Origin of the sequence: Streptomyces sp. CBMA156 (genome assembly GCF_014596515.1) — a bacterium.
Taxonomy (GTDB): Bacteria; Actinomycetota; Actinomycetes; order Streptomycetales; family Streptomycetaceae; genus Kitasatospora.
Map to the genome: position 1 here is coordinate 1 of NZ_MSJQ01000194.1, position 43,155 is coordinate 43,155.

Annotated in this window: 37 protein-coding genes, 1 tRNA gene, 1 pseudogene and 1 riboswitch; of the genes and pseudogenes, 20 read left to right on the plus strand and 19 right to left on the minus strand. The window is 72.9% G+C overall.

Annotated features, from left to right (window positions below):
* The 3 genes and pseudogenes from BU198_RS42185 to BU198_RS15880 all read left to right on the plus strand — a co-directional run.
* Positions 1-540 (plus strand): annotated as a pseudogene (locus BU198_RS42185) (hypothetical protein); the annotation flags it as partial.
* The gene (locus BU198_RS15875; protein WP_188297502.1) at positions 537-1,163 is read left to right on the plus strand and encodes a precorrin-8X methylmutase; all 627 of its coding nucleotides are present in this window, start codon (positions 537-539) and stop codon (positions 1,161-1,163) included. The pseudogene BU198_RS42185 and the gene BU198_RS15875, both read left to right, overlap by 4 nt.
* The gene (locus BU198_RS15880) at positions 1,160-2,677 is read left to right on the plus strand and encodes a precorrin-2 C(20)-methyltransferase (protein WP_188297503.1); all 1,518 of its coding nucleotides are present in this window, start codon (positions 1,160-1,162) and stop codon (positions 2,675-2,677) included. Before BU198_RS15875 ends, BU198_RS15880 begins: the two co-directional genes overlap by 4 nt.
* Positions 2,678-2,812: 135 nt before the next feature.
* Here BU198_RS15880 and BU198_RS43805 read toward each other — a convergent pair whose 3' ends face one another.
* Complete coding sequence (locus BU198_RS43805) at positions 2,813-3,607, minus strand: TIGR03767 family metallophosphoesterase (RefSeq protein WP_317620147.1); 795 nt, start codon at positions 3,605-3,607, stop codon at positions 2,813-2,815.
* Positions 3,547-4,554 carry a hypothetical protein gene (locus BU198_RS43810; protein ID WP_317620144.1) on the minus strand — a complete coding sequence of 336 codons (1,008 nt, stop codon included), beginning with the start codon at positions 4,552-4,554 and terminating at the stop codon, positions 3,547-3,549. Before BU198_RS43810 ends, BU198_RS43805 begins: the two co-directional genes overlap by 61 nt.
* A 385-nt stretch (positions 4,555-4,939) precedes the next feature.
* On the opposite strand from BU198_RS43810, the gene BU198_RS15890 reads away from it, so the two are divergent.
* A complete protein-coding gene (locus BU198_RS15890) occupies positions 4,940-6,130 on the plus strand; it encodes a cobalt-precorrin-5B (C(1))-methyltransferase (RefSeq protein WP_188297504.1) in 1,191 nt (396 codons plus the stop codon).
* Positions 6,131-6,276: 146 nt separating this feature from the next.
* Positions 6,277-7,806, plus strand: a complete 1,530-nt coding sequence (locus BU198_RS15895) for a UDP-N-acetylglucosamine 1-carboxyvinyltransferase (protein ID WP_188297505.1) — start codon at positions 6,277-6,279, stop codon at positions 7,804-7,806.
* A 25-nt stretch (positions 7,807-7,831) separates the two neighbouring features.
* Here BU198_RS15895 and BU198_RS15900 read toward each other — a convergent pair whose 3' ends face one another.
* From BU198_RS15900 to BU198_RS15925, 6 genes are all read right to left on the minus strand, one after another.
* The gene (locus tag BU198_RS15900; RefSeq protein WP_188297506.1) at positions 7,832-8,338 is read right to left on the minus strand and encodes a dual specificity protein phosphatase family protein; all 507 of its coding nucleotides are present in this window, start codon (positions 8,336-8,338) and stop codon (positions 7,832-7,834) included.
* 117 nt (positions 8,339-8,455) lie between these two features.
* Positions 8,456-8,959 (minus strand): DinB family protein, encoded by a 504-nt coding sequence (locus tag BU198_RS15905; RefSeq protein WP_188297507.1) that lies wholly within the window; start codon positions 8,957-8,959, stop codon positions 8,456-8,458.
* Positions 8,960-9,039: 80 nt separating this feature from the next.
* Positions 9,040-9,777, minus strand: coding sequence for a cobalt-precorrin-6A reductase (locus BU198_RS15910; protein WP_188297523.1), 738 nt, complete (start codon positions 9,775-9,777; stop codon positions 9,040-9,042).
* The gene (gene cobM / locus BU198_RS15915; RefSeq protein WP_188297508.1) at positions 9,777-10,538 is read right to left on the minus strand and encodes a precorrin-4 C(11)-methyltransferase; all 762 of its coding nucleotides are present in this window, start codon (positions 10,536-10,538) and stop codon (positions 9,777-9,779) included. Before cobM ends, BU198_RS15910 begins: the two co-directional genes overlap by 1 nt.
* A complete protein-coding gene (gene cbiE, locus BU198_RS15920) occupies positions 10,535-11,818 on the minus strand; it encodes a precorrin-6y C5,15-methyltransferase (decarboxylating) subunit CbiE (RefSeq protein WP_188297509.1) in 1,284 nt (427 codons plus the stop codon). The genes cobM and cbiE overlap by 4 nt, the downstream gene beginning before the upstream one ends.
* A 207-nt stretch (positions 11,819-12,025) precedes the next feature.
* Positions 12,026-12,451, minus strand: coding sequence for a gamma-glutamylcyclotransferase family protein (locus BU198_RS15925; RefSeq protein WP_317620145.1), 426 nt, complete (start codon positions 12,449-12,451; stop codon positions 12,026-12,028).
* A gap of 132 nt (positions 12,452-12,583) precedes the next feature.
* On the opposite strand from BU198_RS15925, the gene BU198_RS15930 reads away from it, so the two are divergent.
* A complete protein-coding gene (locus BU198_RS15930) occupies positions 12,584-13,711 on the plus strand; it encodes an EamA family transporter (RefSeq protein ID WP_188297511.1) in 1,128 nt (375 codons plus the stop codon).
* Here the strand turns inward: BU198_RS15930 and BU198_RS15935 are convergent.
* Entirely contained in the window at positions 13,665-14,270 is a 606-nt protein-coding gene (locus tag BU198_RS15935; RefSeq protein ID WP_188297512.1) for a dihydrofolate reductase family protein, read from the minus strand. The two genes, BU198_RS15930 and BU198_RS15935, sit on opposite strands and share 47 nt — an antisense overlap.
* Positions 14,271-14,416: 146 nt before the next feature.
* On the opposite strand from BU198_RS15935, the gene BU198_RS15940 reads away from it, so the two are divergent.
* Complete coding sequence (locus BU198_RS15940; protein ID WP_188297513.1) at positions 14,417-14,992, plus strand: TetR/AcrR family transcriptional regulator; 576 nt, start codon at positions 14,417-14,419, stop codon at positions 14,990-14,992.
* A 320-nt stretch (positions 14,993-15,312) separates the two neighbouring features.
* Here the strand turns inward: BU198_RS15940 and BU198_RS15945 are convergent, their stop codons facing one another.
* The 5 genes from BU198_RS15945 to BU198_RS15965 all read right to left on the minus strand — a co-directional run bounded on the left by BU198_RS15945 (position 15,313) and on the right by BU198_RS15965 (position 21,785).
* Entirely contained in the window at positions 15,313-15,876 is a 564-nt protein-coding gene (locus BU198_RS15945; protein WP_188297514.1) for an EF-hand domain-containing protein, read from the minus strand.
* A 160-nt stretch (positions 15,877-16,036) separates the two neighbouring features.
* Entirely contained in the window at positions 16,037-17,755 is a 1,719-nt protein-coding gene (locus BU198_RS15950) for a dipeptide ABC transporter ATP-binding protein (RefSeq protein ID WP_188297515.1), read from the minus strand.
* 14 nt (positions 17,756-17,769) lie between these two features.
* Entirely contained in the window at positions 17,770-18,762 is a 993-nt protein-coding gene (locus BU198_RS15955; protein ID WP_188297516.1) for an ABC transporter permease, read from the minus strand.
* 135 nt (positions 18,763-18,897) lie between these two features.
* The gene (locus BU198_RS15960) at positions 18,898-20,655 is read right to left on the minus strand and encodes an ABC transporter substrate-binding protein (protein WP_188297517.1); all 1,758 of its coding nucleotides are present in this window, start codon (positions 20,653-20,655) and stop codon (positions 18,898-18,900) included.
* Positions 20,656-20,810: 155 nt separating this feature from the next.
* Complete coding sequence (locus tag BU198_RS15965) at positions 20,811-21,785, minus strand: ABC transporter permease (protein WP_188297518.1); 975 nt, start codon at positions 21,783-21,785, stop codon at positions 20,811-20,813.
* Positions 21,786-22,089: 304 nt separating this feature from the next.
* Positions 22,090-22,187: riboswitch (ZMP/ZTP riboswitch) on the plus strand.
* 19 nt (positions 22,188-22,206) lie between these two features.
* Here BU198_RS15965 and BU198_RS15970 point away from each other — a divergent pair.
* Positions 22,207-23,667 carry a glycine hydroxymethyltransferase gene (locus tag BU198_RS15970; protein WP_223244445.1) on the plus strand — a complete coding sequence of 487 codons (1,461 nt, stop codon included), beginning with the start codon at positions 22,207-22,209 and terminating at the stop codon, positions 23,665-23,667.
* 183 nt (positions 23,668-23,850) lie between these two features.
* Here the strand turns inward: BU198_RS15970 and BU198_RS15975 are convergent, their stop codons facing one another.
* The 4 genes from BU198_RS15975 to BU198_RS15990 form a co-directional block, all read right to left on the minus strand.
* On the minus strand, positions 23,851-25,278 hold the full coding sequence (locus tag BU198_RS15975; RefSeq protein WP_317620146.1) for an aldehyde dehydrogenase family protein: 1,428 nt from the start codon (positions 25,276-25,278) through the stop codon (positions 23,851-23,853).
* 114 nt (positions 25,279-25,392) lie between these two features.
* Positions 25,393-25,923, minus strand: a complete 531-nt coding sequence (locus tag BU198_RS15980; protein ID WP_411293197.1) for a DUF6624 domain-containing protein — start codon at positions 25,921-25,923, stop codon at positions 25,393-25,395.
* Positions 25,924-26,151: 228 nt separating this feature from the next.
* Positions 26,152-27,795, minus strand: a complete 1,644-nt coding sequence (locus BU198_RS15985) for an APC family permease (RefSeq protein ID WP_188297435.1) — start codon at positions 27,793-27,795, stop codon at positions 26,152-26,154.
* Positions 27,796-28,132: 337 nt separating this feature from the next.
* Positions 28,133-28,217: transfer RNA gene (locus tag BU198_RS15990), tRNA-Leu, on the minus strand.
* Between the two features lie 413 nt (positions 28,218-28,630).
* Here BU198_RS15990 and BU198_RS15995 point away from each other — a divergent pair.
* On the plus strand, positions 28,631-29,149 hold the full coding sequence (locus BU198_RS15995) for an ATP-binding protein (RefSeq protein ID WP_411293195.1): 519 nt from the start codon (positions 28,631-28,633) through the stop codon (positions 29,147-29,149).
* A gap of 88 nt (positions 29,150-29,237) precedes the next feature.
* On the opposite strand, the gene idi is transcribed toward BU198_RS15995, so the two are convergent.
* On the minus strand, positions 29,238-29,891 hold the full coding sequence (idi, locus tag BU198_RS16000; RefSeq protein ID WP_188297436.1) for an isopentenyl-diphosphate Delta-isomerase: 654 nt from the start codon (positions 29,889-29,891) through the stop codon (positions 29,238-29,240).
* A 576-nt stretch (positions 29,892-30,467) separates the two neighbouring features.
* Between idi and BU198_RS16005 the strand changes: the two genes are divergently transcribed.
* The 11 genes from BU198_RS16005 (at position 30,468) to shc (ending at position 43,003) form a co-directional block, all read left to right on the plus strand.
* The gene (locus BU198_RS16005; protein WP_188297437.1) at positions 30,468-31,223 is read left to right on the plus strand and encodes a sugar phosphate nucleotidyltransferase; all 756 of its coding nucleotides are present in this window, start codon (positions 30,468-30,470) and stop codon (positions 31,221-31,223) included.
* Positions 31,211-32,272 carry an iron-containing alcohol dehydrogenase family protein gene (locus tag BU198_RS16010; protein ID WP_188297438.1) on the plus strand — a complete coding sequence of 354 codons (1,062 nt, stop codon included), beginning with the start codon at positions 31,211-31,213 and terminating at the stop codon, positions 32,270-32,272. The genes BU198_RS16005 and BU198_RS16010 overlap by 13 nt, the downstream gene beginning before the upstream one ends.
* 91 nt (positions 32,273-32,363) lie before the next feature.
* Entirely contained in the window at positions 32,364-33,101 is a 738-nt protein-coding gene (locus BU198_RS16015; RefSeq protein ID WP_188297444.1) for a CDP-alcohol phosphatidyltransferase family protein, read from the plus strand.
* A gap of 73 nt (positions 33,102-33,174) precedes the next feature.
* Positions 33,175-34,074 carry a glycosyltransferase family 2 protein gene (locus tag BU198_RS16020; protein WP_188297439.1) on the plus strand — a complete coding sequence of 300 codons (900 nt, stop codon included), beginning with the start codon at positions 33,175-33,177 and terminating at the stop codon, positions 34,072-34,074.
* Positions 34,075-34,219: 145 nt separating this feature from the next.
* Positions 34,220-35,161 (plus strand): ABC transporter permease, encoded by a 942-nt coding sequence (locus BU198_RS16025; RefSeq protein ID WP_188297440.1) that lies wholly within the window; start codon positions 34,220-34,222, stop codon positions 35,159-35,161.
* A complete protein-coding gene (locus tag BU198_RS16030) occupies positions 35,154-35,963 on the plus strand; it encodes an ABC transporter ATP-binding protein (protein ID WP_188297441.1) in 810 nt (269 codons plus the stop codon). The genes BU198_RS16025 and BU198_RS16030 overlap by 8 nt, the downstream gene beginning before the upstream one ends.
* Before the next feature lie 203 nt (positions 35,964-36,166).
* Positions 36,167-37,171: a squalene synthase HpnC gene (hpnC, locus tag BU198_RS16035; protein WP_411293196.1), complete on the plus strand. Its 1,005-nt coding sequence runs from the start codon at positions 36,167-36,169 to the stop codon at positions 37,169-37,171.
* Positions 37,172-37,212: 41 nt separating this feature from the next.
* Positions 37,213-38,070: a presqualene diphosphate synthase HpnD gene (gene hpnD, locus BU198_RS16040; RefSeq protein WP_188297446.1), complete on the plus strand. Its 858-nt coding sequence runs from the start codon at positions 37,213-37,215 to the stop codon at positions 38,068-38,070.
* Between the two features lie 127 nt (positions 38,071-38,197).
* Positions 38,198-39,631: a hydroxysqualene dehydroxylase HpnE gene (gene hpnE / locus BU198_RS16045; protein WP_188297521.1), complete on the plus strand. Its 1,434-nt coding sequence runs from the start codon at positions 38,198-38,200 to the stop codon at positions 39,629-39,631.
* Between the two features lie 194 nt (positions 39,632-39,825).
* Positions 39,826-40,914 (plus strand): polyprenyl synthetase family protein, encoded by a 1,089-nt coding sequence (locus tag BU198_RS16050; protein ID WP_188297522.1) that lies wholly within the window; start codon positions 39,826-39,828, stop codon positions 40,912-40,914.
* Positions 40,915-40,921: 7 nt separating this feature from the next.
* Positions 40,922-43,003, plus strand: a complete 2,082-nt coding sequence (shc, locus tag BU198_RS16055; RefSeq protein WP_411293198.1) for a squalene--hopene cyclase — start codon at positions 40,922-40,924, stop codon at positions 43,001-43,003.
* Positions 43,004-43,155: the final 152 nt, after the last annotated feature.

Below are 43,155 nucleotides of genomic sequence, written 5' to 3' on the forward strand. Positions count from 1 at the left end.
CTGCCCGGCGCGCCGGCCGACCGGCTGCCCGCGCTCGCCGCGGCCGGGTTCCGTACCGAGCCGGGTTCGGCCTGGGAACGGGCCACCGCGTGCACCGGGCTGCCTGGCTGCGCCAAGTCGCTGGCCGACGTCCGCACGGACGCGGCCCGGGCGCTGGACGCCGGTACTGCCGTGAGGGCCGGTGCGGGGCTGCCCGTCCACTGGTCGGGCTGTGAACGGCGCTGCGGCCACCCGGCCGGGCGGTGGGTCGACGTGCTCGCGACCGGGGGCGGTTACCGGGTGACGGTGAACGGGACGCGCACCGGCGCGACCGCGACCGCGACCGCGACCGCGACGGCGACGGCGACCGCGACCGCCGCCGATCCGACGAGCACCGATCCGTCGAACGCTGATCAGATGAGCGTCGATTCGACGAGTGCTGATCCGATGAGCATTGATGTGACGAGCACCGATGCGACGAACGTCCACGCGACGGGCGTCGATGTGACGAACGAGGAGATGGCCGAGGCTGTTGCCGAGGCCAGGAGGACCACGAAGTGATCGAGTACGAGAAGGACGGCGCGTCCATCTACCGCCAGTCCTTTGCCACCATCCGCGCGGAGGCCGATCTGGCCGCCCTCCCGGCGGACGTCTCCCAGGTCGCGGTGCGGATGATCCACGCCTGCGGGATGGTCGACCTGGTCGAGGACCTGGTGTACTCGCCCGGCGTGGTCGCCTCCGCGCGCGCCGCGCTGCGCGCCGGTGCGCCGATCCTCTGCGACGTCAACATGGTCGCGAGCGGTGTCACCCGCAAGCGGCTGCCCGCCGACAACGAGGTGATCTGCACCCTCACCGACCCGTCGGTGCCCGACCTCGCCCGGGCGATGGGCAACACCCGCAGCGCCGCGGCCATGGAGCTGTGGCTGCCCCGGCTGGAGGGTGCGGTGGTCGCCGTCGGCAACGCGCCGACCTCGCTGTTCCGGCTGCTGGAGATGATCGAGGCGGGCGCGCCGCGACCGGCCGCGGTGATCGGCGTCCCGGTCGGCTTCATCGGTGCCGCCGAGTCCAAGCAGGCCCTGGCCGAGCACCCCTCCGGCCTGGAGCACCTGGTGGTGCGCGGCCGGCGCGGCGGCAGCGCGATGGCCGCCGCCGCCGTCAACGCGATTGCGAGCGAAGAAGAGTGACGGAACGTCAGAACACCACGGGCCGGCTGTACGGCGTCGGTCTCGGTCCGGGCGACCCGTCGCTGGTGACCGTCCGCGCCGCCGAACTCATCGGCAAGGCCGACGTGGTGGCCTATCACAGCGCCCGGCACGGCCGGTCCATTGCGCGCTCGATCGCCGAACGGTACCTGGCGGGCGGCCAGATCGAGGAGAAGCTGGTCTACCCGCTCACCGTCGAGACCACCGACCACCCGGGCGGCTACCGGGGCGCGCTGGACGACTTCTACGAGGAGGCCGCCGCCCGGCTGGCCGCCCACCTGGACGCCGGGCGCGACGTGGTGGTCCTCGCCGAGGGCGATCCGCTCTTCTACGGCTCCTACCAGCACATGCACAAGCGGCTCGCGCACCGCTACCCGACCGAGGTGGTGCCCGGCGTGACCTCGCTCAGCGCTGCCGCCGCCCGGCTCGGGCAGCCGCTGACCGAGGCCGAGGAGACGCTCACCGTCATCCCGGGCACGCTGCCCGAGGAGGAGCTGACGGCGCGGATCGCGGCCGCCGACTCGGCCGTGATCATGAAGCTGGGGCGCACCTTCCCGACCGTCCGCCGGGCCCTGGAGCGGGCCGGGCGACTGGCCGACGCGCAGTACGTGGAGCGGGCCTTCATGGCGGGGGAGCGCGTCCTGCCGCTCGCGGAGGTCGACGACGAGACGGTGCCGTACTTCTCGGTCGCGGTGCTGCCGAGCAGGGTCGCGCCGCTGGAGCCGGAGGTCAGGCTGTCGGACGGCGTCGGCAGTGTGACGGTGGTCGGCACCGGGCCGGCCGGTCCGCTCTGGCTGACCGCCGAGGCGCGCGGGGCGCTGGCCCAGGCGACCGACCTGGTCGGCTACACCACCTATCTGGACCGGGTGCCGGAGCGGCCGGGGCAGCAGCGGCACGGCTCGGACAACAAGGTGGAGTCGGAGCGCGCCGAGTTCGCCCTCGACCTGGCCCGGCGCGGGCACCGCGTCGCGGTGGTCTCCTCGGGGGACCCCGGGGTGTTCGCGATGGCCACCGCGGTACTGGAGGTCGCCTGTGAGGAGGCGTACCGGGACATCCCGGTACGGGTGCTCCCCGGCATGACCGCCGCCCACGCGGCCGCCTCCCGGGCGGGCGCCCCGCTCGGGCACGACTACGCGACGGTGTCGCTCTCGGACCGGCTCAAGCCGTGGGACGTGGTGGCGAAGCGGCTGCGCGCCGCCGCCGAGGCGGACCTGGTGCTCGCGCTGTACAACCCGGGGTCGAAGTCCAGGACCACCCAGGTCGGGCTCGCCAGGGACCTCCTGCTGGAGTACCGGGCGCCGGAGACGCCGGTGGTGATGGCCCGCGACGTCGGCGGCCCGACCGAGCGGGTGCGGATCGTCCGGCTGGGCGAGCTGGACCCGGCGCTGGTCGACATGCGGACCATCCTGCTGATCGGCTCCTCGCAGACCCGGGCGGTCGAGCGGGGCGGCGGCGTGGAGGTCGTCTGGACCCCTCGGCGCTACCCGGAGGAGTGACGGGCGACAGATGACAGCGAACAGATGATGAAATCTGTTCGCTGTCATCTGTCATCCGTTTTCTGTCAGCTGTCAGCTGTCAGCTGTCCTCGGCCGGTCGGCCCCGCCCGCGCCCCGAACCCCGCCCCCGACCCGCTACCGGGTCGGCTTGGTGATCAGCAGCTCGGTGTTGTGGTCCTGGCCCGCGCCGAGCAGCGCCGTCGGGCGGCCGTTCGGGTCGTTGTACGACAGCTCACGGTAGAGCGCGGCGAGGTTGGCGTCCGAGGTGCCGCCGAAGTCCGTCCCGTACGGCGCGGAGGACTCGATCAGCGTGGTGAACAGCGAGAGCGTGCCGTCCCCGTTGTCCGCGATCTCGATGATCCGTCCGTGCTGCGGGTAGTCGATGTGCGAGGCGGTGTTGACCTCCCAGAACGCCCGCTCCGGCACCGCGTGGCCGTGCGGCGTGATCTTGTTCATGTGGGTGTGCCCGTTCACCCACGCGACCACGTTCGGGTAGCGCTGGAGCAGCGCCACCAGTTCGTTGCCGTCGTGCCGCTTCTCGAAGACGTTGCGCGGGTCCGGCAGCAGGTTGCCCATCGTGCCGCTGGTGTGGTGGCTGAAGACGAGGACCAGCTCGTCCGTGCTCCCGCCGGTCACCTTGCGCCCGTCGGCGTCGTACCAGTGCCCGCTGTGCGCCTGCAACTGCTGTTCCAGCCAGCGCAGTTGCGCGGTGCCCAGCGAACCGTCGGCGAAGCCGGCCTGGTTGGTGGTGTCCAGGCTGATGCCGACCACCTTCTCCGAGATGCGGAAGGTGTAGTAGAGCTTGCCGCTGTTCGCCATGTCCGAGGTGAAGCCGTGCCCGTACGGACCGGCGCCGGTGACCGCCGGGTTCAGGTGGGCCTTGGCGAACTCCTTGAGCGTGAACGGCTTCCGGCGCTCGTCCGGGGTGATCCGGCGCGCACCGCCTCGCCGTTGGCGATCAGCTTCGCCAGCAGCAGCACGGCGCCCGCCGGGTCGCGGCGCAGCGAGTCCATCAGCTGGGCGGCCGTGGCGTCGTCGCAGCCCTCCAGCTTGTACTGGCCGGTGTAGAGGTCGTTCAGCAGCCCGAGGTCGGGCAGCGAGCCCTCGATGCTGTCGTCGTGGTTGCCGACCGTGGTGTACCAGGGCGTGCGCAGTCCCGGCGCGTCGAAGGGCCGGCCGGCGGCGGACAGGAAGCCGGGTATCTGCGGGAAGCCCTTCGCCTTGTAGCCGTCGCTGTAGGCGAGTTCGGGGTTCCAGTAGGCGGCGTTGCCGGAGTTCTGGACGCCCTCGTAGCGGCCGGGGTCGCCGGTGCTCTGGGCCAGCCGGCCGCCGCCCATGACCTTGAGGTACCAGTCGAGTTCGGCGACTTCGTGGTTGTCGGTGTTGTCGCCGGTGGCCATCACCATGCTGAACGGCATCCCGGTGTACGGGCCGCCGGCGAGCGAGTTGACGCGCTCGACGAGCGCCGAGACACCGCGGGCGTTCAGGGCCTCCTGCGGCCGGTACGCGCTGCCGTTGAGCTTGGCCAGGTACTCGAAGCGCACCGGGGACTCGGTGTCCACCAGGTGCAGGTCGCTGAACTGGACGAAGCTGGCCAGGCCGGTTCTGCGGTCGTCCCGTCCGGCGGCCGCCGCCGTGAGGTCTCCGCGCACCACCAGCGGCCAGCCCGGTCCCGCCGTCAGCCGCTTGTAGCCGCCGGTGCCGACCGGCGTGGCCACCTGTTCCAGCGTCGTCCCGGTGACCTTGACCGCCCGTGCGGCCGTCGTCGCCAGCGCCTGGTCGCGCGCCGCGGCCGAGGCGAACTGCGCGCCGCCCAGCGACAAGGCCGACCAGGCGGCGGCCACCGACGTACCGGTGAGGAACGTGCGCCGACTCATCCCTGCCACAAAAACCCCCACATGCTGATGGCCGGCGAGGAGGTGAGCCCTCGTCCGGGCCCACGTCTGTCATGAACCCGCTTCTGGCGGACCGCCAGATTACTCACTGGTAGGCGTGGCGGCGAGAGTCGTGCAGCGAACTCTTGGGGAACGCGGAGCGGTGCCTCCTCCGCGTCTCGCGCACGGGTGCGGCCCCGGCTCGCCCGGCTGCTCGGGGCTCGCCCGCCGGGGTGCGGAGCGACATTCCCGCAGCTCGCGCCCGACCCGGCGACCGCCACCCCGGTCGGGTCCGGCCCGGCCGGGTGGGGGAAAATCGGCGACGGCGGCCGGTGCGGACGCCGGGACGGAGCAGGACGGCGCGGGCGCCGTCGGAAACGGGGCGCAGGTGGCCGCAGCGGGAGCCGGGGCGGAACCCGGAGCGGGCGGCCGGGCGGGCCAGCTGAAGAGCAGCGGCCTGCGGCCCGGCTGGACGACGGGCGCCTGCGCCACCGCCGCCACCAAGGCCGCCTACATCGCGCTGCTCACCGGCGAGTTCCCGGACCCGGTGGTCATCACCCTGCCCAAGGGGCAGCAGCCCGCCTTCGCCCTCGCCGCTGAGGAGCTGACCGTCCGCGAGCCGTCGGCCGTCGACGATGAGCGGCCCGTCGACAATGAGCCGACCGCCGCCATGGCCGGAGTGGTCAAGGACGCGGGCGACGACCCGGACGTCACCCACGGCGCACTGGTCCGCTCGACCGTACGGTCCGGCGAGCCCGGCACCGGGGTGGTGTTCCGGGCCGGTCCCGGGGTGGGGACGGTCACCAAGGCCGGTCTTCCGCTGTCCGTCGGCGAGCCCGCGATCAACCCGGTGCCCCGGCAGATGATCCGGGACGCCGTCGCCCAGGTGGCAGCCGTGCACGGCGGCAGCGGGGACGTGGTGGTCGAGATCTCCGTCGACCACGGTGCGGAGATCGCCCGCTCCACCTGGAACCCCCGGCTCGGCATCCTCGGCGGCCTGTCCATCCTCGGGACGACCGGGGTGGTCGTCCCCTACTCCTGCTCGGCCTGGATCGACTCCATCCGCCGCGGCGTGGACGTGGCCCGGGCGGCCGGGCGCACCCATGTGGCGGGTTGCACCGGTTCGACCTCGGAGAAGGTCGCGGTCGCGGAGCACGGGCTGCCCGAGGACGCGCTGCTGGACATGGGCGACTTCGCGGGTGCCGTGCTCAAGTACCTCAAGCGCCACCCGGTGCCCCGGCTGACCATCGCGGGCGGCTTCGCCAAGCTGTCCAAGCTCGCGGCCGGCCACCTCGACCTGCACTCGGCGCGCTCCCAGGTGGACAAGGGGTACCTGGCCGGACTGGCCCGTCGGGGCGGGGCGGACGAGGCGCTGGCCACAGCGGTCGCCGGCGCCAACACCGCACTGGAGGCCGTGCAGTTGTGCGGTGCGGCGGGGGTGCCGCTCGGGGACCTGGTCGCCGAGGCGGCCCGGGCGACGGCGCTCGGCGTGCTGCTGGGCTCGCCGGTCGCGGTGGACGTCATCTGCATCGACCGCGCGGGCACCGTCGTCGGCCGGGCTGAGCCGCTCGGAGCGTGACAATGTCACGAGTGTCACGACGGTGCGACAACATCACCTGGTGATGTGAAGAACTGACGTCCATACGGGGCGAGAATCGGGCAAATGGAGCAGCGCGCCGAGCCCCGGTTCTGTCGTCATCTCAACCATGAGATATCGTCTGGCGAGTGACAGGCGACTACCTCACCCGTATCGGCACCCTCATCCGCACCGCGCGCCAGCACCGTGGCTGGTCCCAGGCGCAGCTCGGCGAGGCACTCGGAACCAGCCAGAGCGCGGTCAACCGCATCGAACAGGGCAAGCAGAACGTCAGCCTTGAGATGATCGCCCGCATCGGCGAAGCCCTCGACAGCGAGATCGTCTCCCTCGGCTACTCCGGCCCGATGCACCTGCGCGTCGCCGGCGGCACCCGGCTCTCCGGCGCGATCGACGTCCGCAGCAGCAAGAACGCCTGCGTGGCGATCCTCTGCGCCTCGCTGCTGACCACCGGCCGCACCACGATCCGCAGCGTCGCGAGGATCGAGGAGGTCTACCGCATCCTCGAGGTGCTCACCAGCATCGGCGTCAGGAGCCGCTGGATCAACGACGGCCGCGACCTCGAACTCACCCCGCCCGCCGAGCTGGACCTCGCGGCGATGGACGTCGAGGCGGCCCGCCGCACCCGCAGCGTGCTGATGTTCCTCGGCCCGCTGATGCACCGCGCCCAGTCCTTCGCCATCCCGTACGCGGGCGGCTGCGACCTCGGCACCCGCACCGTGCAGCCGCACCTGACGGCGCTGCGCCGCTTCGGCCTGGAGGTCGCCACCACCGGCGGCGCCTACCACGCCTCGGTCGAGCCGGGTGCCCCGATGGACCGCCCGATCGTGCTGACCGAGCGCGGGGACACCGTCACCGAGAACGCCCTGCTGGCCGCCGCGCGGCACGACGGCGTCAGCGTCATCCGCAACGCCTCGCCCAACTACATGGTCCAGGACCTCTGCTTCTTCCTGGAGAAGCTGGGCGTGAAGATCGAGGGCATCGGCACCACCACCCTCACCGTGCACGGCGTCCCCGAGATCACCTGTGACGTCGACTACACCCCGGCCGAGGACCCGGTGGAGGCGATGAGCCTGCTCGCCGCCGCCGTCGTCACCTCCTCCGAGCTGACCATCCGACGGGTGCCGATCGAGTTCCTGGAGATCGAGCTCGCGGTGCTGGAGGGCATGGGTCTCGACTACGACCGCACCCCCGAGTACCGGGCCCACAACGGTCACACCCGCCTGGTCGACCTCACCGTGCGCCCCTCCAAGCTGACCGCGCCGATCGACACCATCCACCCGATGCCGTTCCCCGGCATCAACATCGACAACGTGCCGTTCTTCGCCGCCATCGCCGCGGCCGCGCACGGCACCACGATGATCCACGACTGGGTGTACGACAACCGCGCGATCTACCTGACCGAGCTGACCCGCCTGGGTGCGGACGTCAAGCTCCTCGACCCGCACCGCGTGCTGGTCCAGGGCCCGACCCGCTGGCGCGCCGCCGAGATGATGTGCCCGCCGGCCCTGCGCCCCGCCGTGGTCATCCTGCTCGCGATGCTCGCCGCCCAGGGCACCTCCGTCCTGCGCAACGTCTACGTCATCAACCGCGGCTACGAGGACCTCGCCGAGCGCCTCAACTCCATCGGCGCCCAGATCGAGACCTTCCGCGACATCTGACAGTGCGTCATGTCGCTGACCGGCCTCACCCTTCGAGACCGGTCAGCAGCACGGCAACCTCCAGCCCGGTGTTCAGGTACTCCACGAACACCGGGTTGTTCAACGCCCATGCCGAGCGCCGCTCCCGGACCAGCCCGACCGCCTGGTCGGCCTCGTACCCGAGACCGACCAGCGCCTGTGCCACCACCAGGCCCGACCGGTTGTACCCGGAGTGGCAGCGCACCAGCGTCCGCCGGTTCCGGCGGACGGCCGCCGCGGTGAGTGCGGCCGCCTCCTGGACGGCGAGCAGCTGACCGGAGGAGAGCGGATCGTCGGGCACTTCCCGGACGACGTGTTCCACGCCCGGCGCCGGGCCGTGCCCGGGGAGCGTGAAGAGGCTGACCACCAGATCGAACTCGTCCCGTGCGATCGCGAGTTCCAGCTCACCGCCGTCCGGTGTGAAGTAGTGCCCGCCCATCCAGAGCCCTGGGACGATCTCGTTCCAGGGCTCGGACGGCCCCGGGGCGTCGCGTTCCTTCCGGCGGGTCCGCACGTTCTGCTGGCTCCCTGCTCGCGATGTCGGGTTCAGGCATTGCTCGCCGTCCATGCGCGACGGCACTGCTCGTCAGCACTGCTCGTCAGCACTGTTCGTCAGCACTGTTCGTCGGCGCTACTCGCCGGTGGTGCCGTCGAGGTGCTCGCGGAGGAGGTCGGCGTGGCCGTTGTGGCGGGCGTACTCCTCGATCATGTGGGTGAGGATCCAGCGGAGCGAGAAGACCTCCTCGCCGTAGTGGCCCAGGACGTCCAACGACTCCGCGGTGGCGACGAGTTCCCTGGCGTGGTCGCACTCGCGGCGCCAGACGGCGAAGGCCTCGTCCGGGTCGGCGGTGTCGGCGTCGAACTCGGCGAAGGACCCGTCCGGATGCTTCCAGAAGCCGGGCAGGCCTTCGTCGTTGAGGACGTTGCGGAACCAGCTGCGCTCCACCTCGGCGAGGTGGCGGACCAGGCCGAGCAGGGAGAGCCCGGAGGGTTCCAGTACGCGGGCGCGGAGCTGTTCCGTGGTGAGGCCCGCGCACTTCATCGCGAGGGTGTCGCGCTGGTAGTCCAGGAAGCCTGCCAGCGTGGCGCGTTCGTCGGCGGTGCGGGGAGTCCGGGTGCGCTGATCATCGGTCATCGGGCCATCCTGCCCCGCGCGCGACGAGCCCGCCCGGAATTTCACGGCGACCACGGCGGCGGCCGTGGTCGCCGGGCCGTCTACCGCAGTTGCTCCAGCCAGCGGACCGCGCCCGGGACGTCCGAGACGACCGGTACGCCGTCGGGGACCGGCGGGCGCTCCACGATGACGACGGGCAACCGGAGTCGGCGGGCGGCGGTGAGCTTGGGGGCGGTCGCGGCGCCGCCGCTGTCCTTGGTGACCAGCATGTCGATCCGGTGTTCGCGCAGCAGCGACATCTCGCCCTCCAGCGTGAACGGCCCGCGGTCCAGCAGGACTTCGAACGAGGGCGGCACCGGGGGCTCGGGCGGGTCCACCGAGCGGGCGAGGAAGTGGACCCCGTCGAGGTGGGCGAAGGCGGCGACGCCCTGTCGGCCGATGGTCAGGAAGACCCGCTCCCCGCGACGGGGCAGCAGGTCGGCCGCCGCGGCGAGCGAGGGGGCGGGGAGCCAGCGGTCCCCGTCGACCCTGGTGAAGCCGGGACGGCGCAGCACCAGCAGGGGGACGCCGGTGGCGGCGGCCGCGAGGGCGGCGTTCCGCGAGATGCCGGCGGCGAACGGGTGGGTGGCGTCGACCACCGCGTCCACCTGCTCCGTGCGCAGCCAGTCGGCCAGGCCCTCGGGCCCGCCGAAGCCGCCGATCCGCACCTCCCCGGCGGGCAGCCGGGGTTGGGCGACCCGGCCGGCCAGCGAGCTGGTGACCCGGTGTGCGGTCGGGGCGAGTTCGGCGGCCAGCGCCCGCCCTTCGGTGGTCCCGCCGAGGATGAGCAGGTGGCGCATCACGCCCCGCAGGGCTCGTGCGGGCGCTCGCGGTCCGCCGAGTAGAGGTGGCTGTCGCGGAACTGCCCGGCGGCCAGGGTGCGGCCGACGATGATGACGGCGGTGCGGACCACGCCCGCCGCCTTGACCTGCTCGGCGATGTCGCCGACGGTGCCGCGCAGCACCAGTTCGTCGGGGCGGCTGGCCATCGCGACCACGGCGGCCGGGCAGTCGGCGCCGTAGTGCGGGAGCAACTGCTCGACCACGTCGTCCACGTAGCCGGCGGCCAGGTGCAGCACCAGTAGGGCGCCGCTGCGGCCGAGGGTGGCGAGGTCCTCGCCCTCGGGCATCGGGGTGGCGCGCTTGGCGATCCGGGTGAGGATGACGGTCTGGCCGACGGTCGGGACGGTCAACTCCCGTTTCAGCGCGGCCGCGGCGGCGGCGAAGGCGGGCACGCCTGGGACCACCTCGTACGGCACGCCGGCCGCGTCCAGGCGGCGCATCTGCTCGGCGACGGCGGAGAAGACGGACGGGTCCCCGGAGTGCAGCCGGGCCACGTCCTGGCCGGCCTCGTGGGCGGCGACCAGCTCGGCGGTGATCTGGTCCAGGTTGAGCTGCGCGGTGTCGATCAGCCGGGCGCCGGCCGGGCACTCGTCCAGCAGCTCGCGTGGGACGAGGCTGCCGGCGTACAGGCAGACCTCGGCGCGGGCCAGGATGCGCTGGCCGCGCAGGGTGATCAGGTCGGCGGCGCCCGGGCCTGCTCCGATGAAGTGGACGGTCACGAGGCGTTCTCCTGAGGGGTGTCGGGCCTGACGGGGTCGGGCTTGTGGGCGTCCGGCTCGCGGGCGTCTGGCTTGACGGCGGACCACTGGGTGACCGGCATGGCCTGGCGCCACCCGGTGAAGCCGCCCACCGGAACGGCGTGGGCGACGGAGAGTTTGACGAGCTCCCCGCCGTGGCGCCGGTACCACTCGGTGAGCAGCGCCTCGGACTCCAGCGTCACGGTGTTGGCGACGATCCGGCCGCCCGGGCGCAGCGCGGCCCAGCAACCGTCCAGCAGGCCGGGCGCGGTGAGGCCGCCGCCGATGAACACGGCGTCGGGGGCGGGGAGTTCGGCGAGCGCAGCGGGGGCAGGCCCGGTCACCACCCGGAGCCGGGGCACGCCGAGGGCGGCGGCGTTGCGGGCGATCCGCTCGGCCCGCACCGGGTCGCGCTCGATGCTGACGGCACGGCAGTCGCGGTGGGCGCGCAGCCACTCGATGGCGATCGAGCCGGAGCCGCCGCCGACGTCCCAGAGCAGTTCGCCGGGGGAGGGGGCCAGGGTGGCGAGGGTCGCGGCGCGGACGTGGCGCTTGGTGAGCTGGCCGTCGCTCTCGTACGCGGCGTCGGGCAGGCCGGGGACGAGCGAGGTGCGGGGGCCGTCGCCGAGGTCGACGGCGATGACGTTCAGCGGGTCGCCGGGCGGGTGCGGCCAGCCGTCGGCGGGGCCGTCCAGGTGGCGTTCGGCGGGGGCGCCGAGCTGTTCGAGCACCCGCAGGCGGGCGGTGCCGTAGCCGCGGGCGGTGAGCAGCTCGGCGACGGCGGCCGGGGTGGCGGCGTCGGCGCTGAGCACCAGCACGCGGCGGCCGGGGTGGAGGACGAGCGCGAGGGTGTCCAGCGGGCGGCCGACCAGGCTGACCACCTCGGTGGCCTCCAGCGGCCAGCCGAGCCGGGAGCAGGCGTAGGAGACGGAGGAGGGGTGCGGCAGGACGCGCAGGCGCTCGGCGCCGACGGTCTCGGCGAGGGTGCGGCCGATGCCGTAGAACATCGGATCGCCGCTGGCCAGGACGGCGACGCGGCGGTCGGCGTGGGCGGCGAGCAGCCCGGGGACGGCCGGGCGCAGCGGGGACGGCCACGGGACGCGCTCGGCGGTGACCTCGTCGCGGGGGAGCAGGTCCAGCTGGCGGGGGCCGCCGATGACGGCTTCGGCCTCCCGCAGCGCGGCCCGGGAACCCGCGGCGAGGCCGGGCCAGCCGTCGGCCCCGATCCCGACGACGGTGATCGGGGGTGGCAGCTCGGGCACCGGATGGCTCCTCGTCGTTCGGTCCTGCGATGGTGCGGGCCGGCGATCCTGCCGGCCGGGGCAGCCTACCTGGCGGTATGCGGGCGCTTCGGCGCCGGGATCACGTGGGGCGACGGAGAACGGCCGACAGATTTCGGCCGACAGATGACAGCTGACAGATGACAGATGACAGATTTCAAACTCTGTTCCGTGTTCGCCGCCACCCGCTCACCGCTCCGCCCAGTCCCCCGACTCGATCAGCGCCGGACGCGCCCGCAGCCGAGCCGCCGCGGCCGGCCCGGCGAGGTAGACCCAGGCCTCCCGAAGCTCACCTGCCGCGGTCCGCACCGCCATCCGCCGTCGCACGTACAGCCCGGTCCCGTCCGCCCGGCACTCCTCCAGCCGGTCCAGGGTCTCCAGGGCTCCGGCGTACGCGCCCGGGCGCACGGTGACCAGCTCGCCCGTGATCCGGCGCCCGGGCGCCGGATCCGGCACCGCGTACGGGAAGCCGGGGCCGTCGTGCAGCGCGGCGCCCTCCAGCACCGCCGGCCGGACGTCGGCGCAGCGCCCGGCGAGATGGACGGCGTGGTTGCGGCCGTCGCTGCGCAGGGTGCCGTACACGAAGAACGGCAGGGCCTCCTCGGATGCGGACACGGGTTCGGCCTCCTCTCCGGGGAGCGCCCACGGTACGTCCTGTGGTCCGATTCCTGATACCGGCTGGCGCTCCGGGCCCTCCATGCGCTGTCATGGCGACTGTTCAGCCAGCACCGTCCAAGGGGGACACACATGACACCCTCCGCTTCCTCCCAACCGGCCGCGACCCCCGGCCCCGCCTCGGCCACCCCCGGCCCGGCCGCCGTCGACCCCGGCCCGGCCTCGGCGGACCCCGCCGACCCCGCCGACCCCGGCATCCCCGCCCCGCTCCCGTCCGCCGACACCCACCCCACCCCCCGGCTCGGCGGCGCGGTCTGGCTGGCCCTCCTGGTGGTCTACATCGTCTGGGGCTCGACCTACCTGGCGATCCGGATCACCGTGGAGACGATGCCCTCCTTCCTCTCCGCCGCCGCCCGGTTCATCACCGCCGGCCTGCTGCTGGCCGGCTACCTCCTGGTGCGGCAGGGCCCGGCCGGCCTGAAGGTGGGTCCGCGTCAGCTCGCCTCCTCCGCGCTGGTCGGCGTGCTCCTGCTGACCGGCGGCAACGGGCTGGTGGTCCTCGGCGAGACCTCCGTCCCGTCCGGCCTGGCCGCCCTGCTGGTGGCCGCCGTCCCGCTCTGGATGGTCGTGCTGACGGCGCTCGGCGGTGACCGTCCGAGGCCCGCCGAACTCGCCGGAGTGCTGCTCGGACTGGTCGGCCTCGGCGTCCTGTCGGCCCCCGCGATCGGCGGGTCGGTCAAGCCGGTCGGCGTGGTCCTGATCCTCTGCGCCGCGATGCTCTGGGCGACCGGTTCCTTCGCGAGCAAGAAGATCCCGATGCCGGGCAACGTGCTCGCCGCGAGCGTCTACCAGATGCTGGCCGGCGGCTTCTGCGACCTGCTGATCGGCCTGGTCCGCGGCGAGCAGCGCGGGCTCGATCCCGGGGCGATCTCCGGCCGGTCCTGGCTGGCCCTCGCCTACCTGGTGCTGTTCGGCTCGCTGCTCGCCTTCACCGCGTACTCCCGGCTGCTGCGCGACGCCCCGCTGACCCTGGTGGGCACCTACGCGTACGTGAACCCGGTGGTGGCGGTGCTGCTGGGCTGGTTGATCCTGTCCGAGCCGCTGACCGGTCCGACCCTCGCTGGCGGCGCGATCGTGGTGGTGGGCGTCTGCCTGGTGGTGAGCGGCAGCCGGAGCCGGGGTCGCCCGTCCCGGACCACGAAGCCGCCCCGGACTACGAAGCCGATCCGGCCGACGAAGGAGCAGTCCGCTCGTAGGTGAGCACGACGTTCCCGCGCTCGAAGATCCGGCTGTCGGTGAGGGTGAAGGCGTGGGGCGCGAAGTCCGCGGAGAACAGCGGAACGCCCGACCCGGCCACCACCGGGTACTGCTTGACGATCAGCTCGTCGATCTCGGGCAGCAGCCGGCCGGCCAGGTCGGCGCCGCCACAGAGCCAGAGGCCGAGCCCGTCCTCCTGCTTCAGGCGCCGGACGACGCCGAGCGGGTCCTCGGCGGTGACCTCGACCGCGGGGTCCGGGCTGGTGCCGAGCGTGCGGGAGAAGACGATCTGCCGCAGGTGCGCGTAGGGGCTGGTGAGACCGATCGCCAGCCCCGGTTCGTAGGTGCCGCGGCCCATCAGCACGGTGTCGAACCGCTTGTTCGGGGCCTCCGCGATGCCGACCGCCGCGCGGCCGGGGGTGGGGATGGTCTCGGGGTACTCGGTGAAGAGCGTCGGGGCGTAGTCCTCGGTGACGAACGGCATCAGGAAGTCGGGGTCGCCGTCCGGCGCCGCGATGAAGCCGTCGATGCTGGCGCCGACGAAGTAGCTGAGCTTGCGCATGCAGGTCCTCGGGGTCGGGGAACGGGGGCCGGACGGCAGGTCCGGGTGACGGGGAGGGCCGGTTCGGCACGCCCCGCGAACAACTCCAATCATAGTACTTCAGTCGTAGTGGTTCGCTGGGTGGCAGCGAAGGAGAGAATCGATCCATGGTCCAGAACCCCGCTCGCCGCACCGCGCTCGCCGACGCCGTCATCGAGGTCCTCGCCCGCGAGGGCGCCCGCGGCCTCACCTTCCGCGCGGTCGACGTCCAGGCCGGCGTCCCCAACGGCACGGCCTCCAACTACTTCGCCAACCGGGACCACCTGCTGCACCAGACCGCCCGGCACATCCACCACCGGCTCACCCCGGACCCGGCGATCCTCGCCGAGCTGCTGCGCGCCCCCCGTGACCGCGCGCTGGTCACCGCCCTGATGCACGACCTGCTCCGCCGCATCACCGCCGACCGGGCCGGTTACCTCGCGCTGCTCGAACTGCGCCTGGAGGCCACCCGCCGCCCCGAACTGCGGGCCCAGCTCACCGCCACCGTCCGGGAGCAGCTGGAGGCCAACATCGCCTACCACCTGGACGAGGGCTTCCCCGGCGGCCGGGAGACCGTCGTCGTGCTCTACCTCGCCATGACCGGCCTGATCCTCGAACACCTCACCCTGCCCGAGGTGTTGGGCGTCGACGGCCTCGCGGCGCTGGTCGACACCGTCGTCGAGCGGATCGTCCCGGCCGCCTGACCGGGGCGATCCGCGGGGAAGTGCCGCTCCGGCGGTCGGTCGGTCGGGCTGGCGGGCGGCCGGGCGGAAGCGGAGGCGAACGCGAAGGCCTCCGTCGGTCCGAACCGGTCGCCGACGTCGCCCACCGGATCGCTCAGCCCGTCAGGTCCCTCCCCGCCGCGTCCCGGGCGGGCCGTCCCCACGCTTCCGGCTCGCGGGGACGGCACCGGGCCGGCCGGGCTCACTCGGCCCGTCAGGCTCACTCGGCCTGTCAGGCTCACTCGAACCACGAAACCCGCTCGGCCCGCCGGGCTCACCCGGCCCGTCGGGCACCCACGGGCTCAGAGCGAGTACGGCGGCTTCCCCGTCCACCAGTTGCCGGGTGCCTCCGGGTCGCGGCTGGTCCAGTACTCGATGATCGCGCTGGTGAACTCGGCCGCCGAGAGCACACCGTCGCCGTCGGTGTCGAGGTGACGGAAGGCCTCGTCGGCGTCGTCGCGGGAGAGGCCGGCGAAGTGGCCGCGCTGGAAGACGAAGAACTCCCCGGCGTCCACCGTTCCGCTGCGGTCGGCGTCGGCGACGGCGAGGAAGGCTCCGGCGAGCGCGCCGTAGATCTCCCGCGCCTCCTCCGGGGCGTCGGCGAGCGGTCCGGTCGAGGCGCGGAACTGCTCGCGGGTGATCGCCTCGGTGCCGGCGGGCAGCCGGGCGAGATGCAGGTCGTGCCAGACCGTCAGGTAGGCGCGGACTATCAGGGCCTCGGCCTCCGAGCCCTCCTGGTGGCCGAGCGAGCGGGCCACCGACAGGCCCATCAGGACGTGGTCCCGTTCGGTGAGCAGGCCGTCGCCGTCGGCGTCGAGGTGATCGAATCCGTGGTTGATCTTTGCGATGAGCAGGTCGTCCGACACATGCGCCCCCTCGGCTGGTGTTCCTTGCCCGGTCTCCTACGTCACTTCGCCAGCACGCTAGCGCCTTGAGCCGGACCGGCGCAGCCGAACGAACGGCGAACGACCTGCTTGTTCACTGCCACCGTCATCCGTCCGGCGGGCCCGACCCACCGCCCGTGTCTCAGTGCACCGCCGCCAGCAGTTCCCTGGTGTACTCGGTGTGCGGAGCCTCGAACAGCCGGTCCCGGTCGGTTGACTCGACCAGCCGGCCCCGGTGCATCACCGCCACCCGGTCGCAGAAGTGGCGCACCACCGCCAGGTCGTGCGAGACGAACAGGAAGGCGACGCCGAGCCGTTCGCGCAGCTCCATCAGCAGGTTGAGCACCTGGGCCTGCACCGACACGTCGAGCGCGGAGACGGGCTCGTCCGCGATGATCAGGCGCGGCTGCGGGGCCAGCGCCCTGGCGATGCCGATCCGCTGGCGCTGCCCGCCGGAGAACTCGTGCGGGTAGCGGTCCAGGTGCCCGGCCTCCAGCCCGACCTGCTCCAGCAACTCCGCGGAGCGCTCCCGCCGTTCGGCCGGGTCCAGCCCGGTGTGCAGGCGCAGCGGGGTGTCCAGGGTCCTGGCGATGGTGCGGCGCGGGTTGAGCGAGGCGTACGGGTCCTGGAAGACCAGCTGGATCTCCCGGCTGAGCCGCTTCCGCAGTTCCCGGTCCGGCCGGGTGACGTCCTGCCCGTCGTACAGCACCCGGCCGCCGGTGGGCCGTTGCAGTCCGGCCAGGACCCGCGCGGTGGTGGACTTGCCGGAGCCGGACTCGCCGACCAGCCCGAGCGTCTCGCCGGGGCCGATCCGCAGGCCGAGGCCCTCGACCGCCCGGAGCGGCTCGGCGCGCGGGCCGGGGAAGCGCCGGCGCCCGGGGAAGTGCACGGAGAGGTCGTCCACCTCGACCAGCCACCGCTCGGGACGGTCGACGGCCCGGGGCCGGAACGTCCGCGACGGCGACGGGTCGTCCACCGTCGGCAGGGCGGTGCCGGGTGCCGAGTCCAGCCGGAGCGCCGCTCCGACCAGGGCCCGGGTGTACGGCTCGCGCGGCGCGGACAGCAGTTCGGCCGTCGGCGCGGACTCGATCTCGACTCCGCCGCGCAGCACCAGCGTGCGGTCCGTCGTCCCGGCGACCACGCCCAGGTCGTGGCTGACCAGCAGCACCGCCGTCCCGTGCTCGCGCTGCAACTCGCCGAGCAGGTCGAGGACCTGCCGCTGGACCCGGGCGTCCAGGGCGGTGGTCGGCTCGTCCGCGATCAGCACCTGAGGGTCGTTCATCAGGGCCATCGCGATCATCACCCGCTGGCGCATGCCGCCGGAGAACTGGTGCGGGTAGTCGCGCGTCCTGGCCGCCGGGATGCCGACCCGGTCGAGCATCCCGGCCGCCCGCCGGCCCGCCTCGGCGCGGCCCGCCTCCGGGTGGTGCAGCCGGTACATCTCGGCGAGTTGGGAGCCCACGCCGTGGAAGGGGCTGAGCGAGGTGAGCGCGTCCTGGAAGACCAGCGCGGCCCTTCCGCCCCGCACCCCGCGCAGTGCGGACTCCTCGGCGCCGGCCAACTCCTGTCCGTCCAGCCGGATCGAGCCGGTCACGGTGGTGGTGCGCGGGTCGTGCAGGCCGAGGACGGCGAGTCCGACGGTGGACTTTCCTGAGCCCGACTCGCCGACCAGGCCCAGGACTTCACCGGGGGCGAGGTCGAAGGAGAGGTCGCGGACGGCGGTCACCGGAGCGCCGCCGCGCGGGTCGGCGAAGGTGACGGTGAGGTCGCGGACGCTCAGCACCGGCTCGGTGCCCCGCCGGACGGCGCCGGTGTCGACGGCGTCGGTGGCCTTGAGGGTCCCCGGAACAGTGGAATTCATCGAAGGGCTCCCCATCAGCTCAGCCGGACACGCGGGTCGAGCCAGGCCACCGCGAGGTCGGCCAGCGCGACGAACAGCACCATGAAGCAGGCGGCCAGCAGCACCGCGCCGACCACCGCGGGCAGGTCCTGCCCGGCGACGGCCTCCACGGCGAAGCGCCCGACCCCGTTCAGCCCGAACACCGACTCGGTGATCACGGCCCCGCCGAGCAGCACCCCGGCCTCCAGGCCGATCAGCTGCACCAGCGGCCCGGCGGCGCCGCGCGAGGTGTACTTGAGGTGGGCGCGCAGCCGCCCGAGGCCCTTGCCGCGAGCTGTGCGGACGTACTCCTCGTTCATCGTCTCCAGCAGCTGCGAGCGTGAAAGCCGGGCGAACACGGCCGAGTTGACGAAGCCGAGGACGATCCAGGGGAGCAGCATCCCGCCGGCCCAGGCGAGCGGGTCATCGGCCGGCGGGGTGTAGGAGGGCAGCGGCAGCAGCCCGGTGGAGTACACCAGCAGCCACTGCGCGACGTACCCGAGGAAGTAGATCTGCACGCTGGCGCCGACCAGGGTGAAGCCGGACAGCAGCCGGTCGGTCCGCCGTCCGTGCCGCAGCGCGGAGACGAAGCCGGTGCCGAGGCCGAACACCAGGAGGACGGCGAGCGCCCCCGCGGTCAGCGAGAGGGTGACCGGCAGGTGGTCGGCCAGCGCCTCGCTGACCGGCTGGTGCAGCCGGTAGGAGTAGCCGAGGCAGGGGGCGTCGCAGTGGATGGTCGAGCCGTCCACGTCTCCGATGTCCCGCCCGGCGACCACCCCGGCCAGGTAGTCGGTGTACTGGGTGAGCAGCGGCTGGTCCAGGCCCATGCTCTGGCGCACCGCCGCGACCTGCCCGCTGTCGCAGCGCGGGCCGCAGGCGGCGCGGGCCGGGTCGGCGGGCGCGGCGTAGAAGAGGGCGAAGGCGGCGGCGGAGACCGCGACCAGGACCGCGAGGGCCTGGGCGGTCCGCCGCAGGACGAAGGAGAGCATGGCCGATCCGGGGTCGACGTGACGGGGGGAGGGAAGGGACGGGGAGGGAGAGGACGGGAGGCGGGGACGGCCCGCCCCGCCGGCGCGGCGGCGGGGCGGCGGTGCGGTGGGGCCGGGGGGGCGGGCCACCCGGCCTCAGGACTTCAGGTACAGCCAGGCCAGCGAGACGGTCCCGTAGATCGGGTGGATGAACGCCCCGCCGACGTTGCCGCCGCGCAGCTGGTTGACCGTCGGGTAGGCGTACGGCAGCACCGGCAGGTCCTTCATCACGGTCTGCTCCAGCGCGTACAGCTCCTTGGCCTTGGCGCGCGGCTCGCCGATCTGGTTGATCCGGTCGATCTCCTTGTCGACCGCGGGGTTGCGGTAACGGGCGGAGTTGATGTCGCTGCCGGCCCGGCCGTCGAAGGAGAACGGGATCAGCGTGGACGGGGTCGGCCAGTCGACCGAGCTGGTCTCCTCGAACAGGTCGTACGGGGAGTCGGGGCGGTGCACCTCGTCCAGGAAGGCCTTGGGGTCGACCGGCTTGGGCACGACGGTGATGCCCGCCTTGCCGAAGCCCTCGACCAGCACCTGGGCGACGCGCTGCCCGGTCGGGGTGTTCCGGTACGCGTAGGTCAGGCTCCCGGGTGCCTGCTTGGCCTTGCCGAGCGCGGCCTTGGCGGCCTCCGGGTCGCCCTCGGGCCTGACCGGGTCGAGGTCGTACTTCTGCCAGTCGATCAGCGCGGGCGAGCTGAGCGTGGTCGCCAGCTCGCCGGTCCTGGCGCCGCCCTGGACCTGGCGGGCCTGCTGGCGCGGGTAGGCCAGGTGGAGCGCCCTGCGGACCTCGACGTCCGGCACCCGCTCGTTGTTGATCATCAGCTGCGTGACGAAGGCGCCCTGCCGGCCGGAGACCACCAGCTCCTTGGCCTTCGGGTCGGTGTCGGCGGTCTGGTACAGCTCGGCGGAGAGGGTGTCGGAGGCGGTGGTGGCGTCGGCGCCGCCGTCCCGGCCGGAGAGGATCTCCTGGTTGAGGTTGAGCGCCTCCTTGCCGTACGTGAAGACGAACTTCTCCGGGTACTGGCTGCGGATCGGGTCGGTCTCGGGCTTCCAGGCCGGGTTGCGCTCCAGCACCATCCGGGTGTTCTGGACGTGCTCGGCGATCCGGTACGGGCCGGTCGCGAACGGCAGTCGGTCGTAGTCCGTCCCGGTGTCCTTGTCCCGGCGCACCGGCGAGGAGGAGGACTGCGCGGCCATGTACGGGACGTCGGCCTGCGGCTGCGGGAAGTGGAAGACGACGGTGCGCTCGTCCGGCGTCTCGATCGCGTCCAGGTCGCCGGCCTGCGGGCCCGCGTACTTGGCGCGCGCCGCCTCGTAGCCGGCCTCGCCGGTGAGCCACTGCGGCCAGTACGGCGGGCCGACCTCGTAGCCCTTGCCGAAGGTGCGCTCGATGCCGTACTTGACGTCCTGGGAGGTGATCGGCTGCCCGTCCTCCCAGGCGACGCCCTGCTTGAGCCGGTACGTCCAGGTGCGTCCGCCGTCGGCGGGGGTGCCGGTGTCGGTGGCCAGGTCGCCGACCAGCCTGGCCTTGCCGTCCACGACCTGGTACTGGGTCAGCTGGCGGCCCCAGAGCAGCGAGGCGTTGTAGGTGGCGCCCGCGTAGACCTTCTGCGGGTCCAGGTGGCGGAACTCGACGCTGTTGTACACGTTCACGGTGCCGCCCGCCCGGGCGCCGGGCACGGCCGGGGCCGGTCCCGCGCTCTCCTGCTCGCTGCCGAGCACGGCGGTCAGCGGGGAGGTCTCCTTGGCGGAGGCCCCGGCGGCGCCGGAGCCGGCGGTGCTGCCCGCGCCGGCCGAGCAGGAGGTCGCCAGCAGGGCGGTGGCGATGACGGCGAGGGACGGTCTGGTCCAGCGCATGGCGAATCTCTCCTTGCCCCGGCGGATCGTGCCGGGGCGGGTTCGGGTTGACGGATGTCTCGGGTGGACGGATGTGAGGGGGTGGTCGATGGGGCCCGGCAGGCACCGGTGCTCCGGTCCGCGGGCCGCGTCGGCTCGGCGAGCGCCACGTGGGCTCAGCGCGCTCCGGTGCGCGGGTCGAGCGCGTCCCGGACGGCGTCGCCGAGCAGGTTGAAGGCGACGACGAACAGCAGCAGTGCCACCCCGGGGAACACCATGTAGGTGGGGTCGGCCTGGAAGACCTCGGAGCCGCGCGCGATCATCCGCCCCCAGTCGGGGACGGGTTCGGTGATGCCGACGCCGAGGAAGGACAGCGCGGCCTCGGAGGCGACGAAGGTCGGCACCGCCATGGTGGCGTGCACCAGCAGCTGCGAGCGCACATTCGGCAGAAGTTCGTGGACGACGACATGGAACCGGCTCGCACCCTGGGCCCGGGCGGACTGCACGAAATCTCTTTCCCGGAGCGATCGGACAGTGGCCCGCAGGGAAAGTGCGAGCGGAATCCAGCCGAACGCCGAGAAAACCAGGATCAGCACCAGGAACTGCATCCACTCCGGTTCCGCGGTGCCCGGGTCGACCAGCCGGGACTGGATCACCGGGCTGATTGCGAGCAGCAGGAGCAGGGTCGGAAAGGCCAGCAGCACATTGGCGAGGAATCCGAACAGCCGGTCCGTGATCCCGCCGAGGTAGCCGACCGCCACGCCGGCCAGCACGCCCAGCGTGGTGGTCACTGCGGCGGACGCGAAGGCGATCAGCAGTGAGGTGCGGATGCCGTACAGCAGCTGGGTGAACACGTCCCGGCCGAGGCCGGGCTCCAGGCCGAACCAGAAGTCGCCGGAGATCCCGCCGTTCGGCAGCATCGGCAGGCCGCCGTCGCTGAGCAGGCCGGGGACGTCCTGGCCGTAGTGGTCGACCGGGTTCTTCCCGTACAGCGCGGCGACCAGCGGCGCGCCGAGGGCGAGCAGCAGGAACAGCACCACCACGGCCAGGGCGGTGGCGCCGACCCGGTCCCGCAGGATCCGGCGGAGCAGGCCGGGGGCGGCGGGCGCGGGCCCGGCCGCGGGTGCTGGGACCGTGTCGACCACTGCCATGAGGCGTAACCCCCGAATTCTCCGCCGCCCCATGGGTGAGGGTGCGCTGGTGTGCATTTCCGGTACGGCCTCTGGGGGTTTCCCGGCGACCGTTCGAGCGACATTGGATCGGATGCGTCCGAGGTTCCGCAAATCACCCGCGGAGGACGTTCGGGTATTTCCCGCCGAATCGTTTCGGGAAATGTGGCGGCTTCATTTCGCTGAAACACTGGCGTTGCAAAACAACGGGCATACCGGAGCAAACCGGACGGGGTGTTCCGCATTCTGAGACCTCCGCCACAGTCCGTCCCGGGTTGGTACGATCCGGGTGGGCCGCAACTGGCGCGCAGGGATGGAATCAACCATCGGGAAGCGGCCCCGTGAATCCTCACGTGCACGTTGCCGAGCGCCTGGGCCCCCGTATCCCCACCAGGAGACCGCCTTGGCCCAGCAGCAGCCCCACACCGCCGCCTCCGTCGCCGCCGACACCGCCTTCCGCAGCGCCCTCGACGTGGTCGCCGGCGTCGAACCGCGGATCGCCGCCGCCATCGGCCGCGAACTGACCGACCAGCGCGCCTCGCTCAAGCTGATCGCCAGCGAGAACTACGCCTCCCCGGCCGTCCTGCTCACCATGGGCAACTGGCTCAGCGACAAGTACGCCGAGGGCACCATCGGACGCCGCTTCTACGCGGGCTGCCGCAACGTCGACACCGTCGAGGACATCGCCGCCGAGCACGCCCGCGAACTGTTCGGCGCCGACCACGCCTACGTCCAGCCGCACTCCGGCATCGACGCCAACCTCACCGCCTTCTGGGCCGTCCTCTCCCAGCGGGTAGAGAGCCCGGCCCTGGAACGCGCCGCGGTGCGCAACGTCAACGACCTCACCGAGCAGGACTGGGCGCGGCTGCGCCAGGAGCTCGGCAACCAGCGCATGCTCGGCATGTCCCTGGACACCGGCGGCCACCTCACCCACGGTTTCCGGCCCAACATCTCCGGCAAGATGTTCGAGCAGCGCAGCTACGGCACCGACCCGGCCACCGGCCTGATCGACTACGACGCGCTGCGCGAGACCGCCCGCGAGTTCCGCCCGCTGATCATCGTGGCCGGCTACTCCGCCTACCCGCGGCTGGTCGACTTCCGCCGGATGCGCGAGATCGCGGACGAGGTCGGCGCCACCCTCATGGTCGACATGGCGCACTTCGCCGGCCTGGTCGCGGGCAAGGTGCTCACCGGTGACCACGACCCGGTCCCGTACGCCCACATCGTCACCACCACCACCCACAAGTCCCTGCGCGGCCCGCGCGGCGGCATGGTGCTGTGCCGCTCCGAGCTGGCCGAGCACGTCGACCGTGGCTGCCCGCTGGTGCTCGGCGGCCCGCTCTCGCACGTCATGGCCGCCAAGGCGGTCGCCCTCGCGGAGGCCCGCCGCCCCGAGTTCCAGGTCTACGCCCGCGCCGTCGTCGACAACGCCAGGGCGCTCGCCGAGGGTCTGCTGCGCCGCGGCGGCAAGCTGGTCACCGGCGGCACCGACAACCACCTGGTCCTCGCCGACGTCTCCGGCTACGGCCTGACCGGCCGCCAGGCCGAGGCGGCGCTGCTCGACTCGGGCATCGTCACCAACCGCAACTCCGTCCCGCAGGACCCGAACGGCGCCTGGTACACCTCGGGTGTCCGTCTCGGCACCCCGGCCCTCACCACCCGCGGCCTCGGCACCGCCGAGATGGACGAGATCGCCGACCTGATCCACACCGTCCTGCGCGCCACCACCCCCGCCACCACCGCGAAGGGCGCCCCCTCCAAGGCGGCCTACGCCCTGGACGCCGCCCTCCGCGACGCCACCGCCAAGCGGGCCGCCGACCTGCTCGCCCCGTACCCGCTCTACCCGGGCGTCGACCTGGTCTGACGGCCCGCCGGAAGCCGCCGGGGCCCGTACGCAGGCGGCACGCAGACCGCCGGGGCCCGGCCACCGCCGCCCGCGGCCGGCACAGCGGCGGACAGGCCGCCCGGGGCCGTCGAACCTCCGCTCGACGGCCCCGGGTGCCGGGCCGCGGTCCTTCCCGCCGCCCCCTCACGCGGCCCGATTCCGCTAGTACTGCAGGGACTTGTACTGGAGGAACTCCTCCAGCCCGTGGCGGCCCAGCTCCCGGCCGAGCCCCGAGCTCTTGTAGCCGCCGAAGGGCGCGAGCGGATTGAAGCGGCCGCCGTTGAGGTCGACCTGGCCGGTGTCGAGGCGGCGCGCGAAGGCGGCGGCGGTGTCGGTGTCGCGGGCCCAGACGCCACCGGACAGGCCGTACGGGGTGCCGTTGGCCAGCTCGGCGGCGTGCTCCTCGTCCCGGTAGCGGAGGATCGCCAGGACCGGGCCGAACACCTCCTCCTGGGCGACCGTCATCTCCGGGGTCACGTCGGCGAGCACGGTCGGGCGGACGTAGTAGCCGGTGGGCAGCTCGGCGACCGGTTCCGAGCCGCCGACGATCAGCCGGGCGCCCTCGGCCAGCGCGCCGTCGATGTAGCCGCGCACCCGGGCCAGCTGCCTGGCGTTGACCAGCGGGCCGATCCGGGTCTGCGGGTCGGCCGGGTCGCCGGGCTGGTACCGGGCGGCCACCTCCTCGGCCCTGGCGACCGCCTCCTCGTACTGGTCCTCGTGCACCAGCAGCCGGGTCAGCGCGCTACAGGTCTGGCCCGAGTTGGCGAAGACGTTGGCGACGTTCACCTTGACCGCGCGGGCCAGGTCGGCGCCCGGCAGCACCACGTTGGCCGACTTGCCGCCCAGTTCCAGGGAGACCCGCTTCAGCCCCCGGCCCGCCGTCTCGGCGACCTGCTGCCCGACGGCGGTGGAGCCGGTGAACGAGACCACGTCCACCTCCGGGTGCCCGACGAGCGCCGCGCCCGCCACCGCCCCGGTGCCGGTCACCAGGTTGAACACGCCCGCGGGGAACCCGGACTCGTGCACCAGCCGGGCGAACAGCCGGGCCACCAGCGGGGTGTCCTCGGCCGGCTTGAGGACCACCGGGCAGCCGGCCGCCAGCGCGGGGACGGCCTTGGCCACGATCTGGTGCAGCGGGTAGTTCCACGGCGTGACCGCCGCGACCACGCCGGCCGGCTCGGCGTGCACCACCGAGTTGCCGATCCGCTCCTCGAACGGGTGGTCGGCGAGCAGGGCCAGGCAGGAGGTCGCCACGGCGAGCGGCAGCCCGGCGTGCACGGCCCCGGCGAAGCCGACCGGAGCGCCCAGCTCGGCGACGACCGTCTCGGTGATCTCGCCCTGGGCGGCGGCGATCCCGTCCCGGAGCCGGGTCAGCAGCGCGAGCCGCTCCTCGCGGGTGGTCGCGCCCCAGCCGCGGGCCGCCCGGCGGGCCGCCGTCACCGCGGCGTCGACGTCGGCCGGGCCGCCGGCCGGCACCGTGGCCAGCACCTGCTCGGTCGCCGGGTTCAGCACGGGTACCGACCCGGTGTCCCCGGACGGCCGCCATTCGCCGTCGATGTACTGGTCGCTGTACTCCGCGTACTGCCGCACCGATCGTCCTCTCATCCGCTCAGCCGCCTTTAACTAGCAGCGCTAGTCGAAGGTCAGTCAATGCGGCGCGGGCGGCCGCGCGCAAGAGTCAATCCCGACCGGCGGACCTGACGGTTACTTCGGAGCGAACCGCGCGGTGTACTCGTCGAACGGCTCGATGCCCACCTCCGCGCGCCGCTCGTCCAGCCGCTCCGGGTCCTCGCACGGCCACGGCACCGGGCGGCCGTCCGCCACCGCGCCGATCTGCGTCCCGTAGCGCTGCTCCCGGCCCTCGTTGACCGCCAGCCGGTCCCGGAGGAACGCCAGGTCACGGGCGCTCGCCTCACCCCGGGCGACCGCCTCGCCCAGCAGTGCCGCCGCTCGCCGCTGGACGTCGAGCTGCCGGTCGGCGTGCTGCGCGACCAGCCACGCCGCCCGGGCGGCCTCGGCGCCGAGCGTGCGCTCGGTCGGCCAGCCGTGCTCCGCCATGATCTCCGCGAGCCGGTCCCCGTGCCGGGCGGTGAGCCGCCGCCAGGCCGCCTGTTCGGCCAGGTCGGGGCTGTTCGCCAGCAGGGCGGCCGCGCCGTCCTCGGCCATCATCCCGACCAGCTCCTCGGCCGGCGCCGACCCGGGCCCGCCGTCCGGCCGATCCGCTCCTCGTGCCATGCCGAGCCACTCCTCGCCTTCGGGCCCTCCCTGCCGAGGACCGCCCGCGACCACGGTAGGCGCGGAGCCCACGACGAAGATCATCCCCGAGGACGGTGACCAGGGGGCCACCTCCACGGCAGAATGGACGCACGGCGGGAACGGAGCGCGGCTCGTGCCCGCCGCGGACGCCGAAGGGCCGGTCGGAGGATTCCGACCGGCCCTTCACCGTGCGATTCGGCGCGACGCTCAGACCCGCGAGGGCTCCGTGGCGGCGGCCGTCGCCGCGGCCTCGGCCTCCAGCTCCTCGCGGACCGCGGCCAGCGAGGGGTTGGCCCAGGCGCTGGCGACGCCCCAGCGGTAGAACGCGAGCCCGATCGCGGCGACGATCAGCAGGTCCCAGCCCCCCGGCAGGTACCCGTGCCCGCCGAAGTCGGAACTGCCCGCCCAGGAGACCCCGGCCATCACGAACAGGTAGGCGACCATCCAGGCGCCCGCCTTCAGGTGCGGCTTGAGCTCGGCGAACGACTTGCGCAGCTCGTACCAGGCCCAGATCGGCAGACCGGCGGCCATCAGCAGGATGACCTTGCCGGTGAGCGGCCAGCGGGCCCAGTAGAGCACCAGCGAGCCGAAGACCATCGCGACCGGAGCGATCACCGGCATGGCGCGCAGCCGGACCGGCCGGGGCAGGTCCGGGGCCAGGCGGCGCAGCGCCATCACGGCGACCGGTCCTGTGACGTACGAGATCACGGTGGCCACCGAGACGATCTCGGCCAGCGAGCCCCAGCCGCGGAAGACCGCGAGGAACAGGAAGGCGACGACCAGGTTGAGCACCAGCGCCGGGCGGGGGATGCCGGTCTTGGCGTCGACCCTGCCGAAGATCTTCGGCAGGTGGCCGTTCTCCTGGACGCCGTGGATCATGCGCGAGGTGGTGGCGGCGTAGATCATGCCGGTGCCGGACGGCGAGATGAAGGCGTCCGCGTACAGCGTGATCGCCAGCCAGTTGAGGCCCCAGGCGATGGCCAGGTCGGCCAGCGGCGAGGTGTAGGAGAGGTTGCTCCAGCCGTTCGCCAGGTCGCCGGCGGGGATGGCGCCGAGGAAGGCGATCTGCAGCGCGACGTAGATCACCAGGGCGATCAGGATCGAGCCGATGACGGCCTTCGGCAGCGACTTGCCGGGGTTCCTGGCCTCGCCGGCCAGGTTGAGCGGGGACTGGAAGCCGTTGAAGGCCCAGACGATCCCGGAGACCGCGACGGCGGTGAACACCGCGCTCCAGCCGTTCGGCGCGAAGCCGCCGTGGTCGGTGAAGTGGGCGGTGTCGAAGTGCGCGAAGAGCAGCGCACCGGCGGTCAGCGTCGGGACGACGACCTTGAAGACGGTGATCGCCGTGTTGGTCTTGGCGAACAGCGTGATCGCGAACCAGTTCAGGGCGAAGTAGACGAGCAGCAGCACGCTGGCGAGCGCCACGCCGCTGAGGGTCAGCTCCTTGCCGTCGTACAGCCCCTGTGCCCAGCCGAAGTGCCAGGAGCTCATGTACTGGACGGAGGCGGTGGCCTCACCCGGGATGACCGAGACGATGGCGATCCAGTTGGCCCAGGCGGCCAGGTAGCCGGCCAGCGAGCCGTGCGAGTACTGGCCGTACCGGACCATGCCGCCGGCCTTGGGGAACATCGAGCCCAGCTCGCTGTAGGTGAGGGCGATGGTCAGCGCCACCGCGGCACCGATCACCCAGGCGAGGATCGAGGCGGGGCCGGCGAGCCTGGCGGCCCGCTCGGCACCGAACAACCAGCCGGAACCGATGATCGACCCCAGCCCGACCGCGGTCAGGCTGATGGTGCCGAGCGATCGCCGGTAGTTCTGGTGTGATGCCGTCGACGATTCGGGCTCACTCAACGTATCGGTCCTCTCGCTCGTGGTTCATCGGGTGGTGTCGGTGTTTTTGCGATTTTGAGTCGGTATTTCGGACAAACGGAGAGCAGCCTATGGTCCGAAAACGGGCGAAAACCTCAGGGGAAGCTCAAACCATCCGATTGTTGCCATCTCGTGTCCGCCATTCGGGTGGATTCGGCCCGATGTTGAGACGGACGGCACAGTGTCCGGACGGGGCAGTGCCCGCACGGGGCGGTGGCCGGGGATGGTGGCCGGCCGGGTTCGGCCCGGGAAAAAGGGGCGGCCCGGAAAAAGCAAATTCCCCGTGGTCGCCTTTCGGCTTCCACGGGGAATTCGGCTGTGTCCGAGGGGGGACTTGAACCCCCACGCCCGATAAAGGGCACTAGCACCTCAAGCTAGCGCGTCTGCCATTCCGCCACCCGGACCGGGTGTGTGCTTCGGGGATTTTTGCTCGCCCCCTCGGCGACAGAGAGAACATTACCAGGGTTCTGGAGTGCTTCTCACCTGCGCTTCCACGGGGCCGCGCGACCGGACATCCTGTTTCCGGGGCCGACGGGACCACCGTGCCCGCAGGCGCCGCAGGACCCCACCGCGCCCCGTCCGTACAGGTTGGTACGGCCTGGGAACGCGCTCGAATCCCGCCCCAAGCGGTGGTGTCCGCGAAGGAACCGGTCGACTCCGGCGCCGCCCGTGGTCGGTTCCGGCCGGAACCGGTCCGACACGGGCAACTTGTCGACGGTGCCACGGCCGTCGCGACGGCTCTCCTAGCCTCTGTGGACCGAGGGCGCCATGAAGCGGATCGCCTGATTCCCGGGTCGCGGACGAAGGGCGGCTGGACGTGGAGCAGATCAGCGGTGCGGCGAAGGCCGAACCGAGACGCGGCAGGCGGGGCGGGGGGCCGGGCGACGCCGCGGCCCCCGGAGGCCCGGCCGAGGGCGCGTGGCGCTTCCCGGTGCCCGCCACCGAGGCTTCGGTGCCGCTCACCCGGCACGCGGTGCGCGACCGCCTGCTGGAGCAGGGCATGACCGGGGAGCGCTTCCAGGAGCTGGTGGACGACCTGCTGCTGATCGTCTCGGAGCTGGTGAGCAACGCGGTGACGCACGCCGCCGAGCTGTCGCCCCAGGTGGTCACCGAGCTGTCGGTGGGCCGGTCCTGGGTGCGGGTGTCGGTCGAGGACGGGGACCCGTACCGGCCGAAGGCGCTGGAGAACGACACCGGGAGCACCGGCGGGCGGGGGCTGCTGCTGGTGAAGAGCGTCACCCTCCAGGCCGGCGGGGTGTGCGACGTCGAACGCACGGGGGAGGGCGGCAAGGTCATCTGGGCCTCGCTGCCCGTCCCCCCGGAGCCCGGCCGCTGACCGGCCGGGCCGGGCCCGGGAGCGGTCAGGGCGGCCGGAGCGGTCAGGGATGGCCAGGAGCGGCCGGCCGGCAGCCGGAGCGGCCGGACTACCAGTCCCGCCCGGCGATCTCCCGGATGCCCGGCAGTGCGGCCTCGAAGACCGTCTCGAACCAGACCGAGAACGGCCGCTCCGCCCGCAGCTCCCCCAGCTCCTGCGAGGTCACGAAGGCGAAGTCGTCGACCTCCTCGGGGTCGGGCTCGACCGGTGCGGTGACCAGGCCCACGAACAGGTGGTTCCACTCCCGCTCGATCAGCCCGGAGGCCTCGTCCGGCAGGTCGTAGCGGACGGTGCCCGCCTCGCACAGCAGTGCCGGTGCGACGCCCAGCTCCTCGGCGGTGCGCCGGGCGGCGGCGACGAACGGCGGCTCGTCCGGGTACGGGTGGCCGCAGCAGGTGTTCGACCAGACGCCGGGGGAGTGGTACTTCCCGAGGGCCCGGCGCTGGAGCAGCAGCCGGCCCTGGCGGTCGAACAGGAAGACCGAGAACGCCCGGTGCAGCCGGCCCGGCTGCTGGTGGGCCCAGAGCTTCTCGGCGGTGCCGATGGTGACGCCCTCGTCGTCGACCAGTTCCAGCAGGATCTCGGCCCCGGCCTGGGCGGACCCGGTGGCCCGGGGGTCGACCGACACATCGGTCTCCACGTCGAGACCGGTGTCGATCTCGGCGGCGAAGTGCGTCGGGTCGGTCGGCAGACTCTGGGGCATGGGGCCTCTTTCGGGAGCGGGAGCAACGGGAGCATCGGGTGTCTCCGACACACCGGGTGGAGTGCGGCGGACACAGCTGGGGCACCGGCGCCGGCGTCGGGCTCCAGTCTGCCGTATGGGTGGCACTCGGCAGGGGTCCCACGCACAACCGGGCGGATCATGACCTGGAGAAGTCGGAAACCGGGCAGGGAAAGGTCCGGAAAGCCTCCGTAAGGGTCACCGGATTCGCAGAATCGTTCGGCGTGCGTTCGAATTCTGTTCGACCGGCTCGGCGTCCCCTCCCCGCGGAGTCCGGGTCCGCGCACGGCCCGCCCCGAGCCTGCCCCGGGTCCGTCCTCCGGACGGCTCCCCGGCGGGCCGTGGGCGGGCTCCGGGCCCGCCCGTCGTCGGCCCGGGTGCTCCGGGTGCGTTCTGGCCGGTCGCCCCGGTCGCCTACCATCACATACGACACGGTGCCCGGATCCGTGCCGGCACCGGCGCGTCGCCGCCCGGCCCGGTCGAACACCGTTCCGGACTAACCGCGGCGCCGCCATCGGCACGGTCGCCGCGCACAGCACGACGGATCAGGAGACCCGCATGATCGGCCTCGTTCTGGCAGCCGGCGCCGGCCGCCGGCTGCGCCCGTACACCGACACCCTGCCCAAGGCGCTGGTGCCGGTCGACGGGGAGCGGACCGTCCTGGACCTCACCCTCGGCAACTTCGCCGAGGTCGGACTGCGCGACGCCGCGATAGTCGTCGGCTACCGCAAGGAGGCGGTGTACGACCGCAAGGACGCCCTGGAGAGCAAGTACGGCGTCAAGCTCCACCTGGTCGAGAACGACAAGGCCGAGGAGTGGAACAACGCCTACTCGCTCTGGTGCGCCCGTGAGCTGTTCGCCGAGGGCCTGCTGCTCGCCAACGGCGACACCGTCCACCCGGCCTCCGTGCAGCGCACCATGCTGGAGGGCAACCGGCGCCTGACCGAGAACGGCACCGCCCCCGGCATCCTGCTCGCCCTCGACACGGTGAAGAAGCTCGCCGACGAGGAGATGAAGGTCGTCGTCGACCCGGCCGCCGGCATGCGCCGCATCACCAAGCTGATGGACCCGGCCGAGGCGAGCGGCGAGTACATCGGACTCACCGTGATCAACCCGTCCGCGGCCGCCGATCTGACGGACGCGCTGCGCGCCACCTACGAGCGCGACCCGCAGCTGTACTACGAGGACGGCTACCAGGAGATGGTGAACCGGGGTCTGCGGATCGACGTGCAGCCGATCGGCGAGGTCTCCTGGGTCGAGGTCGACAACCACGACGACCTGGAGAAGGCGCGGGAGATCGCGTGCCGGTACTGACCCGACTGGTCCCGTCGCCGCTGTTCGTCGAGATCCGCCCGGGCGCGCTGGACGCGCTCGGCGGCATCCTCGCGGACCAGCGGCTGTCGGCCTCGGGCCGGATCGCGGTGGCGATCAGCAACGGCTCCGGCGCGGCCATGCGGCGCCGCCTGGAGCCGGCCCTGCCCGGCGCCGACTGGTACAACGTGGACGACGGCAGCCTGGACAGCGCGGTGCGGCTGGCCGAGGCGATGCGCGGCGGGCACTACGACGCGATCGTCGGCCTCGGCGGCGGCAAGATCATCGACGCCGCCAAGTACGCCGCGGCCCGGGTCGGCCTGCCGTTGGTCGCGGTCGCCACCAACCTGGCCCACGACGGCATCTGCTCCCCGGTCTCCACCCTGGACAACGACGCCGGCCGCGGCTCGTACGGGGTGCCCAGCCCGATCGGCATCGTGGTCGACCTGGACGTGATCCGGCAGGCCCCGCAGCGCTTCGTGGCGGCCGGCGTGGGCGACGTCGTCTCCAACATCTCCGCCTGCGCGGACTGGGAGTTGTCGCACGCGGTGACCGGTGAGCCGGTGGACGGGCTGGCCGTCGCGATGGCCCGCTCGGCGGGCGAGAACCTGCTGCGGCACCCGGGAAGCACGCAGGACCAGGACCTCCTGACGGCGCTGGCGGAGGCCCTGGTACTGTCCGGCATCGCGATGAACATCGCTGGCAGCACCCGGCCCTCGTCGGGCGCCTGCCACGAGATCTCGCATGCCCTGGACGTGCTGTACCCCAAGCGGTCCGCCCAGCACGGCGAACAGGTCGGCCTCGGCGCCGCCTTCGCCAGCTTCCTGCGGGGCGAGCGTGAGCTGACCGGTCTGATCGTGGAGCGCCTGGCGAGCCACGGACTGCCGGTGACCGCAGCTCAGATCGGCTTCACGGAGGCGGAGTTCACCGAAGCGGTGCACTACGCTCCGAACACCCGACCGGGGCGCTTCACCATCCTCGAACACCTCGACCTCTCCCCTTCCGCAATCAGGGACGCGTACGCCGACTATGTCCAAGCCGTCAACAGCTGACCCCTCCACCGCGGGCGCCCAACGGCCCCCGGTGGACCTGACCCGCCGGCCCTCGACAGAGGAGCTGCGCGCGGTGATCCACCCGGAGGGGATGCTCCAGCGCCGCAGCGCCGAGCACTGGGCCGGACGCCTGTACATGCGGAAGATCTCGCTGCGGATCACCCGCGTGCTCTCCACCATGACGGCGATCACGCCCAACGGCCTGACGTACCTGATGATGTTCACCGGCATCCTGGCCGGTGCCGCGCTGGTCGTGCCGGGCATCGCGGGCGCGGTCCTGGGCGCCGTGCTGATCCAGGTCTACCTGCTGCTGGACTGCGTGGACGGCGAGGTGGCCCGCTGGCGCCGGCAGACCTCGCTCACCGGCGTCTACCTGGACCGGGTCGGCCACTACATGTCCGAGGCGGCCCTGCTGACCGGTCTCGGCCTGCGCGCCACCGACCTGCTGCACCGCGAGGGCAGCGGCTCGCACTGGGAGTGGGCCTTCCTCGGCACGCTGGCCGCGCTCGGCGCGATCCTGATCAAGTCCGAGACCGACCTGGTGGACGTGGCCAGGGCCCGCAGCGGCCTGACGGCCGTCGAGGACAGCGCCTCGGTGCCCCGGTCCTCCTCCGTCGCCAAGGCCCGCAAGGCGGCCTCCCTCCTGAAGTTCCACCGCCTGGTCGGCGCGGTCGAGGCCTCGCTGTTCATCCTGGCCGCCGGGGTCGCCGACGCCGTGCACGGCGGGCTGCTCTTCACCCGGCTCGCGGTGGTCGTCCTGGCGGCGATCGCGATGCTCCAGACCGTGCTGCACCTGCTGAGCATCGTCCTCTCCAGCAGGCTGCGATGAGCGGGCGGAGCGAGCGAATGACCGACAGGCGCGCGTGGGTGAACGCCCCCGCCGGGCGGAGCGAGGTGGGCGCATGAACGCGGCGGGCACTGCGGAGGACTTCCGCCTCGGCGCCGTGATCATCACCATGGGCAACCGGCCCGCCGAGCTCAACGCCCTGATCGAAGCCGTCCGCGCCCAGGAGGGCCCCGCGGTCGAGCTGGCCGTGGTCGGCAACGGAGCGCCGCTGCCGCCGCTGCCGGAGGGCGTGCGCGCCGTCGAGCTGCCGGAGAACCTCGGCATCCCGGGCGGCCGCAACGTCGGCATCGAGCTGTTCGGCCCGGACGGCCGGGAGGTCGACGCCGTCCTCTTCCTGGACGACGACGGCAACCTGCCGCGCACCGACTCGGCCAGGCTGCTGCGCGAGGCCTTCACCGCCGACCCGGAACTGGGCATCGTCTCCTTCCGGATCGCCGACCCGGACACCGGGGTCACCCAGCGCCGGCACGTCCCCCGGCTGCGCGCCAGCGACCCGCTGCACTCCTCCCGGGTGACCACCTTCCTGGGCGGCGCGAGCGCGGTGCGCTGCAAGGTGTTCGAGCAGGCCGGGCAGCTGCCCGCCGAGTTCTTCTACGCCCACGAGGAGACCGACCTCGCGTGGCGCGCGCTGGACGCCGGCTGGGCCATCGACTACCGGGCGGACGTGGTGCTGCACCACCCCACGACCTCGCCCGCCCGCCACGCCAGCTACTTCCACAACGTGGCCCGGAACCGGGTCTGGCTCGCGAGGCGGAACCTTCCGGCCCTGTTGGTGCCTCTCTATCTGGGAACCTGGTTCCTGCTGACCCTGGCCCGACGCCCCTCCCCCGAGGCGCTGAAGGCCTGGTGGGGCGGATTCCGGGCGGGCTGGCGCGAACCCTGCGGTCCGCGGCGGCCCATGCGGTGGCGTACCGTCTGGCGACTGACCAGGCTGGGCCGACCACCGATCATCTGATCGCATCAGGTCGAATGATCGATCGCCTCGGCCGGTGACCACACACCGGCCGGCTTCCCCGAGACCCCAGTGGATCCCCATCGGCGCACGGCCGGCGGACCCCCGCCGACCGGCCGCCCCGACCGATCCCGCGTGAAGGACGAATGTGTCGACAGTGAGTGAACCCGTCAGCCTCTCGACCCCCAGGGGGGTGGACGCGGGCCTGACCCCCAAGCAGCTTGCGGAGAAGTACGGTCTGGCGGTGAGCGGTGCCCGTCCCGGCCTGGTCGCCTACACCAAGCAGCTCTGGGCCCGACGCCACTTCATCTGGGCCTTCGCCACCGCCCGCCTGGTGGCCCAGTACACCGACGCCAAGCTCGGCCAGCTCTGGCAGGTCGTGACCCCGCTGCTCAACTGCGCCGTGTTCTACCTGGTCTTCGGCGTGATCCTGGCGAGCAAGCAGGGCTTCCCGGACAACACGTACATCGCGTGGCTGTGCATCGGCGTCTTCGTCTTCCAGTTCACGCAGAACGCCGTGCAGTCCGGCACCCGGGCGATCTCCGACAACCTCGGGCTGATCCGGGCGCTGCACTTCCCCCGGGCCAGCCTCCCGATCGCCTTCACCGTGATCCAGCTCCAGCAGCTGATGATCTCGATGGTCGTGCTGGTCGTCACCGTGCTCGCCGCCGGCGTCACCCCGGGCCGGACCTGGCTGCTGATCATTCCGGCGCTGCTCCTCCAGACGCTCTTCAACACCGGCGTCTCCCTGGTGATGGCCCGGATCGGCGCCAAGACCAGCGACATCTCCCAGCTGATCCCGTTCGTGATGCGCGCCTGGATGTTCCTCTCCGGTGTGATGTTCAGCATCCAGGACAAGATCCAGACGTGGCCGCACTACATCCAGACGCTGATGTCGCTCAACCCGGCCACGATCTACATGGACCTGCTGCGGCACGCCTTCGCGCCGGTCATCTACAACCCGCACCAGCCGGTGCACCAGAACTTCCCGCCGCACCAGTGGGCGTACGCCCTCGTCTGGGGCGTCGGCATGTTCGTCGTCGGATACGTCTTCTTCTGGAAGGCCGAGGAGGAGTACGGCCGTGGCTGACCTCGATCTGAGCAAGAGCGACACCCTGCGGGACGCGGACGTGGCCCGTGAGCCCACCGTCGTCGTCGACGACGTGCACATCGTCTACCGGGTGCACGGCGCCGGCTCCGGCAAGGGCAGCGCCACCTCGGCGCTGAGCCGCATCATCAAGCGCAAGCGCTCGGCCGGTGTGCGCGAGGTGCACGCGGTCAAGGGCATCAGCTTCACCGCGTACAAGGGTGAGGCGATCGGTCTGATCGGCTCCAACGGCTCCGGCAAGTCGACCATGCTGGCGGCCATCGCGGGCCTGCTGCCGACCGAGAAGGGCGGCATCTACACCAACGGCCAGCCCTCGCTGCTGGGTGTCAACGCCGCACTGATGAACGAGCTCACCGGTGAGCGCAACGTCATCCTCGGCTGCCTGGCGATGGGCATGAGCCCGGCCCAGGTCCGGGCGCGCTACCAGGAGATCGTCGACTTCTCCGGCATCAACGACAAGGGCGACTTCATCTCCCTGCCGATGCGCACCTACTCCTCCGGGATGGGCGCCCGGCTGCGCTTCTCGATCGCCGCCGCGAAGACCCACGACGTGCTGCTGATCGACGAGGCCCTCGCCACCGGCGACCAGGCCTTCCAGCAGCGCAGCAAGCGGCGGATCGAGGAACTGCGCGGGTCCGCCGGTACGGTCTTCCTGGTCAGCCACGACAACAACTCGGTCCGCGAGGTCTGCGAGCGGACGATCTGGATCGAGGCCGGCGAGCTGATCATGGACGGCCCGACCGACGAGGTCGTCGGCCGTTACGAGCGCGGCGAGCGCCCGTAGCCTCCGTGCCGCACAGGGGCCGGTCCCGGATCTCCGGGGGCCGGCCCCTGGTGCTGCCCGCGGCCCCCTGGCGGGGCGCTCTTCTCCGGCGCGCCCGGTGGTGCCAGGCTGGTAGGTGCGGGGGCGCTGTGCCGTGCGCCGCGCCCGCGCTCGGACGCGTGTCCGAGTCGGGCCGGTCGTGCCAAGCGGTGTAGAACGGGGGAGTGACAGCAGTGTCGGCTTCGGCCCAGCCCAGTGAAACGCCGGTGAACCCTTCCGCGGGACAGACCCTGGAGAAGGCGGGTGCGGAGAACTTCCCGGTCGCCCCCTTCTTCCTGCCCGCGGCCTGGCGCGGCGACCTGATGGCGGTGTACGGCTTCGCCCGTCTGGTCGACGACGCCGGCGACGGCGACCTGGCCGACCCGGCCGCCACCGCCCGCCTGCTCGGGGTCGAGCGGACGCCCCCCGCCACCCCTTCGGACCAGTCGGGGCCGCCCACCGCGCAGGAGACCGCCTTCCGGCTCGCGCTGCTCGACGGGCTGGAGCGGGACCTCGACCGGGTGTTCGAGACCGCACTGCGCAACGCCGGCGGTTCCGGAGCCGGCGCCGACCGCCCCCGCCACCCGCTGCTGAGCGCCCTCGTCCCGCTGGTCGACCGCCACGGCCTCACCCCCGAGCCGTTCCGCCGACTGATCGAGGCCAACCGGGTGGACCAGACCACCGCCCGCTACGCCACCTACGACGACCTGATCGGTTACTGCACGCTCTCCGCCGACCCGGTCGGCCGCCTGGTGCTGGCCATCGCCGGCGTCTCCACCCCCGAGCGGATCGAACTCTCCGACGCCGTGTGCAGCGGCCTCCAGGTGGTCGAACACCTCCAGGACGTGGCCGAGGACCTCTCCCACGGCCGGATCTACCTGCCCGCCGAGGACCTCGCCCGCTTCGGCGTCACCGAGGCCGACCTCGCCGCGCCCTCCGCGAACGGCGCCGTACGCGAGCTGATCGCCTTCGAGGTCGAGCGGGCCCGCACCCTGCTCGATCGCGGCGCACCATTGGTAGGTACGGTTCGGGGGAGGCTCCGACTGCTCCTGGCGGGATTCACCGCAGGCGGCTACGCGGCCCTGGCGGCCGTCGAGGACGCCGGGTACGACGTACTCGCACAGCAGGCGAAGCCGGACAGACGCCGCCTCGCAGCGAGGGCGGCGGCCATCTTCGCGAAGGGAAGGTGAACGCCCGAGTGGCGGCATCACCACTGGCGTCGGCCCAGGTCATGGCGGCGTACCGGTACTGCGAGGCAGTCACCGGGCTGCAGGCGCGCAACTTCAGCTACGGCATCAGGCTGCTGCCCGAACCCAAGCGGCTGGCCATGTCGGCCCTGTACGCCCTGGCCCGCCGGGTGGACGACATCGGCGACGGCGACCTCCCGGACGACCGCAAGGCCGAGGCGCTGCTGCGCACCCGGGAACTGGTGGACGAGGTCCGCTCCGGGGTGGTCGCCGAGGACGACACCGACCCGATCAAGGTCGCCCTGGCCGACGCGGCCCGGCGCTTCCCGATCCCGCTCGGCGGCTTCGACGAACTGATCGACGGCGTCGAGATGGACCTCAAGGGCGCCGAGTACCAGACCTACGAGGAGCTGAAGGTCTACTGCCGCTGCGTGGCCGGCGCGATCGGCCGGCTCTCGCTGGGCGTCTACGGCTGCGACGACCCCGAGCGCGGGGCGGAGTACGCGGACACCCTGGGCCTCGCCCTGCAGCTCACCAACATCCTGCGCGACCTGCGCGAGGACGCCCTGAACGGCCGCACCTACCTGCCCACCGAGGACCTGGCCCGGTTCGGCTGCGAGCAGGGCTTCGCCCTCCCCAGACCGCCGCTCGGCGCGGACTTCACCGGCCTGGTGGCCTTCGAGGCCGCCCGCGCCCAGGCCGCCTTCGAGGAGGGCCTGCGGCTGCTGCCGATGCTCGACCGCCGCAGCCGCGCCTGCACGGCCGCGATGGCCGGGATCTACCACCGGCTGCTCGGCCGGATCGCCGCAGACCCGGAGTCGGTGCTGCGCGGCCGGGTCTCGCTGCCGGGCTGGGAGAAGGCGTACGTGGCGCTTTCCGGGCTCGCCGGGGGGCGTTCTTGATTCTCACCGCACTTCTGTCACGCTGTGTCAGCGGGGAATCACGTGTGGGTAGTTCCGTGTTGACCGAACGAGTACCGGCTTCAGCGACCGCCTGCGGGCGGTCCACCGACTGCGAGGGGGAGGGCCGATGACCGGGCGAGCCGATGCCGCGCGCCCGGCCGCCGTCGTGGTCGGCGGCGGTCTCGCCGGGATCACCACCGCGCTGCGCCTCGCCGAGGCGGGCCACCGGGTCACCCTCGCCGAGGGCCGGCCCCGGCTCGGCGGCCTGGCCTTCTCCTTCCAGCGCGGCGAGCTGACCGTCGACAACGGCCAGCACGTCTACCTGCGCTGCTGCACCGCCTACCGCGGCCTGCTGGAGCGCCTCGGCGCCACCCGGCTGGTCCACCTCCAGGACCGCCTCGACGTCCCGGTACTCTCCGTCACCGGGCCCGAGGCCGCGCCGGTGCGCACCCTCGGGCGGCTGCGCCGGGCCGGCCTGCCCGTCCCGCTGCACCTGGCCGGCAGCCTGGCCCGCTACCCGCACCTGGCCCCGGCCGACCGCGCCCGGGTCGTCCGCGGCGCGCTCGCCCTGAAGGGCCTGGACCTCGCCGACCCGGCGCTGGACGGGATCTCCTTCGGAGAGTGGCTGCGCCGCAACGGGCAGAACGCCGCCACCCTGGCCGCGCTGTGGGACCTGGTCGGCGTCGCCACCCTGAACGCCAGGGCCGACCAGGTGTCGATGGCGCTCGCCGGGATGGTGTTCAAGACCGGCCTGCTCTCCGACCCCGGCGCCTCCGACATCGGCGTCGCCGCCGTCCCGCTCGGCACCATCCACCACGACCGGGCGCTCGCCGAGCTGGAGCGGGCCGGCGTCCGGGTGCTGCTGCGGGCCCGGGTGGCCGAGCTCAAGCCGGCCGCGCCGCAGCACGCCGTCCGGCTGGAGAGCGGGGAACTGCTCACCGCCGACACCGTCGTCCTGGCGGGCGCCCAGGACAGCGCGGCCGCGCTGCTGCCGCCGAACGCGATCCCGGGACAGGACCGGCTGGCCGGCTTCGGCACCGCGCCGATCCTCAACGTGCACGTGATCTACGACCGCAAGGTGCTGCACCGGCCGTTCTTCGCCGCGCTCGGCTCCCCGGTCCAGTGGGTCTTCGACCGGACCGCGCACTCCGGGCTGGCCGCCACCCCGTTGGGCCGGGCCCATCCGGGTGCCCAGTACCTGGCGCTGTCGCAGTCCGACGCGCAGGACGAGATCGACCTGCCGGTCGCCGAGCTGCGCCGCCGCTACCTGCCCGAGCTGGGCCGGCTGCTGCCGGCCGCGGCCGGGGCCGAGGTGCTGGACTTCTTCGTCACCCGGGAGCGCACCGCGACCTTCGACCCGGCCCCGGGTAACGGGGCGCTGCGCCCGTCCGCCCGCACCGGGGTCCCCGGCCTGCTGCTGGCCGGCTCGTGGACGGCCACCGGCTGGCCCGCGACCATGGAGGGGGCCGTGCGCAGCGGCCACGCCGCGGCCGACGCCGCGCTCGCCGCGGGCGGCACCCGGATGCCGGTGGACCGCGGCGACGGGAGGTGGCCCAGGTGACGGCGGGCCCCGCCGCCGGAGAGCCCGCCAGAGCCGACGGGCGTACCGTCGTGCGCACCGGGGCAACCACCGGGAGCGGCCCGAGCGGCCGCACCGGCACCACGCGCACCGGCACCACAGGATTCGACACCAGCCGCACCGACGGCACCCGGCCGCCACGTGCGGTCCGGCACCACGAGGGAGAGGGAACGCACGTGGAGTCACGCACCGGCTTCGCCGTCGGAGGCACGGCGCACGCCGAACCGGTCTCGGTGCCGGAGCTGCTCGCCCGCAGCCGCACGCTGTGCACTCCGCCGCTACGGGCCGCCGTCGCCCGTTTGGCCGCACCCATGGACACCGTCGCCGCGTACCACTTCGGCTGGATCGACCGGGACGGCACCCCGGTGACCGGCGACGGCGGCAAGGCCGTGCGCCCGGCGCTGGCGCTGCTGTCCGCCCGGGCCACCGGCGCGGCGGCCGAGGTGGGGGTGCCGGGCGGGGTCGCGGTTGAACTGGTGCACAACTTCTCCCTCCTCCATGATGATCTGATGGACGGTGACGAGACCCGACGGCACCGGGCCACCGCCTGGACGGTCTTCGGGCCGGCCCAGGCGATCCTGGTCGGCGACGCCCTGGCGACGCTCGGCACCGAGGTGCTGCTCGACGCCGCGGTGACCGGCGGCACGAGCGCCACCGACGCCGCGCGGGCCGTCCGGCTGCTCACCACGGCGACCCGCCGGCTGATCGACGGCCAGGCCATGGACGTCGCCTTCGAACAGCGCGACAGCGTCACCGTCGCGGAGTGCCTGGAGATGGAGGGCGGCAAGACGGCGGCCCTGCTGGCCGCCGCCTCGGCGATCGGCGCGGTCCTGGCCGGCGCCGACGACAAGGTCTCCGACGCGCTCCAGCGCTACGGCCACCACCTGGGCCTGGCCTTCCAGGCGGTGGACGACCTGCTCGGCATCTGGGGTGCCACCGAGGTCACCGGCAAGCCGCACTGGGGAGACCTGCGCCAGCGCAAGAAGTCCCTGCCGGTGGCCGCCGCGCTGGCCGAGGGCGGAGCCGCCTCGCGCCGGCTCGCCGAGCAACTGGCCGACCCCAAGGGACGCGGAGAGGAGAGCGAGCCCGAGCTCGCCGCCCGGGCCGCGCTGATCGAGGAGGCCGGCGGCCGTGCCTGGACCCAGGAGGAGGCCCGCCGCCGGCACACGACTGCCCTCGCCGCCCTGGACGAGGTGCCCATGACCGACGAGGTGCGCGAGCACTTCGTCGCACTCGCCGAATTCGTGGTGGTACGAGAGAGGTGACGTTACGTTGACAGCAACCGCGGACGGCCGGCTCGACCCTGAGTACGATTCCGAGCCGGTCGCGGTGGGCGACCGCCCCCCGGCCCTGCTGGGTACGGGGCGGTGGCAGCCCGAGGACACCGACCAGCTGCGGCCGGCCGGTGAGGCTGACCTCAGACCGGCCGACGCGCGGGAGGCCCTGGCCCGCGCCACCACCCACCTGCTCTCGCTGCAGTCCTCCGAAGGCTGGTGGAAGGGCGACCTGGAGACCAACGTCACCATGGACGCCGAGGACTTACTGCTCCGCCAGTTCCTGGGAATCCGCACCGAGGAGCAGACCAGGGCCACCGCCGAGTGGATCCGCTCCCAGCAGCGCGAGGACGGCACCTGGGGCACCTTCCACGGCGGGCCGCCCGAACTGTCCACCACCGTCGAGGCGTACGTCGCGCTCAAGCTGGCCGGAGACGACCCGAACGCCCCGCACATGCTGGCCGCCGCGCGCTACGTCCGCTCCGCAGGGGGCATCGCGGCCGCCCGGGTGTTCACCCGGATCTGGCTCGCCCTGTTCGGCTGGTGGCCCTGGGAGCGGCTGCCCGAGATGCCGCCGGAGATCATCTTCCTGCCCAGGTGGCTGCCGCTGAACATCTACGCCTTCGGCTGCTGGGCCCGGCAGACCATCGTCCCGCTGACCGTCGTCTCGGCGCACCGCCCGGTCCGTCCGGCCCCCTTCGCGCTCACCGAGCTGCACACCGACCCGGACGACCCGTACCCCCACCGGCCGCTCGCCCCCGCCAACACCTGGGACGGCCTCTTCGAGCGCCTCGACAAGGCGCTGCACGCCTACCACCGCCGGGCCTTCCGCCCGCTGCGCCGGCTCGCCGTGGCGCAGGCCTGCCGCTGGATCGTCGAACGGCAGGAGGCCGACGGCTGCTGGGGCGGCATCCAGCCCCCGGCCGTCTACTCGCTGATCGCCCTGCACCTGGAGGGCTACGAGCTGGAGCACCCGGTGATGAAGGCGGGTCTCTCCTCCTTCGACCGCTTCACCGTGCACACCGAGGACGGCAAGCGCTGGCTGGAGGCCTGCCAGTCGCCCGTCTGGGACACCTGCCTGGCCACCATCGCGCTGGTCGACGGCGGGGTGCCGGCCGACCACCCGGCCCTGGTCTCCTCCGTCGACTGGATGCTCGGCGAGGAGATCCGCAAGCGCGGTGACTGGGCCGTCCAGCGGCCCGGGCTCCCCGCCGGCGGCTGGGCCTTCGAGTTCGAGAACGAGACCTACCCCGACATCGACGACACCGCCGAGGTGGTGCTGGCGCTGCGCAGGGTCGCCCACCCCGACCAGGCCAAGGTGGACGCGGCGATGGACCGGGGCGTGCTGTGGAACCTCGGCATGCAGTCCAAGAACGGCGCCTGGGGTGCCTTCGACGTGGACAACACCAGCACGCTGCCCAACAAGCTGCCGTTCTGCGACTTCGGCGAGGTGGTCGACCCGCCGTCCGCCGACGTCACCGCGCACGTGGTGGAGATGCTCGCGGAGACCGGCCGCTCCCGCGACCCCAGGACCCGGCGCGGCATCGAGTGGCTGCTGCGCAACCAGGAGGCGGACGGCTCCTGGTTCGGCCGCTGGGGCACCAACTACATCTACGGCACCGGCTCGGTGCTGCCCGCCCTGGTGGCGGCCGGAGTCCCGGACGAGCACCCGGCGATCCGCCGGGCGGTTCGCTGGCTGGAGGACCGGCAGAACGCCGACGGCGGCTGGGGCGAGGACATGCGCTCCTACGACGACCCGGCGCGCTGGGCCGGGCGCGGCGACTCCACCGCCTCGCAGACCGCGTGGGCGCTGATGGCGCTGCTCGCGGCGGGGGAGGGGCCGAAGGGCCGGGCCAACCCGGCGGTGGAAGGCGGCGTGGAGTGGCTGGTGCGCACCCAGCTGCCCGAGGGCACCTGGGACGAGCCGCAGTTCACCGGCACCGGGTTCCCGTGGGACTTCTCCATCAACTACCACCTGTACCGGCTGGTCTTCCCGATCACCGCGCTCGGCCGTTACCTCAACGGCGAGCCGGGCACGATCCGGACCGACGGCACCCCGCCGATCGGGGCGGCGCGGTGACCACCGCCCCCCTGCTGGTGCTCTGCGCCCTGGGCCCCGAGGTGTGGGCCCTGCGCGGCGGTGACTGGCGCGGCTCCGCCGGAGGGTCCCCGGTACTGGTGCGCACCGGGGTCGGCCGGCGGCGCGCCGGGCTGGCCGTGCGGCGGCTGCTC

What these genes read in the sequence shown, in the direction of transcription:
- BU198_RS43810 (WP_317620144.1), bottom strand. Translation starts at nt 4,554, where the DNA reads ATGAGTCGGCGCACGTTCCTCACCGGTACGTCGGTGGCCGCCGCCTGG.
- BU198_RS15905 (WP_188297507.1), bottom strand. Translation starts at nt 8,959, where the DNA reads ATGACCGATGATCAGCGCACCCGGACTCCCCGCACCGCCGACGAACGC.
- BU198_RS15910 (WP_188297523.1), bottom strand. Translation starts at nt 9,777, where the DNA reads ATGCGCCACCTGCTCATCCTCGGCGGGACCACCGAAGGGCGGGCGCTG.
- BU198_RS15930 (WP_188297511.1), top strand. Translation starts at nt 12,584, where the DNA reads ATGACACCCTCCGCTTCCTCCCAACCGGCCGCGACCCCCGGCCCCGCC.
- BU198_RS15935 (WP_188297512.1), bottom strand. Translation starts at nt 14,270, where the DNA reads ATGCGCAAGCTCAGCTACTTCGTCGGCGCCAGCATCGACGGCTTCATC.
- BU198_RS15940 (WP_188297513.1), top strand. Translation starts at nt 14,417, where the DNA reads ATGGTCCAGAACCCCGCTCGCCGCACCGCGCTCGCCGACGCCGTCATC.
- BU198_RS15950 (WP_188297515.1), bottom strand. Translation starts at nt 17,755, where the DNA reads ATGAATTCCACTGTTCCGGGGACCCTCAAGGCCACCGACGCCGTCGAC.
- BU198_RS15955 (WP_188297516.1), bottom strand. Translation starts at nt 18,762, where the DNA reads ATGCTCTCCTTCGTCCTGCGGCGGACCGCCCAGGCCCTCGCGGTCCTG.
- BU198_RS15960 (WP_188297517.1), bottom strand. Translation starts at nt 20,655, where the DNA reads ATGCGCTGGACCAGACCGTCCCTCGCCGTCATCGCCACCGCCCTGCTG.
- BU198_RS15965 (WP_188297518.1), bottom strand. Translation starts at nt 21,785, where the DNA reads ATGGCAGTGGTCGACACGGTCCCAGCACCCGCGGCCGGGCCCGCGCCC.
- BU198_RS15980 (WP_411293197.1), bottom strand. Translation starts at nt 25,923, where the DNA reads ATGGCACGAGGAGCGGATCGGCCGGACGGCGGGCCCGGGTCGGCGCCG.
- idi (WP_188297436.1), bottom strand. Translation starts at nt 29,891, where the DNA reads ATGCCCCAGAGTCTGCCGACCGACCCGACGCACTTCGCCGCCGAGATC.
- BU198_RS16005 (WP_188297437.1), top strand. Translation starts at nt 30,468, where the DNA reads ATGATCGGCCTCGTTCTGGCAGCCGGCGCCGGCCGCCGGCTGCGCCCG.
- BU198_RS16015 (WP_188297444.1), top strand. Translation starts at nt 32,364, where the DNA reads ATGCTCCAGCGCCGCAGCGCCGAGCACTGGGCCGGACGCCTGTACATG.
- BU198_RS16020 (WP_188297439.1), top strand. Translation starts at nt 33,175, where the DNA reads ATGAACGCGGCGGGCACTGCGGAGGACTTCCGCCTCGGCGCCGTGATC.
- hpnD (WP_188297446.1), top strand. Translation starts at nt 37,213, where the DNA reads ATGGCGGCGTACCGGTACTGCGAGGCAGTCACCGGGCTGCAGGCGCGC.
- hpnE (WP_188297521.1), top strand. Translation starts at nt 38,198, where the DNA reads ATGACCGGGCGAGCCGATGCCGCGCGCCCGGCCGCCGTCGTGGTCGGC.